Origin of the sequence: Enterobacter sp. 03-F-07-AD-ECC (assembly GCF_047530935.1) — a bacterium.
GTDB classification, from domain to species: Bacteria; Pseudomonadota; Gammaproteobacteria; order Enterobacterales; family Enterobacteriaceae; genus Enterobacter; species Enterobacter cloacae.
On sequence record NZ_JBLKBZ010000003.1, the window covers coordinates 57672 to 114931 of the forward strand.

The 57260-nt window shown below is 54.2% G+C and carries 54 protein-coding genes (2 of these 54 cut by a window edge); 19 read left to right on the forward strand and 35 right to left on the reverse strand.

The window, feature by feature from the left end; translation table 11 throughout:
* The 21 genes from pilM to ACMWKA_RS05500 form a co-directional block, all read right to left on the reverse strand.
* Positions 1–204, reverse strand: partial view of a type IV pilus biogenesis protein PilM gene (gene pilM, locus ACMWKA_RS05400; protein WP_152043808.1) — the 5' portion only. The gene continues 240 nt to the left of window position 1, outside the view; the window shows 204 of its 444 coding nt (coding positions 1–204); it begins with the start codon at positions 202–204; its stop codon lies beyond the left edge, outside the window.
* A gap of 1 nt (position 205) precedes the next feature.
* The gene (locus tag ACMWKA_RS05405) at positions 206–1555 is read right to left on the reverse strand and encodes a TcpQ domain-containing protein (RefSeq protein WP_152043809.1); all 1350 of its coding nucleotides are present in this window, start codon (positions 1553–1555) and stop codon (positions 206–208) included.
* A 266-nt stretch (positions 1556–1821) separates the two neighbouring features.
* Entirely contained in the window at positions 1822–2070 is a 249-nt protein-coding gene (locus ACMWKA_RS05410) for a DUF2442 domain-containing protein (protein ID WP_000155614.1), read from the reverse strand.
* Positions 2054–2296, reverse strand: coding sequence for a DUF4160 domain-containing protein (locus ACMWKA_RS05415; protein WP_001144085.1), 243 nt, complete (start codon positions 2294–2296; stop codon positions 2054–2056). The genes ACMWKA_RS05410 and ACMWKA_RS05415 overlap by 17 nt, the downstream gene beginning before the upstream one ends.
* Before the next feature lie 78 nt (positions 2297–2374).
* Positions 2375–2926 carry a single-stranded DNA-binding protein gene (locus ACMWKA_RS05420; RefSeq protein ID WP_000168256.1) on the reverse strand — a complete coding sequence of 184 codons (552 nt, stop codon included), beginning with the start codon at positions 2924–2926 and terminating at the stop codon, positions 2375–2377.
* Between the two features lie 17 nt (positions 2927–2943).
* The gene (locus ACMWKA_RS05425; RefSeq protein ID WP_032676552.1) at positions 2944–3147 is read right to left on the reverse strand and encodes a hypothetical protein; all 204 of its coding nucleotides are present in this window, start codon (positions 3145–3147) and stop codon (positions 2944–2946) included.
* Positions 3148–3219: 72 nt separating this feature from the next.
* Positions 3220–3711, reverse strand: a complete 492-nt coding sequence (locus ACMWKA_RS05430) for an STY4534 family ICE replication protein (protein WP_032676551.1) — start codon at positions 3709–3711, stop codon at positions 3220–3222.
* Positions 3712–4339: 628 nt separating this feature from the next.
* On the reverse strand, positions 4340–6349 hold the full coding sequence (locus ACMWKA_RS05435) for a DNA topoisomerase III (protein ID WP_152043810.1): 2010 nt from the start codon (positions 6347–6349) through the stop codon (positions 4340–4342).
* A 13-nt stretch (positions 6350–6362) separates the two neighbouring features.
* Positions 6363–7085: a PFL_4669 family integrating conjugative element protein gene (locus tag ACMWKA_RS05440; protein ID WP_152043811.1), complete on the reverse strand. Its 723-nt coding sequence runs from the start codon at positions 7083–7085 to the stop codon at positions 6363–6365.
* 460 nt (positions 7086–7545) lie between these two features.
* Positions 7546–8778 carry an STY4528 family pathogenicity island replication protein gene (locus tag ACMWKA_RS05445; protein WP_076734837.1) on the reverse strand — a complete coding sequence of 411 codons (1233 nt, stop codon included), beginning with the start codon at positions 8776–8778 and terminating at the stop codon, positions 7546–7548.
* Positions 8779–8856: 78 nt separating this feature from the next.
* Positions 8857–9087, reverse strand: coding sequence for a hypothetical protein (locus ACMWKA_RS05450; RefSeq protein WP_058799658.1), 231 nt, complete (start codon positions 9085–9087; stop codon positions 8857–8859).
* Positions 9087–9689, reverse strand: coding sequence for a DUF2857 domain-containing protein (locus ACMWKA_RS05455; protein ID WP_152043812.1), 603 nt, complete (start codon positions 9687–9689; stop codon positions 9087–9089). The genes ACMWKA_RS05450 and ACMWKA_RS05455 overlap by 1 nt, the downstream gene beginning before the upstream one ends.
* Positions 9690–9773: 84 nt before the next feature.
* Positions 9774–10517 (reverse strand): DUF2786 domain-containing protein, encoded by a 744-nt coding sequence (locus ACMWKA_RS05460; RefSeq protein WP_152043813.1) that lies wholly within the window; start codon positions 10515–10517, stop codon positions 9774–9776.
* Positions 10510–10764: a TraR/DksA C4-type zinc finger protein gene (locus tag ACMWKA_RS05465; RefSeq protein WP_152043814.1), complete on the reverse strand. Its 255-nt coding sequence runs from the start codon at positions 10762–10764 to the stop codon at positions 10510–10512. The genes ACMWKA_RS05460 and ACMWKA_RS05465 overlap by 8 nt, the downstream gene beginning before the upstream one ends.
* Positions 10757–12472, reverse strand: coding sequence for a ParB family protein (locus tag ACMWKA_RS05470; protein ID WP_198996528.1), 1716 nt, complete (start codon positions 12470–12472; stop codon positions 10757–10759). Before ACMWKA_RS05470 ends, ACMWKA_RS05465 begins: the two co-directional genes overlap by 8 nt.
* Positions 12469–13836: an SPI-7-type island replicative DNA helicase gene (dnaB-PI, locus tag ACMWKA_RS05475; protein WP_152043816.1), complete on the reverse strand. Its 1368-nt coding sequence runs from the start codon at positions 13834–13836 to the stop codon at positions 12469–12471. The genes ACMWKA_RS05470 and dnaB-PI overlap by 4 nt, the downstream gene beginning before the upstream one ends.
* Positions 13833–14747 carry a ParA family protein gene (locus ACMWKA_RS05480; protein ID WP_152043817.1) on the reverse strand — a complete coding sequence of 305 codons (915 nt, stop codon included), beginning with the start codon at positions 14745–14747 and terminating at the stop codon, positions 13833–13835. The genes dnaB-PI and ACMWKA_RS05480 overlap by 4 nt, the downstream gene beginning before the upstream one ends.
* 393 nt (positions 14748–15140) lie before the next feature.
* The gene (locus ACMWKA_RS05485; RefSeq protein WP_029882967.1) at positions 15141–15632 is read right to left on the reverse strand and encodes a GNAT family N-acetyltransferase; all 492 of its coding nucleotides are present in this window, start codon (positions 15630–15632) and stop codon (positions 15141–15143) included.
* The gene (locus ACMWKA_RS05490; RefSeq protein WP_029882966.1) at positions 15629–15922 is read right to left on the reverse strand and encodes a DUF1778 domain-containing protein; all 294 of its coding nucleotides are present in this window, start codon (positions 15920–15922) and stop codon (positions 15629–15631) included. The genes ACMWKA_RS05485 and ACMWKA_RS05490 overlap by 4 nt, the downstream gene beginning before the upstream one ends.
* Before the next feature lie 248 nt (positions 15923–16170).
* Positions 16171–17958: an ATP-binding protein gene (locus tag ACMWKA_RS05495; protein WP_414760041.1), complete on the reverse strand. Its 1788-nt coding sequence runs from the start codon at positions 17956–17958 to the stop codon at positions 16171–16173.
* Entirely contained in the window at positions 17955–18587 is a 633-nt protein-coding gene (locus tag ACMWKA_RS05500) for a response regulator transcription factor (protein ID WP_013098693.1), read from the reverse strand. The genes ACMWKA_RS05495 and ACMWKA_RS05500 overlap by 4 nt, the downstream gene beginning before the upstream one ends.
* Positions 18588–18762: 175 nt before the next feature.
* Between ACMWKA_RS05500 and ACMWKA_RS05505 the strand changes: the two genes are divergently transcribed.
* Positions 18763–19077: a lipoprotein gene (locus ACMWKA_RS05505; RefSeq protein ID WP_013098694.1), complete on the forward strand. Its 315-nt coding sequence runs from the start codon at positions 18763–18765 to the stop codon at positions 19075–19077.
* Positions 19078–19193: 116 nt separating this feature from the next.
* Positions 19194–22196: an autotransporter domain-containing protein gene (locus ACMWKA_RS05510; RefSeq protein WP_414760042.1), complete on the forward strand. Its 3003-nt coding sequence runs from the start codon at positions 19194–19196 to the stop codon at positions 22194–22196.
* A gap of 81 nt (positions 22197–22277) precedes the next feature.
* On the opposite strand, the gene ACMWKA_RS05515 is transcribed toward ACMWKA_RS05510, so the two are convergent.
* A complete protein-coding gene (locus tag ACMWKA_RS05515) occupies positions 22278–22805 on the reverse strand; it encodes a LuxR C-terminal-related transcriptional regulator (protein ID WP_013098695.1) in 528 nt (175 codons plus the stop codon).
* 670 nt (positions 22806–23475) lie between these two features.
* Between ACMWKA_RS05515 and pgaA the strand changes: the two genes are divergently transcribed.
* The 4 genes from pgaA to pgaD are packed head-to-tail and all read left to right on the forward strand — an operon-like array spanning position 23476 to position 29609.
* Positions 23476–25914, forward strand: coding sequence for a poly-beta-1,6 N-acetyl-D-glucosamine export porin PgaA (pgaA, locus tag ACMWKA_RS05520; RefSeq protein ID WP_414760043.1), 2439 nt, complete (start codon positions 23476–23478; stop codon positions 25912–25914).
* A gap of 8 nt (positions 25915–25922) precedes the next feature.
* On the forward strand, positions 25923–27860 hold the full coding sequence (gene pgaB, locus ACMWKA_RS05525; RefSeq protein WP_333094302.1) for a poly-beta-1,6-N-acetyl-D-glucosamine N-deacetylase PgaB: 1938 nt from the start codon (positions 25923–25925) through the stop codon (positions 27858–27860).
* Entirely contained in the window at positions 27853–29184 is a 1332-nt protein-coding gene (pgaC, locus tag ACMWKA_RS05530; protein WP_038420573.1) for a poly-beta-1,6-N-acetyl-D-glucosamine synthase, read from the forward strand. The genes pgaB and pgaC overlap by 8 nt, the downstream gene beginning before the upstream one ends.
* On the forward strand, positions 29181–29609 hold the full coding sequence (gene pgaD / locus ACMWKA_RS05535) for a poly-beta-1,6-N-acetyl-D-glucosamine biosynthesis protein PgaD (RefSeq protein WP_038420574.1): 429 nt from the start codon (positions 29181–29183) through the stop codon (positions 29607–29609). Before pgaC ends, pgaD begins: the two co-directional genes overlap by 4 nt.
* Positions 29610–29656: 47 nt before the next feature.
* Here pgaD and gss read toward each other — a convergent pair whose 3' ends face one another.
* Positions 29657–31519, reverse strand: a complete 1863-nt coding sequence (gene gss, locus ACMWKA_RS05540) for a bifunctional glutathionylspermidine amidase/synthase (protein WP_280596576.1) — start codon at positions 31517–31519, stop codon at positions 29657–29659.
* Positions 31520–31702: 183 nt separating this feature from the next.
* Between gss and yghU the strand changes: the two genes are divergently transcribed.
* The 3 genes from yghU to ACMWKA_RS05555 all read left to right on the forward strand — a co-directional run bounded on the left by yghU (position 31703) and on the right by ACMWKA_RS05555 (position 33661).
* A complete protein-coding gene (yghU, locus tag ACMWKA_RS05545; protein ID WP_013098701.1) occupies positions 31703–32572 on the forward strand; it encodes a glutathione-dependent disulfide-bond oxidoreductase in 870 nt (289 codons plus the stop codon).
* Positions 32573–32732: 160 nt separating this feature from the next.
* Positions 32733–33065 carry a glycine zipper domain-containing protein gene (locus ACMWKA_RS05550; RefSeq protein WP_013098702.1) on the forward strand — a complete coding sequence of 111 codons (333 nt, stop codon included), beginning with the start codon at positions 32733–32735 and terminating at the stop codon, positions 33063–33065.
* 272 nt (positions 33066–33337) lie between these two features.
* Positions 33338–33661, forward strand: a complete 324-nt coding sequence (locus ACMWKA_RS05555; RefSeq protein ID WP_038420575.1) for a hypothetical protein — start codon at positions 33338–33340, stop codon at positions 33659–33661.
* Here ACMWKA_RS05555 and ACMWKA_RS05560 read toward each other — a convergent pair.
* Both ACMWKA_RS05560 and ACMWKA_RS05565 read right to left on the reverse strand, forming a co-directional pair.
* Positions 33639–34277, reverse strand: coding sequence for a DUF4225 domain-containing protein (locus tag ACMWKA_RS05560; protein WP_224787910.1), 639 nt, complete (start codon positions 34275–34277; stop codon positions 33639–33641). The genes ACMWKA_RS05555 and ACMWKA_RS05560 overlap by 23 nt on opposite strands.
* Before the next feature lie 328 nt (positions 34278–34605).
* Complete coding sequence (locus tag ACMWKA_RS05565) at positions 34606–36153, reverse strand: methyl-accepting chemotaxis protein (protein WP_020689507.1); 1548 nt, start codon at positions 36151–36153, stop codon at positions 34606–34608.
* A gap of 246 nt (positions 36154–36399) precedes the next feature.
* Between ACMWKA_RS05565 and ACMWKA_RS05570 the strand changes: the two genes are divergently transcribed.
* Positions 36400–37440, forward strand: coding sequence for an aldo/keto reductase (locus ACMWKA_RS05570; RefSeq protein WP_023622102.1), 1041 nt, complete (start codon positions 36400–36402; stop codon positions 37438–37440).
* 48 nt (positions 37441–37488) lie between these two features.
* Here ACMWKA_RS05570 and ACMWKA_RS05575 read toward each other — a convergent pair whose 3' ends face one another.
* Complete coding sequence (locus ACMWKA_RS05575) at positions 37489–37977, reverse strand: TIGR00645 family protein (RefSeq protein WP_013098707.1); 489 nt, start codon at positions 37975–37977, stop codon at positions 37489–37491.
* A gap of 72 nt (positions 37978–38049) precedes the next feature.
* Positions 38050–38553 carry an ESA_00282 family adhesion-associated protein gene (locus ACMWKA_RS05580; protein ID WP_013098708.1) on the reverse strand — a complete coding sequence of 168 codons (504 nt, stop codon included), beginning with the start codon at positions 38551–38553 and terminating at the stop codon, positions 38050–38052.
* Between the two features lie 104 nt (positions 38554–38657).
* Between ACMWKA_RS05580 and ACMWKA_RS05585 the strand changes: the two genes are divergently transcribed.
* Positions 38658–39062, forward strand: a complete 405-nt coding sequence (locus ACMWKA_RS05585) for a hypothetical protein (RefSeq protein WP_040021754.1) — start codon at positions 38658–38660, stop codon at positions 39060–39062.
* A gap of 1 nt (position 39063) precedes the next feature.
* Complete coding sequence (locus tag ACMWKA_RS05590) at positions 39064–39513, forward strand: cytoplasmic protein (protein WP_108454118.1); 450 nt, start codon at positions 39064–39066, stop codon at positions 39511–39513.
* A gap of 42 nt (positions 39514–39555) precedes the next feature.
* On the opposite strand, the gene exbD is transcribed toward ACMWKA_RS05590, so the two are convergent.
* Both exbD and exbB read right to left on the reverse strand, forming a co-directional pair.
* Positions 39556–39981, reverse strand: coding sequence for a TonB system transport protein ExbD (gene exbD / locus ACMWKA_RS05595; protein WP_335278922.1), 426 nt, complete (start codon positions 39979–39981; stop codon positions 39556–39558).
* 6 nt (positions 39982–39987) lie between these two features.
* On the reverse strand, positions 39988–40719 hold the full coding sequence (gene exbB, locus ACMWKA_RS05600) for a tol-pal system-associated acyl-CoA thioesterase (RefSeq protein WP_013098712.1): 732 nt from the start codon (positions 40717–40719) through the stop codon (positions 39988–39990).
* A gap of 251 nt (positions 40720–40970) precedes the next feature.
* On the opposite strand from exbB, the gene metC reads away from it, so the two are divergent.
* On the forward strand, positions 40971–42158 hold the full coding sequence (metC, locus tag ACMWKA_RS05605) for a cystathionine beta-lyase (RefSeq protein WP_013098713.1): 1188 nt from the start codon (positions 40971–40973) through the stop codon (positions 42156–42158).
* 142 nt (positions 42159–42300) lie between these two features.
* Complete coding sequence (gene yghB / locus ACMWKA_RS05610) at positions 42301–42960, forward strand: DedA family general envelope maintenance protein YghB (RefSeq protein ID WP_013098714.1); 660 nt, start codon at positions 42301–42303, stop codon at positions 42958–42960.
* A 45-nt stretch (positions 42961–43005) separates the two neighbouring features.
* On the opposite strand, the gene ACMWKA_RS05615 is transcribed toward yghB, so the two are convergent.
* Positions 43006–43905, reverse strand: coding sequence for an AraC family transcriptional regulator (locus tag ACMWKA_RS05615; RefSeq protein WP_023619917.1), 900 nt, complete (start codon positions 43903–43905; stop codon positions 43006–43008).
* 195 nt (positions 43906–44100) lie between these two features.
* On the opposite strand from ACMWKA_RS05615, the gene yqhD reads away from it, so the two are divergent.
* Entirely contained in the window at positions 44101–45264 is a 1164-nt protein-coding gene (yqhD, locus tag ACMWKA_RS05620; protein ID WP_114519273.1) for an alcohol dehydrogenase, read from the forward strand.
* Positions 45265–45369: 105 nt separating this feature from the next.
* On the forward strand, positions 45370–46197 hold the full coding sequence (gene dkgA / locus ACMWKA_RS05625) for a 2,5-didehydrogluconate reductase DkgA (protein WP_013098717.1): 828 nt from the start codon (positions 45370–45372) through the stop codon (positions 46195–46197).
* A gap of 85 nt (positions 46198–46282) precedes the next feature.
* On the opposite strand, the gene ACMWKA_RS05630 is transcribed toward dkgA, so the two are convergent.
* Positions 46283–48457: a YgiQ family radical SAM protein gene (locus tag ACMWKA_RS05630; RefSeq protein WP_038420579.1), complete on the reverse strand. Its 2175-nt coding sequence runs from the start codon at positions 48455–48457 to the stop codon at positions 46283–46285.
* Between the two features lie 200 nt (positions 48458–48657).
* On the opposite strand from ACMWKA_RS05630, the gene ACMWKA_RS05635 reads away from it, so the two are divergent.
* Positions 48658–50133 (forward strand): TrkH family potassium uptake protein, encoded by a 1476-nt coding sequence (locus tag ACMWKA_RS05635; RefSeq protein ID WP_013098720.1) that lies wholly within the window; start codon positions 48658–48660, stop codon positions 50131–50133.
* 30 nt (positions 50134–50163) lie between these two features.
* Here ACMWKA_RS05635 and ftsP read toward each other — a convergent pair whose 3' ends face one another.
* The 4 genes from ftsP to ACMWKA_RS05655 all read right to left on the reverse strand — a co-directional run bounded on the left by ftsP (position 50164) and on the right by ACMWKA_RS05655 (position 55316).
* Positions 50164–51576 (reverse strand): cell division protein FtsP, encoded by a 1413-nt coding sequence (gene ftsP / locus ACMWKA_RS05640; protein WP_013098721.1) that lies wholly within the window; start codon positions 51574–51576, stop codon positions 50164–50166.
* A gap of 59 nt (positions 51577–51635) precedes the next feature.
* A complete protein-coding gene (gene plsC / locus ACMWKA_RS05645; RefSeq protein WP_013098722.1) occupies positions 51636–52373 on the reverse strand; it encodes a 1-acylglycerol-3-phosphate O-acyltransferase in 738 nt (245 codons plus the stop codon).
* 164 nt (positions 52374–52537) lie between these two features.
* Positions 52538–54796, reverse strand: coding sequence for a DNA topoisomerase IV subunit A (parC, locus tag ACMWKA_RS05650; RefSeq protein ID WP_020689495.1), 2259 nt, complete (start codon positions 54794–54796; stop codon positions 52538–52540).
* A 118-nt stretch (positions 54797–54914) separates the two neighbouring features.
* Positions 54915–55316, reverse strand: a complete 402-nt coding sequence (locus ACMWKA_RS05655) for a YgiW/YdeI family stress tolerance OB fold protein (RefSeq protein ID WP_020689494.1) — start codon at positions 55314–55316, stop codon at positions 54915–54917.
* Positions 55317–55455: 139 nt separating this feature from the next.
* Here ACMWKA_RS05655 and qseB point away from each other — a divergent pair, with 139 nt between their 5' ends.
* Positions 55456–56115, forward strand: coding sequence for a quorum sensing response regulator transcription factor QseB (gene qseB / locus ACMWKA_RS05660; protein WP_020689493.1), 660 nt, complete (start codon positions 55456–55458; stop codon positions 56113–56115).
* Positions 56112–57260 carry the 5' portion of a quorum sensing histidine kinase QseC gene (qseC, locus tag ACMWKA_RS05665; protein ID WP_013098726.1) on the forward strand. Its footprint extends 189 nt past the window's final position, so the window shows 1149 of its 1338 coding nt (coding positions 1–1149); the start codon lies at positions 56112–56114; its stop codon lies off the right edge, out of view. Before qseB ends, qseC begins: the two co-directional genes overlap by 4 nt.

A 57260-nucleotide genomic window follows, 5' to 3' on the forward strand; every position in this document is an offset into this window, starting at 1 on the left:
GGTTGATACGGGGCCATCTGTTATTGTCCGCCCGTGACGCCAGTTATTTACGACATCAGCAGTCCGCAGCATGTCTGCTGCAAGCTGATCAGGCTGAGTCTGCTGCAGCGCAAGCCGTACATGCTCGGATGAATGTTGCTGTGCATCACCGGCTATCAAGACGATGACAAGACAAAGCGCGAAAACTGGCAGCGCATATCCCATATCATTTCCCGTCCTGAATCGGCTTATCGTCCACGAATATCAGGCACTGGAGACGATTTGGAGCTGCATAGAGGGGTTTTTCTGCAGCGCGATATAAATTAAACAGCTGCACGATAATCGACTCGAAATTACCACGCAGCGTAAATGGTACATCGATGCGGTAGTTCACAGGCGTTGGCCAGATAACTACCCAGGTAGGACTGCTGCCACTCTCACAGCGAACCGATGTAGCCCATTGGATCAGAGTCTCTTTTAACGTAGTGCCTGCCTGCGAGGTCCAGGCCTGTCCGTCTGGTAACGAGGAAAGCAATGCTCCCGGAGTGAAAACAGTTTTTCCGCTGACCGGAGCAGCAGGAGAGACAATAGTGGAAGGGGGATTACTGTTCTGAACCGTTCCACCTGGTTTCACTGCACCAGATGAAGTTAAAGGCACACCAAGAGCAGCTTTATTCAGAGGTGCTGACGCAACTGACAATGCTGACGGCGCAGGCGCAGGTGCCAACTCTGTCGATGGTTTTACCTTGCCAGATGTTAAGTTAGCTGCGGAACCTGCCTGTGTTTTCTGCACCGGAACCGTAGATTTTTCCCATGGCTCGCTGGCAGAGAACGGGTTTCGGGGTGTTTTTGCTGTCGTTGCAGCAGATAAAGAGGAAACAGCTTGAGGGGTAACTTTTGATGTCCCTGGTGACAAAATGGAACTTTCCGGCCGAGCCGGAGGCAACGGATAGCTGTTATTTCCAGTACCAGAAAGTCCCTTAGAACTGTTAAGTAGTGTACCTGTAGAAGCAGATTTCCCTGTTCCCTGACTGGCTACACTCGCCTGCAAGGGACCTGTTGTTGAGAGGGCAAGATGTCGATATTCATCACGCAGAACGAAACAAATTTCTCGATTCAGGTCATCTACGCGCATACGCCAGGCTGGCCCGGCCAGGATTTGTAAAGCATCTCCAAGCTTCACAGGTCCTATTGAACGCTGCACAGCCGGTAATGGTTTAACGAACAATTCAGAGAATACACCCGGTTCGCCTGAACACAGTGAATAACCTGATTCAAGCATCACGTATCGCATACCTTCCCCAATGGTATTCACCATCTGCAAAGGCATCCTGATATCGATAATCTGATTCAGCGGGTCACGCTGAGCATCTACAGGTCGCGTACTCGCAAGTGTGTAACGATCGTATCGAACAACTTCAGGGGAACGGTTTTGATAAAGATCCTGAACACGGGGAGAGCCCTGAAGCCTGCTCATGGGTTCAGAGCGAGAACTAAAGTCTGTGCAGCCAGCGGCAAGCAGACATAGCGTGATGGCCCCAAGCCGATAACGTGTCTGCAGGTTTATTTTTACCATCAGGAATCCCCAGGAGTTGTCCGAAACAAGTCGGATATTCTGGCGGGGATGCCTTTTCGGACAATGTAAAACTATTACTGCAAACTGAAGAAAATTTCCTCGGTGGGGCAACCGCGAAAGACCAGGATATCCAGTTTCAAGGGTTATCACCGTTTTCGGGAGCAGGGGAAGGAGCTACACGAGACCGATTTATCCAGCCAGTTGGCAATACCTTCAAAAGAAAAGCGCCGGAAAATCCGGCGCCTTAGTCTGCTACTTTATGATTATCAGGCTACGCGATGTGGAACATGGGTCACGTCACCACGGCCAGCGAGCAAGCCATCGACTGAGATATCCTCATCGAGATTATCCCAGTGAATACCACGTTTACTCAGTTCATAGTCATTACGTTCTTTGTCTGTGGCATTCAGCAGACGTGGAAACCAGGCGATTGGTACGCCCATCACCCTGCCATCGTTTAATTCGACCCACATAGTGGTCTCATCAAATCGTACATTTTTAGCTGAAATAGTCATTCCAGGCCTCCACAAACATCGTCTGGTTATGTTGAACCATCTTAGTCAACTCTTTAAGAGTCCGGGCATCGAAGCCATCGTTCCTGCTCAGTTTAACTTCATCTTCAAGCCAGAATTTCGCTTCACCATCAGCGTTACGGACATGAATATGAGCGGGTTCTAGAGGATTTCCCTCGTTCGAGTAAAAGAAAAATTTGAATCCGTTAATTCTCAGTATAACTGGCATTAAAAAAGTACCCCGCTCCTGCCAAGATTATCTTGAATAAAAAAGCGCCAGTCAAACTGGCGCCTCTGTAAAATCGTATCAGGAAATGGCGTAGATCGCTTTTCGGCAGATCCCATAACCATGCCCCAGAAACGGTATGTCATCATCAAAATCCATTGGAGGTTCATTAGCAGGAATGTGTGGCGCAGCTGACTGCTGAGGCTGAGGCTGCTGAGGCTGACCCCAACCACCTTGAGCTTGCCCGGGCTGCTGAGCATTACCGGTACCAGCAGGGGCATTACGACTACCCAGCATCTGCATCGTACCATTCACACCAACCACAACTTCAGTTGTCCAGCGTTCAACACCGCCATCATCGGTCCATTTGCGGGTCCGCAATTGGCCTTCAATGTATACCTGTGATCCTTTTTTCAGATATTCACCGGCTATTTCGGCGAGTTTGCCAAACAACACAACGCGGTGCCACTCAGTCTTTTCCTTCATATCACCGCTTTGTTTATCACGCCATGACTCCGATGTTGCAATACTGAACCCTGTAACAGCTGTGCTGCTATTGGGGATATAACGCACTTCGGGGTCCTGACCGAGATGGCCAACGAGAATAACTTTGTTAATTCCGCGACTTGCCATGATGTAATCTCCTGTACCTAATCATATTCACGCTGCGTCCATTCCCCTTTTTCAAGAGCAATATCGGCCTGCAGACTGGTTTTGTAGTATTCGACTGACTCACGGGACACGGGTCCCATTTCGTTCGCGGTTCCGATATAAAAACCGCGCTGACTGGACAGAACCTGAATTTGTAATTGATACCCAGCTTCTGAAGCCAGTAAACCGAATGGATTTCCCATGCGAGAGCTCCGTTACGTTATCGAGAGAGGTAAATCTCCCGAAAGAGATTTACCGGATGTAAGAAAAAAGAATTAAAACGAGTTCGGATCGTAGTCTTTAGGAGCCGCAGAACCTTGTTCCGGGGTTTGAGATGCATTTGGCGCTGTGTAAACGACTTCCTGGCCTTTCTTAATGAACTCAACCTTAATCAGGCGAGCCTTCAGAGAAGGTCTGGATTCACCGGAATGTTCGCCCGACTGAAGGGTAAACACGTCAGCTTTCAGGCCGCTCAGCACAAACCCCAGCAATACTTTTTCCTCTTCATCCACGGCCTTCTGGCAGCGGTTGATGAGTTTTGTAGCTTCTGGGCCCGCAACAGTGACATCGAAGCGAGTGTATGACGCGTTGTCGGTAGGACCAGTCAGGGCATTAATGACAGCGCAGGTAAATTCACCGTTTTGGCCCTGTACACGACGAATCGAGCTCAGGTAGCCGATACCGCTTACGTTAAGATTGAAATACTCTTTTTTCTGGCTGGCAGAGGAAGAGGTGGTGGAAGAAGATGCAGTTGTAGTAGCAGTCATGATGTTATCTCCGGAGTGAAAACTAAACTGGTAGCGGAGAAACATCTATCCCTTGCGGGATAACGTTTCCCGCAGGGAAGTCAGCAAATTTTTGCCGACTGGCTGTATTTGTGAAATGGACCTCAACTCGCCAGGAGTACCTGTTCTCAGAGGTTAAACAGGTTTACCACCCGAAGGCGCCACTCTCAGGTTTTATGTGGCATTGGCATGTGATTACCCGAAGGCGCCCTTCTCAAATCACCAGGGCATTGGCAGTTGTCGATGACAACGATTAGCCTCTTTATCATTTATTCAGACGCAGCAGATGTCAACGCCGGTGTGCGTAAAAAATCATCAATGCCAAAAAATAAAAAAAGCGGCACCTTTCGGCACCGCCTGTGAGGTCTGCACCATTAGACCTGATGTTGACCTGCTTACGCAGTTGCTCCGGGGGTGTGTTCAGGACCCGGCACGGTTTCACGGAGTTTTGTGCCTTTTTGACTCACGTTCAGGTGTGGACGCGGCCAACAAGACTGTATCCTGCAAGCACTGCATTTGATGCTCACAGGACCCGCAGTCACGGGGTGCGGCTTCAGAGCCGTCGCAACAATAGCAAAGGCATCCTGTCCCCGCAATGAGAGACAAGGAATTAATTATTCTTTGGTTTTACAGCCTTAGAGCTACGCGCGCTTTTACGTTTCTGGGTGTCGTTGTTGATGATTCCTTTGCAATCAGGATAACGAGTACACCCCCAAAACTCTCCTTTCTGTCCTTTTTTTAGGCGAGTTTTCCCCCCACATAAAGGGCACGATGGTGTGGGTGGTATTCTAATGCTCACCCGCTGCTGTCCTCCCATGCTGACAAGGTTACGGGTCCATCCGACCTGTCGCTGCAAAAAATCATTCAGGGTAAGGCGTCCTTCTGCTACTTCATCCAGAGCCTGTTCCCAAAGTGCAGTCATTCCGGGGTCGGTTAACTGCGAGGGCAGAGCATCAATGACATCAGCACCAAGATCAGTCGCGCGAAGCTGCTTACCTTTGCGCACAATAAATCTGCGGTTCAGCAATTGCTCAACGATACCAGCACGGGTGGCTTCCGTGCCTAATCCGGCGTTGTCCTTCAGTACCTTACGAAGAGCAATATCGGTAACAAACGCTGACGCGTTCATCATAGCGCCGATGAGTGTTGCGAAAGTATAGTGAGCCGGCGGACGAGTCATTTGCTGCACGACCTCTGCACCGTTTACTCCGCAACGGTCACTCTTCCTGAGAGGAGGAAGTTCAATACTGAGATCATCATCCCCTGCACTATCCTCTTCCTCCTTACTGAAAAGGACCTTCCAGCCCATTACAATCTCCGTCCTTCCTGTTGTGCGGAACAATTGCCCGCCAATGTCAAACTGCAGACGAGTAATATCAGATTCGTGCAGGGGAAGAAATTGTGCCAGATAATTTCGGCGGATAAGGGTGTATACCCTTCGCTCTGCCTCACTTAACGCAGAAAACTTAAACGCGTTTCGGGTAGGGATAATGCCATGGTGAGCTGTGATTTTTTTGTCGTTCCATATCCGTGAAACAAACGAAGTATTTAAACCTGAAAGAATAGAACTACACTCTGGATCAGACAGGCCTATAGCGGAAAGAACCGAGGGGATTTCCTCACGCATAGACTCAGGAAGGTATCCACAATCAGTTCGTGGATAAGTGGTTGCCTTGTGTTTCTCATAGAGGCTCTGCGCAGTATCAAGCACCTGCTGGGGGGACATATCCCAGAGCAGACCACAGGCCTGTTGTAAAGTGCCGAGCGAAAAAGCCAGCGGCGCAGACGCTTTTTCACGCTTCGTCTCACATTCTGTTACGGTCGCTGCGCCAGCCTGCCGGCAAAGATGCGCTACCTGCTGCGCAATGTTTTGATGTACACAGCGTTTTTCTTCGTCGGTATAAACCTTAGCTGGTACCCATTGCGCCGGAAAAGTTTTTCCTCTCGCACTCAGAAGCGCCTTAACCTGCCAGAAAGGTTTAGGGATGAATGTCCCTATCTCCCGATCACGTCGGACAACCAGTGCCAGGGTGGGAGTTTGCACCCGCCCGACAGAAATCACACCGTCGAATCCTGACTGTACCGCAAGCAATGTATACAGACGGGACAGATTCATTCCAATGAGCCAGTCGGCACGAGCGCGACCAAGTCCCGCATGATACATTCCAAGAGTTTCGGCACCCGGGCGCAGATCCTTGAGAGCTGCACGGATGCTCATTTCATCAAGGGCAGAAAGCCAAAGCCGCTGTACAGGACCGTCCCAGCGGCAGTATTCCAGCAATTCACGGGCAATTACTTCTCCTTCCCGGTCCGCATCAGTGGAGATAACCACATCATCGACCTGGCGCAGCAGCCGCTCAATAACCTTGAACTGAGACTGCGTCTCCTTTTTTACCACTACCTGCCATGGGGAAGGCAGGATCGGCAGAGCAGAGAGCGACCATGGTTTACCATACTGTTGACCGTATACTTCAGGCGGTGCAGTCTCCAGCAAATGCCCTACTGCCCAGGTAACAGTGACGCCAGGGCCAGTTAGAAAACCGTCGCCACGTCGGGTGGCACCCAAAACATTCGCAAGATCTCGCCCCTGTGAGGGCTTTTCGCAGATAAACAACCGCATGGTGGTTCCCCGGTCAGGCAGCCCGATATCGCATTCGAAGCAGGTTTACGCTCGATTCATTAACCGGCGGTGAGAAAGCTGAACGTTTTTCACCAAGAAGAACAGACAAATCTGGCTCTCCCGCCACCTCGCAGGCTTGTTTCCATGTTTCGTTGTTTTCCACAGCATCAAACCGGGTAGCATCGATACGGCGATAAGATAAAACAGAGCCATAGACCTGACGAATTAATCTGCCGCCTTCGCTAAGATGATGATCACGGCGAGAACGTGTAATTAATCCATAATGCGATGCCTGTAGTGCCTTTTTCGCAAACTGATCGAAACCTACTAACAGAAATACACACCTGTAACCCAGAGGGGTTCGTGTAAATACCTGGATATCGAGTGGCTCAACAGATGCAACTTCTGTCAATGTAATACCAGGCGGCAGCATGGACATTTCAGCATCAAGTTGCTGTATCAAAGCAGTCATAGAATCTGATGCAACCTTGATCTTTTCTTCCAGGTTAAACATAGCAACATCAGCCCATGGATTATTTCGCAGGGAATCCTGGTTAATCAGAGTCGCACGGTGGAAAAACTGAGGCATACCGATAATTCCGTGCCTTGCAGGCTTTTCACCGTCCTGTTTTTCAGGCTGACGCCCTTGCCATAACCCAATTGCGTAATTCGTATGAAGCGCGATCGTCATTTCAGACTGCAGCGCACCAGTTTTTTTCTCATTTTTTTCAGCCATCGTTGTCACCTGTGTTCAGTTAAGATGAGCAGGCATAGTCCTGAAACACCGGTATCTCCAACAACGCGAAACTCATAATTCCACGAACGAAATTGTAATTTGGTTAATATTTAACCTTGCTGCGCCCCGCAGCAAGGTCGCTTTTTAACTAGCAGTAAAAATATCCCGCGAAACTTAACCATTACACGTCAGGATTGATTGTTTTTTATACTTGTTGCGCCCCGCAACAAGGTCACTTTTTAACCAGCAGTAAAACCATCCCGCGAAACATTAACCGCTACACATCAGAATTGATTATTTTTTATACTTGTTGCGCCCCGCAACAAGCTCACTTTTTAATCAGCCGTAAAACCATCCCGCGAAACATTAACCGCCACACATCAGAATTGATTATTTTTTATACTTGTTGCGCCCCGCAACAAGCTCACTTTTTAATCAGAAAAGATTTTTGATGCCATAATCATTTCTGGACCTGTTGCCGAATAGCCGCAATCATCGCCCTTACCTGCCCCTGAGACGGGCGTTTCGCAGGTTGAACAGGGATGTTGGCTGTGGGTACAGTACGTGATTCAACCGGGCGGGAAATTGTTCCACCAGAACTGGCAGTCGCCGTATCCTCTGAAATTTTTAGCTCACCACTTCGCGCCTTGCGTAGCATAGAGAACATCCAGCCCACCGGATTGTTGAGCCTTCCAAGGGCCTGTTGCTCACGCAGCATATCAGCAAGGGCCTTTGCCATTGTCTCCGGAAGCGAAGCCATCTGCGTACTCAGCATCTGCCTGTCTTCACTGTTCAGAGCGTTCAGAAAATCATCTGGCAGGAATTGCTCACCACACGGTACGTACGTTTTTTTATTCACACTGTGTGTGAAAGAACGTACGTTACAGTCCGAATTTCGGACTCCGGTGTAAGTCCTTGATTTTTTACTGAGTCCATTTTCCGGACTCTGTGAATTATCAGGTTTAAGGGAACTGAGTCCGTTTTCCGGACTCAGTGAATTCGGGCTGTTTTTTATGCGTTTTTTACTGAGTCCTGATTTCGGACTCGGTTGCACAGCCTGTCGCTGACGAGCCATTTGTTCTGGTGTGGCAGGTGCACTTAGCCGGCTCTCAATAATGGCCAGGCGGCTGTGACGGTGGCGCATTCCCGGATCATGAAGGATATCATTGACTACAGCCAGCGCCGTCATACGGACGGCTTTATTCCTGCTCAGGCAACTCTCTTCAACAAGGGTCAGCCAGCCTGGATCAAAAGTCTCAGCATCACGGTAGCCCAGCGGCTCATCATGCTGTGCATAGATATTGCCCCGCACACGACCATGGTCGTCGCGAACACGCTTACACAGGCTGAGCCAGCCTGTAAGACGCAGCATCAGCAGAACGCGGCTGACTGTATCTCTGGAGGCCTTCTCTGAATGTGCCGACGCCAGCTGAACCTGGAGCTCATCATAAGTCGGGAAAACAGCACCTTCATTCTGCTGTGCATACAACCGGATCATCACCCAGGCGGTTTTATCCAGTGGCGAAAGACGGGTATCCAGAAACAGCTGCCGGGGAAACGCATCATGTACATTTCCCATAAAAAGAAGCCCGCTGCGCTCCTGACCGACATCACCAGTGTCTGTACGCCGTTCGAGACTACGCTGCATCCTGGACAGTGTATGAGCAACTATGCTGTCTGCCGGAATGGTCATTTTCTGCTCTCCTCTTCAACCTGAGACAGCACAATGCCGGGACGAACCCGGCACTGTACGGTCAGCAGCGGCATTCCGTTACCGCCGTATTTCACGGTTATAGGTCTCATGATCCATCAGCCACCAGTGTTTACCTCCATCCTTACTGAGGATGCGCCAGAACGGCCCAACATCTATCTTGAGATAGCCGTTCATCGTCAACCGACGGAACACCTTCTCACCACAGCATACTGCGCTGAACAGCCGTTGCGCCCTGCGACGAACCGAGGGGGAAACGTGCTGACGTGAAGAAAAGTCGGTCATCTGCATCATGCTTCCTTGCGCTGTTGTGATTCACTCTTGCGGGTTGGGGTTGGAGTTGTCTCCCGGCACCACTGGCAGACCCTGCTCCAGACTGCGGTCAGTGACAGGCCATGCTGCTCAGCGGCAAGCATCATCGCTTCCAGAGCCTGATGAGAGTCCGGGGATGATAGCCCGGCAGCCTTCCACTCGATCCATAGTGCTGAATCCTGTGGCTCCGTCAGAGACTGTGTGCGGCCCTGGCGAGACTCTATCCCCATCAGACGACGCCGTGCACTAACCTCTGATGGAGACAGGCCGAAGTATTTATCAATCAGTTCCATTGAACCGCCAAGCTCAAGCGCCCGGTCTATCATCAGCATTCGTTTCTGCTCATTACGTGCCTGGTTGAGCATCAGCCAAAAATTTTCGTGATTCAGGCTAACATCAAGCACAGAAACGTGTGACTGGCTCAAATAGTGCAGCTCATCAAGGCTTAGCTGACTCAGTGCGCGTATCTCCTCGAGAGACATTCCCAGCGACTCACAGCGGCGGATATTACCGTTTTTGACATCCATCAGCAGTGATGAAAGGATGGCCGTGGTGGCCTGTGAAAGATTGTGCTGGCTCATAGGCCCCCTCCTGATATCATCTGATCGGCAACAAGCAGAACATCAAAAAGCCAGCCCGACAGGCAGGCACTCCATAAAAAAAAGTCAATCATGTGTACAGCCTCCCGCCGTAATCTGCTGTTGAGCCTGCGCACCAGTCAGGCCTTGATGAACTTCGGTATCCCGCCCTGCGAGCCAGCCCGCTACGCGTGCTGCTCTGTCGCCACGGCATTTACCAGCTGCCCTGACGCTTACAGCACCAAGGGGGTCGCCGGTGTGACGCTGGGCAAGCCAGCGCTGAAGCATGGAATTCTCACATTCTGAAGGAGCAAATGACTGCAGTACCTGCCAGACGCCAGATACCCACCCTTCACGAAACTGATCGGCTCGGCGACGGAGCGTGTTCTTAAGAATCCGGCGCTTCCGGTATCCGGCAATCTGACCGTCAGTGTCTGCACGAAGTTGCCGCTGTAAAACGGTATAGATATAGAGCGCAACTTCGGCTCTCCCGCTGAAACCATAAAAGTGCAGAGATCGGCGGACGCTTTTTACACCACTGCAACTTGTGTGGACATGCCAGCCAAACCAGCAGCGGCAGCCCGTAGCCATGCAAACCACCGTTGCAAGAGAACTTAGCCAGGCTGGCACTTTTTCAGCATTACTGGTCAGGTTCTGGCAAACGGACTCCTGGATATCATGAATAGAAAGCATGTCAGGGGTCAGGCCATGACGCTGCATCAGCCGTTGAGCCAGCGCCACTGCACGGGCCGCCTCGTGTGGATTACTGTTCCGGGTACCCAGCGCCATCAGTCGCCGGATACGTGCAATCACTTTTGTGTTTTCAGACATGGTGTAGCCCCCTGCTGCCGGCAGCACGGTGAACATCCTGCTTCTCTTTCACATCCTGACAAGCAGCACACAACTCTACGCCCGGTACTGCCAGCTGGCGGGCTGCGGGAATGTCCGAGCCGCAGCATTCGCAAATCTTTTTTGACGGACGTAATGAGTGCACTTTTGCCCTGATAGCATCGATACCGCGTTGGGTGAAAATAGCGGTACTGGCCTGAGCCATTTCATCATTCAGGTCTTCAGACATTTTCCCCTCCCTTCGCAGCCAGACGCTGCAGCTCACGCAGACGACGTATTACACGAATAAGACGCATTGTTTTTACAACAGTGACATCATCGAAAACGGCAGTATCTGTAGGTTCCTGAGAGCCAAAAAAATTCAGGCAGAACATGAACATATTGAACTGTTTGTTAGGCAGTGAACCTGATAGCCCTGCGAGGAAAAGAGTAAACTCACTGGAGTTCTCTGAAATGGAGAAACCAGCTGAACGATGGTCTTTATTCTCCCGAACACAGTCCGCACAGCCCATCGCTTCGGCAATTTCGAAAGTAAGCCGATAAGTCATATCCTGCAGGTGCTCGATGTCGTCCTGTAATGCAGGGATGTGCCAGATATCATTGACCGGCTCCAGCCCGGTTGCCGCGAAGGCCACTGAGCTAACTGAAGAGATGGAGGACTCATCCTGTTCGCCAAAAGCAGAAATGAGGGCGCTGGAATTAACATCTGACTTAAATTGCCATTCTCCGGCGCTATCAGGATTCTCTGTCTGACCGGTAACTACAGGATTTCCGCCAAACAGGTCATTCTGTACTTCACGACGCGTCTCACTTCCAACAGACATACCACCGGGAAGTGCAGTATTGTCCTGAAGTTCTGGTAAAGCTTCCGGACGCCCTAGCGTGGTCAGCGTACCGCTACGCAGACCAGTAACAGGGGGCTGGGATGATTTATCTGCAGGCAGGGTCGTAACTGGTGGTGTTGTGCGCTCCCGCCCACCTGACTGTTCAGACGCGGGTGTGGGTGCTGGCAGTGGAGGTGGCTCGCCAAACTGTTCCCGGCGTTTTTGCTCACGAGGATCAAGTTCAATTAACCAGCGGTCATAATTCAGGCTTGGATGGGGAAGAGCCTTAACCAGTTGACCGATAAACTCATCCCTGAAAATATCAAGGGCATAGCTTTCAGGTTCATCAAAACACCGGCAAACTGCACCAAACACATCATCAAGAGAACATTCTGGGTTTACGTCACCGCTGAAAGATTTCCAGACCTTCATAGCAGAAGAACGAAGGCTCAGGAGTGGTGTTGCCTGACCACGGCTCATACCACTTTCAAGCAACTGGGGCATATGTGGATACAGGTAATTAAGCGTATCTTCCATTCGGCTTACGCTGGAGTAATCAATAGGATAACCTTCCTTACCCAACAGATCCGAAAGCTCTCGCAAAGTCACACTTCGACCCAGTTGCTCTTCATAAATTACGCGCGCTTTATGAACACCAAATGCCTTTTCTATATAGGTAAGATCTCCCCTGACCTCATTCTCAGCCAGATGACCAACCAGACATTTTAGACGTCCAGGCCAGGGTTTAAAGATTGTATGAACGCGATAAAAACGTTCATCACCAGTCTCCTGCCAGAGTTCGCAGAGGATCTGATACCGGGTATTTCCTCCGTCACTAAAGATATAAACATCATCACCATCCGGATCGCGGGTTACTTTTGGAATCGAATCCAATCCTCGAGCACGGACGGAAGCTTTGATTTCTTCAAAACGAGGGTTGCGCCCTTTGCGCGGGTTATCCGGATTGGGGCGAAGCTGGTCAAGGGTAAGAACCATTGCCATTTCGTTTACTGGCTGTGTTACAGGGGGGGTATTATTATCAGCAGCCTGAGCTGGTGATTTTCCTCGCTGCAACATGGCGTCGCCAAGGTTGAGACCACGGGCATTGCTCATGCAAACCTCCCGGTCTGACCAGGGTTAGCAGAGAAACGCGTATATCGGCCTTCGTATTGCAGTCGGATGGTACCAATTGGTCCCTGACGCTGTTTGCTGACAATAATTTCAGCAACCCCCTTGTCTTCAGTGTTTTCGTGATAGACCTCATCACGATAGATAAAGACAATTACGTCAGCATCCTGTTCCAGTGCACCGGAATCACGAAGATCGCCATTGTTAGGCCGTTTATCAGCACGACTCTCCAGTTGACGATTCAACTGCGAAAGGGCAACAACCGGACAGCTCATTTCTTTTGCCAGCGCTTTGAGTGACCGCGAGATTTCAGCAATTTCCTGTGTGCGGTTCTCGTGATCCGGACAACGCATCAGTTGCAGGTAATCAAGGCCAATGACAGAAGGGTGACCATAACGGCGGGCGTTACGACGGGCACGAATTCTGAGCATGGCGGGGGTCAGTGAGCCAGTGTCATCTATGATGAGGCGGTCTTTAAGGTCCCCCATCAATAGTGAAGACGCGTTTGAAACGCGCGCCCAGTCCTCATCATCCATCTGACCATTTTTTAAATGTGTTAGATCTACACTGCCAAGTGAAGCGACCATACGCATGAGGATCTGCTCGGTGGGCTGCTCAAGGCTGTAAAACTGCGCATGCGTATCGGCTTTTTTCAGAAGTGAATTAAGAATCAGGCTGATCAGAAAAGCAGTTTTCCCCATTGAAGGCCTTGCTGCTATAAGTATCAGATCAGCAGTCTGCAGCCCGCTGGTCATGGCATCAAAATCTTCAAATCCCGTAGGCGTACCAGTAATACCATCAAGCACATTGCAACGACGTTCCAGCTCTGTCAGGAGTTTTTCCATGCCGTCAAGCAGCGTCACAGCCTGCTGTGGTTCTGAACGTTCTGCCAGCCGCGTAATTTTTTGCTCTGCGGTTTCCATCACCGCCCCGATATCAGCACCGGATGCCTTAACAGTCTCGGTTATCTCAGTACCAATTGCGACCAACTGTCGCCCCTGGCTGTACCTGGCAACAATGTCACAGTAAGCGACGATATTGGCCGCACTCGGAGTATTTTTTGAAAGTTCAGCCAGATAGGCGAATCCGCCAAGTTGCTCAAGCGCATCCTTACCGCGGCTTTCAATGCTCTCAGCAAGTGTGATCAGGTCAATCGGACGCCCTGCTGCAACCAGGCGCGCCATTTCATGAAAGATGACCTGATGAACCTTAAAATAGAAATCATCGGTATTGAGACGTAGCGCCACTTCATCCCAGCAGTCGTTATCAAGCATCAGGCCACCAATGACGCTCTGCTCAGCATCCTGAGAAAACAGCCCTGATACATTTCTGCGGTTGTTAGAGGTCATTCCTCGCCCCCCGCATTAGCTAACGCATCAAAATTCGCTTTCCACTCAGGGAAAAGTTCACATGCCAACTGATACATTGACGTAAATGCTGAGTCGCTTTTACGCCGGGTATTTTTTTCAAGACGATGTACCGGTACGCCCTTAACATGCCCAAGGACATAGACAGTCAGGTCATAGATACATGTCTCCAGCAAGTCGATATGAATTTTGTCTGCATGGGCGCTGTAGCGTTTATCTTCAACGACCGCTTTGACTTCGGCGAGAGTCTCAACAGACAGATTGTCGTATTCCATACAGTTGATGAGCAATTTTGTGACCGGAAGCTGAATGCCAAACGCACAATAAGGCAGCAATTCTTCCATCAGCGCGACTGTACCGCGCATGAACTCCCTGACATCAGGAAGAATTGGTTTGGCAATACCCACCATGGTTCCGGTGGAAGCAAGGATGATTAACTCAGACATCACTGACCGCGAGCCTTGTGAATCGACAATAATCACGCCATATGAATTAAAAAGGGGATGTGAAAGAGCATTTCGGAGACGAACTCGTCCATCAGGCGCATTCAGCATTGCAGTAGGGAGAAAATTACGAGGATCGTTGGAAACGATAATGTCCAGATTATTGATTGACGTACGGGAGATCAGATTATCTGGATTGGAGAGATCAACTGTCTGCATCAACAGTTCGTACAAACCACCAGGGGCTTCGTATTCAAGCGGAAATATACTGCTGGCCGTTGGCTGAGCATGATCGCCATCAATCAGAAGTGTTTTGATGCCTGCATCGGCCAGAAATCCTGCAAGATTAGCTGACTGAGTAGACTTACCCTCGCCGCCCTTAGTGGAAACAACAGGTATAATACGAGGCTTAACGCCCAACGTTGGATAATCGATTGATTGTAAATGCATTTTAGCACCTGAAAATTAATCAGGATGCGATTCAACAAATACCGATCATTCTTCTATGGAATTTAACATTTTGTCACAGGGATTGAAAATCCCCGTGTCCTTGGTTCGATTCCGAGTCCGGGCACCACTATTTAAAGAACCCGCCCAAAAGGCGGGTTTTTGCTTTTGAGCCAGTCTAACAGCTCAATGCTTCCTACTTTATGTTCTTAGCCAACGCGGTGCTTTTAACGTTTCGGCACAGGATCATGGCGCTTCCCTAAAACGCTCGCAGTTATCCGCGAGTTCCGTGAAGTCGGTTATGTGATTGAAGGGAACGGTAAATAAAGGGCGAATCGAGGTTGGGATAGTAGCCATAGCGCTCTTTATTCAATACTCAAGAGTTCTGTATATCTGCTAAATACTCGCCATCAAATCCCCCAACGTCACCATCAATATCATCGGATCCATTGGCGATGGCTCAAACCCCACCCGCAGATAAAATTCCCGCGCTTCATCCGACAGCGCATGAACCAGCATTCCGCGAATGCCGATGGTCTCCGCCACCTGGATCACCCGCAGCCCAGCGTCGCGTACCAGTGCCCGACCAACGCCCTGCCCATGCAGAGACTGATCTACCGCCAGGCGTCCCAGCACAACAACCGGGATGGGATCGGGCATATTGCGACGAAAGCGACCGGGTGCGGTATTCGTCATGACCGCACTGGATGCCAGCGAGTAATAAGCCAGAACGTTAGAATCGTTGCCACAACAGACAAAGGTACGGGATGCACCACTGACCTGATTTTTCATCGCCCGCTGCTTCAGCCAGTTATCCATCGAATCCACACCACAGCAAAATGGGGTAAGAATATGACCGGCGTGAAGGGGCTCTGGGGCAGAGATCATTTTTCCCGTTCCCACGGCGCAGGGGTCTGCATAGTTTTACGCAGTGTGGCATTAGGTGCTGGAGCCTGATCCAGACGAGCCAGAAATTCCTGATAAGCCTCTGGATCGGCCATAATGATGCGTTGTTCGATCAGTGCCTCTTCCGCAGCAGCGCGGGCTGCTTCCAGCACAAAGTCAGTGCGGTTTTTCCCTCTCGCTTTCGCCGCCCGATCGATAAGATCTCGCTCGGCAGGCCTGATACGCAGGTTCAGGGTTTCGCGTTTCATCGCCATAGTGTTTGCAGCTGGCATGGTGTTGTCCTCCTGTGTTTCATTGGGTATTAAGTATACAACACGCGTAACGCAGATGTCATTACAACGATTCTAAAGGAATCGAACCGAAAGGATTTCTACTTATTAATATTCAACTTTATGTTTTATAAAATGAAATAAGACTCACTCTCTGGGACTTCACAATAAATAACAAAAGAATTTTCGAAAGAAATCAAATCGGTAAGTAATTTGGAACCCGCAAAAAATCAATACTTCTACACGCCCTTCTATCCACGACTCCCCGACCACTGTGTCAGCAACGCATGCAGTTTAGCCGGCTCCAGAGGCTTACGTAGCACCATGTACCCTTCCTGCTCCGCCTCCAGCAGAACCGGCGAATTAAATTCGCCGCTGACCATCGCGCCACTCATGTCCGGCAGACGTTCAAATAGCGCTTTCAGGATGTCGAAGCCGCTTTCGCCGGATCGCAGACGCTGGTCGCACAGCACGGCGAACGGCGTGAAGCCATCGTCGATGATAGCGAACGCTTCTTCAGCGGAGGCCGCACAGCGCACGTTGATTCCCCAGATGCTCATCAGGCTCTCCCAGGCAGACGTCACCAGCGGGTCGTCATCAACCACCAGACAGGAACCGTGCAGCGGCGCATAGCGTACCGGCGTAGCGATGTTGTCATAGGCGGGTGGCATCTCCGGCGCGATCTCTTCGCCAGCATATTGGGTAAAGCACATCCAGAAGCGTGAACCTTTACCTTCAATGGATTGCATCCCGTACTTCACCTTCATCAGCTTGGCACAGCGGGCAACGACGGCCAGACCCAGCCCGTGTCCTGCACTGTCGATCTTCCAGGCCAGTTCGGGGCGATAGTAAGGTGAGAAGATTTTACCTTTCTCGTCATCGGCAATACCGACACCTGTGTCCCACACCTCCACCATACACCTGTCACCACGTGGTCGGATGGCGACCAGCACGCCGCCCTGTAGCGTGTAGCGGAGGGCATTTTGAATAAGGTTAATGAGCGATTGTCGCACCAGCAGCGGATCGCCCATCACGTAGATGCGGCGTTTAGGCCGCCAGGTGCGCAGCCTGAGTGCACGGCTGTTGGCCTCTTCGCGAAACAGCGTGATCACCGAGTCGAGCAGCGCGCCGATGTCCACTCTGGCAGGGGCTGTAAGCACATTCCCGGATTCAATCTTGCTGAGGTCAAGGAGGGAATTGAACATCAAATGCACCGAGCGGACGCTCTGCTGCAGATCAAGCAGCTGGGGCGTGAGGCTGTCGTCCCGGTTTCGGTGGATAATCGCTTCGATCAGAAACCCCATGGCGTGTACCGGTTGGCGCAGGTCGTGGCTGGCGGTCGTCAGGAACTGATTTTTATCCAGCAGCGCCTGCTCAGCTTCCTCTTTGGCCTGGCGAAACTGTTCTGCCAGGCGTGAGCTTTTTTCCTCAAGCAGCGCCTGCTGAATAAAGAACGCGTGCGATGTTAATGCATGGCGGTAAATGGCGAAGCCGTACAGCAGGTTCAACATCAGCACAATGAACATCAGATCGTCCAGCCGCCAGATAATGCCAAGATTCAGTACACCCCAGGAGGCGAAGAAAAAGCATGTAAAGGTGCTGATGACCGGCGTCAGATGCGTCGCATTGGCGGCAACGATGGCGGCAATACTGATATTGAGGAGCAGGAAAAAGTCAAAGTTCTGCGTCTGCGGCGTAATTAAATAGAGAGATGAAATCCCCAGCCCGTGAATAAAAGCGATCTTATTTATACGCGGCAGCCAGCGGCGCAGGACGTCTGCTTCATCATGCTCTTTCGCTTCGCGCTGGTAGCGTCGGTGCAATATTCGGATCGACACGGCACATAGCAGGTAAATAATTATCCAGGTAATGGTTGGGCCGAGTTCATCGCCCAGCAAATTAATCCAGATGGCGAAAGGAATACCGACGAAAGGGACAGCGCTGAAACTGAACACCAGCCGCAAAAAGGTATTATTTAGCAAACGGATCTGCGCGGGAGGAGAGATGCCAGCGTTCTGTAAGCTCTGTAAAAATCTCATTCCGACGGTTCCCGTTTGCCATGCAGAAGCGTGATGGCTTCGACCCGACTGTTAACGCCTATCTTTTTCAATATATTGCTGATGTGCTCTTTGACTGTAGGCTCAGAAATAGAAAGTTGCGCGGCAATTCTTTTATTTGGCAGGCCACGCATAATCATATTTAACACGTCTATTTGTCGCGGCGTTAAGTTAAATTTACTTAACTTCTCATTATTCGACTCAACGGAAAATTCGTTTCCCTCAGGAAACCAGGTGAGATTATCAGTGAGGGCAAAAACGGCCCGTGAAAACATTTCAGGTGGCTCGCTTTTCAATACGAAACCGTGCCCCCCGGCGGCGTGAACTTTCTGCCAGATATCGTTATTGTCATCCCCACTAACCACCAGGAGCCTTACCTGTGGGTAAAGTTGTTTTACTTCTTTGAGTAATTTCAACGCGGTACCGGACGAGAGCCAAAAATCGATTACCAGCAAACGTGGCGGGCCATTATCCCTAATTTGACGGTAGCAATCATCCTCATTCGTCACCACACTCGCCTGCTTAAATCGGCAATGTGTAATCAGAAAATTGGCGATACCGCTTGCTACCAATGGATGGTCATCAACGACCAACGCATAATTCTGCCCCAAAGGATCCTCCTTTTACCTTCGCATATTAGAGAGTACGGATGAATTATTATCTACCCACCCTACTTTAGGAGGGTTTTTTCGATTAGGAAAGGGAAATATATTATTCGCAGATTTGAGTAATAGAAAACATAAATACAATCAGCGAAATTAACTGATTGGATATAAAGGATAATTTATGAAAAAACCACTACTCTTTTTAACCGTTACGTTGATGCTAGCCGGTTGTTCTACGCTAAAAACCGATCAGGCCATTCCACTTCTGCAGGCGGAAACCGCTAAAATGCTGGGGCTGGGCTCATCGGATGAAATAACCGTAACCAATGTTAATGGCGCCCAACCGGATGCACTGGGAGGGCAAAAGCTGTCTTATCGCGCTACGACGGAAAAAGGGCGTATTTTCGATTGCTCATCGATGATGATGCCAGGGATTTTAGGATCCGCCCCGACGCTGAGCGCGCCAACCTGTACACCTGTGGTCACCCATAAATAATTAACTTCACATCAAAAGGCGTACACATATTACGCCTTTTACTTTTTCTGTCGTATCGCATTTTTCATATAAAACCGATTTTCCAGACATCACGCTAATGAGTACGGAGATACCCTGTGAATAACTCTACATCGCATTCTTTAGCGGTAAAGACGCCGCTTTCCAGGCTTTACCTCGCTCTATTTTCCGCGCCGCTGTTACTGCTTTCACCTGCCGATTTCGCGCGTGCAGCCGATGCCATTTTTGATGGCGACTCACGTATTACCGAAACGCTGGGTTACACCGGAGACGTTTACGTTGGACGCAATCAACGCGGAAACCTGCTGATCGATAATGGCAAAATCACCGCCTATAACATCAATATCGGTCGGCTGTTCGACGGCCAAATTTATGAAAGCGTGGTCACAGTCCGTGGGCCAAACGCTGAGCTTAACGCGGTGAACGATCAGTACGTCCTGCGCGGCGACCTGAATCTTGGCCTCGGCACCCTGCGAGTCGAACAGGGCGCGCTGGCGAGCGCAAAAGAGATCGTTGTCGGCACCACCCGCGGCTACGACAGCCACCTTATCGCCACGGGCGCCGGATCTCGCGTAACCAGTAATTTCCTTAGCGTAGGTACCGATCTGGGCGCACGCTCCACGCTGGCGATTGAGGACGGCGCCGCGCTCAATACCACCTACGATGCGCGCATCGGCAATGGTACCGGGCCAGATGAAACCGACACACTGAGCCCGAAAGCCACCGTCACGGGGAGCGGCTCACAGTGGAATGTTGGCCGTACGCTGACGCTTAATGGCGACCTGGACGTGCTGAACGGCGGAGCGGTTAACGTTGGCGGCGTGCAGGTGGCGGGCGTCTCCGGGGCCGGAAAAACCGCCGAGCTGGTTATTGCGGGCAAAGACTCGCGCTTTACCAGCGACAGCAGCGTTAGCGTGGGCGATTATGGCAATGGCGTGCTGTCGGTTATTGACGGCGGTTCATTTTCCGCAGGCAGCAATGCGCTGATTGTAGGGACATCGGGCTCCGGTTCGAACCGGGGGGCGCTCATCATCGGCAGCCGCGGCAACATGGACACCGGCACGGGTATAACTGAGCCAACGCTTGGTACGGCAGGCGGCGCGGGTACCCTCGATGCGAAGACGGCAATCAGCCTGCGTGGCGGGCTATTCGGCAGTTATGTCTATTTCAACCATACCGACGAAAATTACATCTTCAGCAACAAGATGAGCGGCGAAGGTGAGGTGATAAATACCTCCGGGCAGACAACGCTGAACGGCGATCTTTCAGCGCTTCAGGCGAACGTGACCGCGCGCGGTGGCAAAGTCATTATTGCCAGCAACATCAACACCCAGCCAGAAGACGATATTTTTGAGATTCAGACCCTTAGCGCCGAGAACGGCGGTACGCTGATCCTCAACGCAACGGCGGGATCCGACGTTAACAACGGACAAGGTTACAGTAGCGCCGCGTCAATCAAGGCCGGTGGCACGCTGGGGGGGAACGGCACGTTGGGCCAGACTGAGATCCTGTCCGGCGGGCATATCTCACCAGGGGATGGCGATATCGGCACGCTGACGCTGAAACGTTATCTGAATTTTATCGGCGAATCCTTCTATGACGTTGATATCGCGGGAGATGGCCGCAGTGACCAACTGCTGGTATCGGGCAAAACCACCATCAGCAATCAGGCTAAGGTACAGGTCACCGCGCTGGATCCGCAAACCAGCTACAAAACGGGCCAAAGCTATCGCATTTTAACCTCGAACGGGGGTATTGACGGCCAGTTCGCCGGAGCGATTTCCAAATCCGCCTTCCTGGACGTGGCGCTTAAGCAGAGCACCGACGCCGTCGATCTGACCATCGCGCAGAAAGAGACCGGCGGCGAGAATCCTGGAGGTGAAAACCCGGGCGGTGAAAACCCGGGGGGTGAGAATCCAGGAGGAGAAAACCCCGGCGGTGAAAACCCGGGTGGTGAGAACCCCGGCAGCGGCGAGCCAGGGATTTTCCAGACCGTGGCAAAGAGCAGCAACCAGTGGAATACCGCCGGCGCGCTCTCCACGCTCACGCAAAGCGGCCCGTCGCTGGCGCTGTATAACTCGCTACTGGTGCTGAGCGCACCGGAAGCGCGCGAGGCGTTTAACCAGCTGTCCGGAGAAGTTTATCCGTCAATGCAATCCAACCTGATAGCCGGCAGCACGCAGGTGTTTAACGTGTTAAACCAACGTATGCAGCGCGCGTTTGATAACGACAGCCTGCCGATACCACCGTTAGCGATGTCGCTGGTGCAGCAGCCGGAGCCGCAAAACAATGGCATCTGGGGCCAGACCTTCAGCTCCTGGAGCCGAAGCAGCGGCGACGGTAACGTGGGCAAGCTGGACGGCAACACCACCGGTTTCCTGCTGGGGGCAGATCGTAAGCTGGCGGATCATAACGTACGTGTCGGTGGTTACTTCGGCTACAGCCGCGGTGATTACGACGTCGACAGCCGTCGTTCCTCAACAGATACCGACAACTATCACCTCGGCCTGTATGCAGCGGGTCAACAGGATGCGTTCTCCCTTCGCGGCGCACTGGGTTACACCTGGCACAAGATCGAAGGCGAGCGCAATGTTGATTTCAGCGGCTTCTCGGATCGGCTGAAGTCTGATTACGACGCCAACTCGCTGCTGGCGTTCACCGAAGCGGGCTACCGTTTCGGCCAGCCAGAGATGAATGTCGAGCCCTTTGTTAACCTCTCCTGGATTCGACTGCATACCGACAGTTTCAGGGAAGACGGCGGTGCCGCCGCGCTGAGCGTTCACAATGAAACCATGAACACCTTCTATTCCACGCTCGGGGTGCGTGGTGTGACCGGATTGCCGAAGAACGTTAACCTCTACGGTTCGTTGGGCTGGCAGCACGCCTATGGCGATAAGAATACCTCTTCGCGCATGGCATTTGCGGGCAGCGACGCCTTCATTACCCAGGGTCAGGCCGTGGATGAGGACGTGATGGTGGGTGATATCGGCGTGAGCGTACAACTGTCGCGTGCAGCGACGCTGGATGTGGGCTATCAGGGGCAATATGGTGCCGATACCCGCGTCAACTCGGTTAACGCTAATCTGCGCTGGTCGTTCTGATTGATATCAACGCTAAAGTGCCGGGTTGCGCTACGTCGACCCGGCCTTCGTGGCGGTTTTTTCTTTTGGTTTATGACCCAATCAGGGATCGTTCCCATCTCCATCCAGCAGTTTGTTTTTAAAGATAAACAAACACGCCTCGTTAAAATTCTCCGCCCCCAGTCGTTCAGAGAGCGCCGTTCGCGTCCGGTAGAGGCTTTTAATCGAGGTGTTCAGTTCGTCCGCCACCTCTTCCATCGACATGCCCGCCCTGAGCAACCGCAGCATAATCGCTTCATGGGTACTCAACCGTAAGTTAAGCAGCCATTTGGTCGTCAGGCGCCTGCCTTTCATATTCAGCACCAGATTAAACAACGACGCCATGTCAGCCACCGGAAGCGCAGTATTCATAAACATCCTCATGCTGAGCTGATTCTCCTCCCGGTGCCGCATATCGAGCATGACGCAGCCGATTGTTTTTCTCGTTCTGGCCGGATGGCGTATCAGATAATCATACAGACGGAGCGGTGAACGGCTGTCAATCAGCACAGAATATTCATCTGCACTGTTATCAAATATCTTTCTGTCAATCGAGTCCAGCAGGATAATATCCGGAAAAAATATCCTCATTCCTCTGACGAGGTAGCGATCCTGTGTCACTAACACTATTGAAGTTGCCACTAACCATCCCTTTTAGATTAAAGCAAGAACGACCCTTCAGAAAGAAGACGCCTTCGTTTTATAGCGCTTTTACATGAACGATAAATGTATTCTGGCTTTGATCATCCCTCGACACGCACATTGATTTGTAAGACTTCCCATAGACTATCACTCAATGTCTGCTATTAATTATAAGTAAAAAACAATCGCAGAAAAGTCACCTCTCAAGATATTAAGAATTTTTGTCACGAAACTTCCCAAACATGCACCAGAAAGTACTTTAATTTATGCACCAAAGCCGCATTAAAAATATAAACAAAAACGTCACAATAAAAATAAATACATTATATATCAACGCATTACAAATATAGACTCCGTTAAAAATAATCATAAAAATCACCCGGATACAGAATTATCTCAAAACAACAACCCGGCTTTTCAACATATTTATCCGTCAACATATCAGGTGTACATTACCTTTCACCGGTCCATAACGATAAGGATCCATAATTACCTTTAAGTAAGTACCTCATAACGTAACTGCATTCACATTTTACGCTCTCATTTATGGCCTTTAACGCTACGTATAAAGGCGGCCGTGTTGCGCAATGGATTTATGATAAACAAATGGCAAATAGATATGGAAAGATCACTTCGCTTCAATACTTTATTCTTTTACCGCGTTCCAAAATTATTGTGTCTGCTATTACTGTTTCCCATTCTGGTTCAGGCTGCCGAATCCGTATATGAACAACAGATTCAGCAGGCGCGTAATGGTAATTACACTTCGTTTCTCCATTACCTGCAGCGTTATCAACAACAGCATGCTCTGACGCCAGAACAAGTGGCAGACTGGCTGCAGGTTGCCTCCTGGGCGGGACGCGATGATGAGGTTATTGAGGTGTGGTTGCGTTATCACGTTTATATGCCCCTGCCCGCCCGGGGAGTGGCCGCAGCCGCGCAATCCAGGAGAAATCAAAAGCAGTGGCAACCTGCGCTCGCGCTCTGGAAGCAGGCCTGTAGCCTTGCACCGGAGAACGACGACTACCGTATCGGGTATATCAAAACCCTGGCCGATGCCCGCATGGATCGGCTGGCCCTGCAGGAAGCGCAAAAACGGGTAACAGCCCACCCCAGCCAGATAAACCTTGAGACGCTCGCCTATGTGTACTTACGCCAGGGGAAAAGCTGGGATCGTCTATTAGCGGACACCCGCGCCCTGAAGAGCGCCCCCGAGAATCACGTACTGCTCAGGGCGCTCGTCGACGCCCTGAACGATAACCGGGTCAGTACGCCTGCCCTGCGGCTGTCACAGGGGATTTCTCTGCCGCCCGCACAACGGCGCCAGCTTGAACTTAACGCCGCAGCCGAACAGGTACGCCTTGCCGATGCGCCTGGGCGGACGGAAAAAGAGCGCCTGCGTCTCGCGCAAGCCGCACTGAATCGCTATGACGCCCTGCTTGCCCGCTGGCAACACGAACCGCAGGCGGCAGAAGATATCATTCGCGCCCGCGTCGACCGTCTTGGCGCGCTATATGCGCATGGTGATTACCCGCAGGCGATCGCTGAATATCGTGCGCTGACGTCAGCTCACCATCCGGTGCCGGGCTGGGCAATCGGCTGGGTGATCTCTGCGTATCTGCAGGAGCAAAACGCCGATGCAGCCCTGGCACTTCTGCAAAAGTATCCTGACTATGCGCGTAACCCACAGGATGAAGAACATCAGCTTTTCTATGCATATCTGGACACCGGTCAGTATCAGGCCGCCCGTCACTATCTTGCGCAGATAACCCGCAACGTTCCCTGGGCTCGCTACGATTTCGGCTCGCCAACCGCCCAGCCCAACGATCAATGGCTTATCGGCCAGTCGCTCACGTTTCAGTATTTGCTGGCAACCCATGCCCTGCCGCAAGCAGAAGCCGTGGCGCACCGTCTGGCTGCCACGGCACCCGGCAACCAGGGGCTACAGATTGATTATGCCGCCCTGCTTCAGGCTCGTGGCCTGCCACGGGCGGCAGAGCAAAAGCTCAAAATGGCGGAGGTACTGGAGCCGTCAAATACAGAGCTGGAGCTGCAGCAGGCTTACGTCGCGATGGATCTGCAGGAGTGGCGACAAATGGAACTTCTGACCGACGACGTGCTCGCCCGTGCGCCACGTGACCGCAGCGTCCAGCGCCTGGACAGGCTCAGAAATGTGCATCATATGTCTGAACTGCGTCTGAACGCAGGCAAGGGATTGCACTCCGACAACCCGGTCAGCGGGACACACGATCTGAACTGGGACGCCACGCTCTATGGCCCACCAGTCGCTGATAACTGGCGACTGTTTGGCGGCACCCGCTTTGCCGAGGGCAATTTTGACGAAGGCAAAGGCACCAGCCGCCATCTGGTCGGCGGCGTCGAATGGCGGTCACGGGATATCTGGCTTGAAGCAGAGCTCTCCGGCAATCGTTATCACGGCACCCACACGCCTGGCGCTCGCCTCTCCGGTCAGTACAGCCTGAACGATCGCTGGCAATCTGGCGGCAGCCTTGAACGTCTGTCACGCACCACGCCGTTGCGGGCGTTACGCAATGGGATCCGTGCAGACCGCGCAGAAGGCTGGGTGCGCTGGTATCAGAACGAGCGTCGTGAGTACCAGCTCAGCGCCGCCATCAGCCATTTTTCCGACCATAACCGCCGACAGGAGTACACCCTCACCGGCAAGGAGCGGCTCTGGCAAACGCCGACCCTGACGCTGGATCTTGAACCGGGCATCTCCGCCAGCGCGAATAGCCAGCGGGATACGCTCTATTACAACCCCGAGCGGGATCTGTCCGCGACGGCTGCGTTGTCCGTCGATCATCAGCTGTACCGCTATTACGACACCCTCTGGAGCCAGCAACTGGTCGCCGGAGCCGGAGGATACTGGCAGAAAAATCAGTCTGCTGGCGCCATCACCCTGCTCGGCTACGGGCAACGCGTTCAATGGAACAACGTCGTGGATACCGGCGTGATGTTGAACTGGGATAAGCGCCCTTACGACGGCAAACGAGAAAGCAATCTCGCCGTCACTTTCGATGCGACTTTACGGTTTTAAGGATGAATATGTTGACCATTCGTTTTCCTGTGGGCCTGCTCATCATCGGCTGGTTATGCTTCAGCGCGAGCGTCTGCGCCCAGGCCATTTCGTTTATTTCGCCCAACGAGAGACCTCAGCCGGAAGCCAGTAAACCCTGGCCGAAGAATCACTTTTTCGTGCTGGCCTATCACGATGTGGAAGATGACGCCGCCGATCAGCGCTATCTCTCCGTGCGGACCAGCGCCTTAAACGAGCAGATAAGCTGGCTTGTGCATAACGGGTATAACGCCATCAGCGTGCAGGATATTCTGGATGCCCACGACGGTAAAAAAACGCTGCCGCCAAAGGCCTTTCTGCTCAGTTTTGATGACGGCTACAGCAGTTTTTATACCCGCGTCTGGCCGTTGATCCAGGCCTGGAATGTGCCGGCGCTGTGGGCCCCTGTTGGCAGTTGGGTGGATACGCCAGCACATCAAAACGTGAATTTTGGCGGTTTGATGACACCCCGGGACCGTTTCGCGACGTGGGACATGGTGCGCGAGTTAAGCCAGTCCCCGCTGATTGAGATCGGCTCGCATACCTGGGCTTCGCATTACGGTATACCGGCCAATCCACAGGGAAGCCGCGAACCGGCTATTGCCAGCCGCTTTTACGATAACGCGACAGGGCGTTACGAAACTGACCAGCAGTTCAGCCAGCGCATCGGCGATGACGTGCGGAAAGTCACCGAAAAAATCGCCCAGGTGACGGGCAAAGCGCCGCGTGCCTGGGTGTGGCCCTACGGTGCTGCCAACGGCACGTCGCTCGCCATTGCCAGACAGCAGGGTTATCAGTTGGCCTTTACCCTTGAGGACGGGCTGGCAGATGTGCGTCACCTGGACAACATGCCGCGCCTGTTAATCTCCGGGAATCCTTCGCTTAAAGCCTTTGCCAGCAGCATCGCGCAGATTCAGGAGACCGACCCTGTGCGCGTGATGCATGTCGATCTGGATTACGTTTATGACCCCGATCCGGCTCAGCAGACCAAAAACATCAATACGCTGATCCAGCGGGTCTACGACATGAAAATCAGCCATGTTTTCCTGCAAGCATTTTCCGATCCCCTCGGCAACGGCACGATTAACGCGCTCTACTTCCCCAACCGTCGGCTGCCCGTGCGTGCCGATCTCTTTAACTTTGTCGCCTGGCAACTGCAAACCCGCGCGGGCGTAAAAGTCTACGCGTGGATGCCGGTTCTCTCGTTCGATCTCTCCCCTGCACTGCCGCGCGTGCAGCGTCGGGATCGGCAAACGGGCCAGGTACGCGCCGCCACCGAGCCCTATACCCGGCTTTCGCCGTGGGATCCGCAGGTTCGACAGCAGGTGACCGAAATCTATGAAGATCTGGCCCGCTATGCCAGCTTCAATGGGATCTTGTTCCATGACGATGCGGTGCTGACGGATCAGGATGATGCCGGGCAGCAGACAACGCGCCAGAAAAGCCAGACGCTAATCGGGTTTACCCACGCCCTGAGCCTGGCGGTGAAGCATATCCGCGGTCCGCAGATAAAAACCGCGCGCAATATGTTCGCCCTGCCGATCCTCGACCCGGCGAGCGAGGCGTGGTTTGCGCAGAATCTTGATGACTTCCTGGCGGAGTATGACTGGACGGTGCCGATGGCCATGCCGCTGATGGAGTCCGTCCCGGCAGACGAGAGCAACGCCTGGCTAACGCGCCTGGTTAAGACCGTCGCCACTCGCCCCGGCGCGCTGAATAAAACCATTTTTGAGCTGCAGGCCCGTGACTGGGCGCAGACACCGCAACGCGCCGTACCCGATAGTCGCCTGGCGGAGTGGATGCGCGTGCTCCAGCTTAACGGCAGCAAACATTACGGTTACTACCCCGACGATTTCATCCATAACCAACCTGATCTTTCCCGTATCAGGCCTGAATTCTCTTCGTACTGGTATCCTGACAATGACTGATCGCCTTATCGCTTTCTCAATTTTATGCCTGGTATTTGGGTTGCCATTAGGCGTGGCCGCCCTCTTTACCGGCGAACTGATTCTGGATTTTGTCTTCTTCTGGCCCCTGTTCATGTCCGTATTCTGGATCACCGGGGGGCTCTATTTCTGGTTTCAGCTGGAACGACACTGGTCATGGAACAGAAAAACACCCGCCCCGACGTTAGAGGGCGATCCGTTAATTTCGATCCTCATTCCCTGTTTCAATGAGGAACGCAACGCCCGGGAGACGATCGGTGCCGCGCTGGCCCAGCGTTACCCGAATATCGAGGTCATCGCCATCAACGATGGTTCTTCGGATAACACCGCGCAGGTGCTGCAACAGCTGGCGCAGGAGCAGCCGCGTCTGCGCGTCATTCATCTGGCGGAGAATCAGGGGAAAGCCGTGGCGCTGAAAGCGGGCGCAGCGGCGGCCAGGGGAGACCTTCTGGTCTGTATTGATGGCGATGCCCTGCTCGACCGCGATACCGCCGCTTATCTGGTTGCCCCGCTGATCCACTCCCCCCACGTGGGCGCCGTGACCGGGAACCCGCGTATTCGCACGCGCTCCACGTTGATTGGCCGCATTCAGGTGGGCGAATTCTCCTCCATCATAGGGCTCATCAAACGCACGCAGCGGATCTATGGCCGGGTCTTTACCGTCTCTGGCGTCATCGCGGCCTTTCGCCGTCAGGCGCTGGCGGACGTGGGATACTGGAGCCCGGATATGATCACCGAAGATATCGACATCAGCTGGAAGCTTCAGCTTCGCCACTGGGATATTTTTTTCGAGCCGCGCGCGCTGTGCTGGATCCTGATGCCGGAGACGCTAAAAGGGCTGTGGAAACAGCGCCTGCGCTGGGCTCAGGGCGGCGCGGAGGTTTTTCTGGTCAATCTTCGCAAGATCGTGCGCTGGGAGCATCATCGCATGTGGCCGCTGTTTTTAGAGTACGCCCTGTCAACGCTGTGGGCGTTTGCGTATGCGGTGACGGTGCTGTTATTTATCATAAGCACCCTCACGCCGCTTCCTGCCAACCTGACCGTCACGAGCCTGTTCCCGCCGGAATTCACCGGGCTCCTGCTGGGGGTGATGTGCCTGCTGCAGTTCCTCGTCAGTTTGTATATCGAGCGACGCTATGAACGTAACGTGGCGAGTTCGCTTTTCTGGATCATCTGGTTTCCGATGGTGTACTGGATGATCGGCCTGTTCACCACCCTCGTCGCCTTCCCAAAGGTCATGCTTAAACGCCAGCGCTCACGCGCGCGCTGGATCAGTCCGGACAGAGGTAAAGGGAGCATTCAATGAACGAAAACACGTTAATCCTGACTGAACATCGGCTGGTGCCCCGGCTGTTTGATGCAGCGTTAACCCTGCTGGCCTGGGGAGGATTTCTCTTTTTCCTCTATGCCAACCTGTGGATGCAGATAACCAACGAGAGCGACTACCGCTGGGGCGTGATTATTGCCTCCTTTAAGACGGTGCTGATCTATTTACTGATCGCCGCGCTAAACGGCTGGCTGCTGATCCTGTGGTATCAATATAATCGCCGCCGCGCGCATGCAAGACGACATCACCGCCCTGCAACGCTTAAGCACGACGAGCTGGCCCGCAGCTTTAACGTGACGCCGCAAATCATCTCAGAGATGAGCCAGTACAATTTGCTGACGGTCTATCATGACCAGATCGGTCGCATCATTGATTTGAAAATCAGTCAGCAGGACGAGGAATAAACCTCAGGCATCCGCAGGTTCTCTCTGCGGATGCAGATTCTACCCGGTTACTTATCCTTCACCACAATCAGCGGTTCAATATCGCTCTCTTTTTTCACCACCAGCGTTTCATCCCCACGCAGGCAGGTTCCGCCGTAATTCCCGCCCACGGTAAAGGTACAGACCTGAATATATTTGCCGTCCACCTTCGGCAAACACCACAGTTGCTGATAGATATTCTTGCGATCGACAAACTTGCCGCTGGATTTATCCAGCAGTTCATCCTGGGCGCTGATCAGATCGATATTACTGCCGCAACGGCCGGCAATGGGTTTGACGGCATAACCGGTCTGCTTCAGCAGCGCGTTAACCTCAAAATCGGTATCGAGCAGGTAGCGGTGGTTCGGGAATAGCTGCCACAGCACCGGCAGGATCGCCTTATTGCCTGGGATCACCGTCCACAGCGGTTCAAACACCAGCACTTCCGGGCGCAGCAGGACGTCAATCAGCCGCACCTCGCCTGCCGGGTGGCCGGTGCGGATCGGCACGGCAGCGTATTCGGTTTCGCTGACCTCGCGGATCTGCTCGATTGCCGTTTCCCACGCCCAGGTTTTCCACACGCAGTTGACATGACGACCTTCATCGTCGATTAACTGCCCGGCAGCATCCCAGCTCAGCGCGCCCAGACCGTGCAGAATTTTGGTGTCAAACCCGGCCTGCAGCAGCGAGCGCTGAATGAAGAGCGCGTGATAATCCTCTTCGACATCGTTGTCCTGCATGATGTGCACGAACGGACGCGCATGGCTGTGTTTCCACGCGCCGGTCAGCTCCTCCAGCAGACCTTCTGCCGGGTTGTGCCCATTGCCGCGATAACCGTTTTTGACCCACTCTTCCAGAATTAAGCCGCCCTCGGTGTGGCAGGAGGCGGAATCGGCGTTGTACTCGTAAACCTTAATGCCGCGCTCATCCATACAGAAATCCATACGACCGGTGATCATATGGTGGCGACGCCACTGCCAGGAGAGACGCAGGCGCGGCCAGAGGATTTTGGGGATATCGAAAAGCGCCAGTAAGTTATCATCTTTCAGCACTTTGTCGGTGGCATGCAGGTACATCAGATGCAGTTCATTGGTCGCTTTAATCAACTCCTGCTCGGCGCTTTCGGTAATCGTGAAATAGTGGCAGGGATCGTTATTAATAACGTGGCCGTTGGCACGTATGTAGGCCTGCTGCAGGGCGTCATTTTCGTTGAGCCATTTTCCGTCGTATTGACGTTTATTCTTCAACCGCGCACCGCTGATTTTCAGCAGTTCGCCGTCAGGTTCGGGCTGGGGAATGCTGTGCTCCGTGTCGTCCGTCTGGATCATCCAGCCAAGGATTTCGGTATCGCTGAAGGTGTCATGAAGCGTGTAACAGTCGTTCTCAACGGTCATGCGCAGCTCACGGGTCCACTGCTGTCCGAGCGGAAGCGGGGAGTGAATTACATTCTGCTCGGCAATGCGGACCTTACCATCTAAAAGCTGGGTGATTATTGCGACATGGCCGGTTTCATGGAACTCGCCGCCCTTTTGCCAGATGAGCAGCGCCCCGGCCTGCGGCGCGCGTTTCGAGCCGTTGGCAAAAGCCTGTAACGGCAGAATATTATCGTTCACCACCTGGCGCAAAAAACGCAGGGAGAAGATCTCCCACGCCATCCCGACATCGGTAAACACGAAGCCATAATTGAGGAACAGGAAACGGCGGGCGAATTCCACACACTGCCACTTGTGGCCCATGTATTCGTTGCCGATATAGCTGCGGAAATCCGCGTCTTGCGGGTACTTACGCGGGTCCAGACTGCCGTAATTTGAAGAGTAAATCGCCACGCCACCGGGCGCATAGCCTAACAACGTCCCGAATGGCGCATCACTGCTTAACTTTCCTTTACGCATGTATCCAACCTAAAACAGGCAGGCGGCAATTTTTGGAAGGGTTGTCGTCGTCTGCACGTTGTAATTAACCTGACAGAGGTAGGGTTATCATACACCTCCCCTGACCTTTGCGCTCAGTTCGTTAAACGGTCTATTCATCTCCTGCTACACTGCCTCAACACATCACAAAAAAGGCAGGCCAACATGTCAGACGAAAATACCTATCAGCCACCCAAAGTGTGGGAATGGAAAAAGAACGGCGGCGGGGCGTTCGCCAACATCAACCGTCCTGTTTCTGGTGCCACACATGAGAAAGATCTGCCCGTCGGTTCGCACCCGCTGCAGCTTTACTCCCTGGGCACGCCGAACGGCCAGAAAGTGACGATCATGCTCGAAGAGCTGCTGGCGCTGGGCGTAACGGGCGCGGAGTACGACGCGTGGCTGATCCGCATCGGTGAAGGCGATCAGTTCTCCAGTGGCTTTGTTGAGGTGAACCCGAACTCGAAAATACCGGCGCTTCGTGACCACTCCACCACCCCGCCAACGCGCGTATTTGAATCCGGAAACATCCTGCTCTATCTGGCAGAGAAGTTCGGGCATTTCCTGCCAAAAGATCCGGCTGGCCGCACGGAAACCCTGAACTGGCTGTTCTGGCTGCAGGGCGCGGCCCCGTTCCTCGGTGGCGGTTTCGGCCATTTCTACAACTATGCGCCGGTGAAGATCGAGTACGCGATTGACCGCTTCACGATGGAAGCCAAGCGCCTGTTCGACGTACTGGATAAACAGCTCGCCCGCGGCCGTTACGTGGCGGGTGAAGAATACACCATCGCCGATATGGCGGTCTGGCCGTGGTTTGGCTGCGTGGCGCTGGGCAGCGTCTACAACGCCGCCGAGTTCCTGGACGCAGAGAAGTACACCAACGTCCAGCGCTGGGCAAAAGACGTAGCGAACCGCCCTGCCGTGAAGCGAGGACGGATTGTGAACCGCACCAACGGTGAGCTTAACGAGCAACTCCACGAACGCCACGCGGCGAGCGACTTCGAGACCAAAACCGAAGATAAGCGTCAGGCGTGATGCAATGCCGGGCGGGTAACCGCCCGGCCAGGCAAATCCTTGTCCAGGGCATGATTAGCTTAAGGGTTGGGCCGGTATTACTGGCACTATGCGGACGTTTTTCTCCAGTCAGACGGCGAGAAGCGACGTTTCAACCGACAGCAGTCACAAAGGATTTGTTATGAAATCAATCAATACAGCGCTGGTGATCAGCATCCTTCTTTTTTCTACCTCAGGAATGGCGATGGATAAAACCGCCGCCGGTGCGGTAGCAGGCGCGGCGATTGGGGCGGCCACAGGTAAAGATCTGAAATCCACCGTAGGCGGCGCGGTCGTGGGTGCAGGCACGGGTGCGATGTTCAAAAACGGTGACAAAGGTAAAGCCGCGCGTAAAGGCGGTGCCGTAGGCGCTGTTGTTGGTGCAGGTGCCGCTGCCGTAACGGGCAACAGCGTACTGAAAGGTGCCGCTGTGGGTGCGGGTTCAGGCGCGCTGATTGGTGAAGCGACGCACTGATAAACGCCGTAGGTCTGCATTTCAAACCGATATGATAAAGAAACCCAGCTATTACGCTGGGTTTTTATATTCTCTCGGTTCCGATTGAGAAACAGGAAGTATTGCCGCAATCGTTACGGGTAGCCCCCTGCTTGCGGTTTCCTTATGTACTGAACTTTCTTCGGTAAGTTTTCAGCGTCCATTCTCCGTAATTTCTTTTATTTTGCTTACGCTGGTCACCTGGGGATTATTGGTCTGATACAGTATACTTTCGCCTGATTAGGGAGGACGTGATGGCTATCAGTGAGAAAGACCTGCTTGAGGCGGGTTTCAGCAAAAGCGAAGTAGACAATTTACAGGGCCGACTCACAGCAGCCGGAGGCACAATGCAGCATCTCATCGATGCGCTCTCACGGCGCTTCCGGGTTTCGGTATGGGTCACGGTCGCGCTGGTTCTGGTTATGCTGGTCACCCTTATCATCGGCAGCCGGACACACATTCTTTCCGGGGGCATGAGTTCCCTTGTTGTCCTGATCATCGCCTGGGTGACCTTTCCACCAGTTCTGGGCTGGAAAGCATTCCGCCTGCAAAAGACTATTTCCCGGCAGGCTCGATAGTCAGTAAATCAAGCGCCACTTTGGCTTTAACACCCCATCCCGCAATTTTAAGCGCCATCGCGGGACGTGGCGTATCGGATACTTTCCTGAAGAAATCGGGCCTGGTCCAGTACCACAGCCGTTGTGCTTCGGGTTTCAGCCTCAGACCATACGCGCCGTAGACTTCACTGAAGAGCGTGACAGCCTTATAGGTCCCCAGCCCTTGCTGCCGGCTGAAGCCCAGGAATTCTGCGACCTCCATCGAGCCGTCAGCGAAAATTCCCTCCGTTTGCTTATCACCGAGGAGGTTGTGTGCGGCCTCACGTGAAATAGTGTTAAGCCCGTTAACAACAATCACGGCACCGGCCACCACGCCCACCGGCGTCATGGAGGACATCATGACGATCCCGCCAAAGATAGCCGCCCCTGCTACCACCACGTCAACAGCCGAGATGATGTAGCCCACAATTTTGTTCTCGTCCCGGACAACCTTCACCTCGGCATAGAGTTTTGCATAGCCGGTTTTAAGAGCACGGGACTGTTCAAGCAGACTGGTATTCTCAGCACGCAATGCCTGCAGACAGGCCATACAGTCATCATCCGTTTTTGCCCGGCGTGCGGCCTCAAATTGAGCCATGATGAATGCCCTGATCTCATCTACAAACTGAATCCGGATAAAACCATCCTGAAGATGCATAGCCGCTACCGTATTGGCCGTATTAACCAGTTTCCTGGCCTCCAGGTTGATCATAGTTTCTGCCCAGGCACGGGGGTTCTGGCCGGGTAAAAGCAACGTGTCCATTTATTGCCTCGCTTATCGGTTTTTGAAAGCATATTCCCGAAACGATTTTTGACAACAAATAATAGCGTTGAAATTCCCCTGTCCGTCGCCCACTGAGTGAAAACTTGCCACCACATTCCTGAGAACAATCCGGTGAAAGGCCGCACGAGGCGGCCTTTACATGTTATGCCGTGAGGCGGAACTTCTGCACCGAACGCTGAAGCTCTTCGGTCTGCCGCTCAAGTGCCGCTGCCGCGGCGGAGACCTGCTCCACCAGCGAGGCGTTTTGCTGGGTCACACCGTCCATCTGCGTAATGGCAACCCCGACCTGGGAAATGCCTTTGCTTTGCTCCTCAGAGGCTGACGCAATCTGCTTCATGATGGTGGTCACTTCCGTTACATCGCGCAGAATCGCTTCCATGGTGGTCCCCGTGTCGTTCACCAGTTGAGCCCCCTGCTCGACGCGAGCGACGGAATCGGCAATCAGACCTTCAATCTCTTTCGCCGCGTTGGCGCTGCGGCTGGCCAGATTACGCACCTCACCTGCCACCACGGCAAAGCCACGGCCTTGCTCACCCGCTCGCGCCGCTTCCACTGCTGCGTTGAGCGCCAGGATATTGGTCTGGAAGGCGATACTGTTTATCACGGTGGTGATTTCAGCAATTTTCTTCGAGCTGTCGGAAATACCGCTCATGGTGGTCACCACCTCCTCCACCAGCGAGCCACCGCGGCTGGCCGTGGTCGATGCCACATCCGCCAGCTGGCTTGCCTGACGTGCGCTTTCGGCGTTCAGCTTCACGGTGGCAGTGAGTTGCTCCATGCTGGCCGCCGTCTCTTCCAGCGCGGCAGCCTGCTCTTCGGTACGGGAGGAGAGATCGTTGTTACCGCTGGAGATCTCGGTCGCCCCGCGCCAGATATTTTCACTGCCCGCGCGGATCGTGCTGACCGCCTCGCGCAGGCTGTCCTGCATGGCACTCAGCAACGGCACCAGTTGCCCCACACAGTTACGACCAAACGGTTCAATGGGCTGGCTGAGATCGCCCTGCGCAATCTGGCGGAACTGCTGACGAATTCGGTCCAGCGGTTTCACCAGCATCGCCACCAGGTAACGGTCGCTAAAGAGCAGGATCAGCAGACCAATCACGGTGGCGGCAATAATCACCGTGCGGGTCATGCTGGTCAGGCCATCCACCACTACGCGGGTACTGTCGAGGGCCTTCGCAGCGGCGTTATTGAACTCCTCAGCGGCTGCACCAAACGCACGGCTCAGCTGTGGCGTGACGTTATTAGCCTGCTGGCGATAACCATCCAGCGCACCCAGCTTCGCCTGCTGCATTTGTGGCGTAACGCCCTGCTCGAGCAGCGCCTGCCAGGTGCCGATCACCCGGGAGGAGACCTGTTCATCCATCGGCCCCGGAGAGATCGCTTTCATCTCGGCCAGTTTTTTGCCCATGTTATCCAGCGCCTGCTGGGCGGAGGCCAGATCCGGCGTACCGCCAGCGGCTTTGACTTCCATCGCGCGGCTCAGTCGGGTGACAAAGCGGAAATACTGATCGTTGCCCTGGCTGAGTATGGTCATCTGTTTCACCAGCTGGCGATCGACTTCATTGCCATCCGAAACGCGAGAGAGGGACCAGGTGCTGTAGAGTCCAACGCCTGCCCACATTAAACAAAAGATCCCCAGGATCGTCAGCATGACGAAACGGATCGTGAAATTACGGAGCATGTTCATAAGTGTTCCTTGCCGTGAGGGTGAGTTCGCCCAGAGGCGAGTACTACTCTCGTTATCGGCAGGAACCGCGGAAATTATAACCTTTTGTAACTATTTTTCGTTAGCGTGGCTTCACAGGTACCACAGCACCGATTAACGCTTAGAGGCCTTTCCCGCCGCGACATCGCTTCACGAGCAGATTTATGGTTTGATAATCAAAGAATGAAAACGCTGTTTCGAAAATTCATCGATAAGAAAGGAGACATCATGTCCTGGCACCCTAACCCCGGCCGTTATGAAAATATGCAGTACCGCTACTGTGGCAAAAGCGGGCTGCGCCTGCCTGCGCTGTCGCTTGGCCTGTGGCATAGCTTCGGCCACGTTCAGCCGCTCGACACCCAGCGTGCGCTACTGCGTAAAGCCTTCGACCTCGGTATCACCCATTTCGATCTTGCCAATAACTACGGCCCGCCTGCGGGGAGCGCGGAAGAGAACTTTGGTCGCCTGCTGCGGGAGGATTTTGCCGCCTGTCGCGACGAGCTGATTATCTCCACCAAAGCGGGTTACGACATGTGGCCGGGACCATATGGCTCGGGCGGCTCGCGCAAATATCTGCTCGCCAGCCTCGACCAGAGCCTGAAGCGTATGGGTCTGGAATATGTGGATATTTTCTATTCCCATCGCGTGGACGAGAACACGCCGATGGAAGAGACCGCTGCCGCGCTGGCCCATGCGGTGCAGAGCGGTAAAGCGCTGTATGTCGGAATTTCGTCCTATTCAACGGCGCGCACGCAGAAAATGGCTGACCTGCTTCGCGAATGGAAAATTCCACTGCTCATCCATCAGCCGTCGTACAACCTGCTTAACCGCTGGGTGGATAAAACCGGCCTGCTGGAGACGCTAAAGCAAAACGGTACCGGCTGTATTGCGTTTACCCCACTGGCGCAGGGGTTGCTGACCGGAAAATACCTCAACGGTATTCCTGAAGGTTCGCGGATGCAGCGCGAGGGGAATAAAGTGCGCGGGCTGACGCAGAAGATGCTGACCGAAGCCAATCTGAACAGTCTGCGCTTGCTCAATGAGATGGCACAGGCACGTGGTCAGACAATGGCGCAGATGGCGCTAAGCTGGCTGCTGAAAGATGAGCGCGTAACGTCCGTGCTGATTGGCGCGAGCCGCCCGGAACAGCTGGAAGAGAACGTTCAGGCGCTGAAAAACCTGCGCTTTAGCGAAGAGGAGCTGATACGCATTGATAAGCATGTTGCGGATGGAGAGTTGAATCTGTGGCAGGCGTCGTCGGATAAATAGTGCGGTCTGTTGCCCTCTCCCACAGGGAGAGGGTGGTTAAGAAGGAAATTACTTCTTGCTGATCTTATCCAGATACCCCATCACAAACGCCGAAAGCACAAACGTGAGATGGATAATGACATACCACATCAGTTTGTTGTCCGGGACATTCTTTGCGTCCATGAACACGCGTAACAGGTGGATGGAGGAGATCGCCACAATCGAGGCGGCCACTTTATTCTTCAGCGACGTGGCATCCATTTTGCCCAGCCAGCTCAGCTTTTCTTTACGCGCGTCGATATCAAGCTGGGAGACAAAATTCTCATAGCCAGAGAACATCACCATCACCAGTAAGCCCCCCACCAGCGTCATATCCACCAGTGACAGCAGAACCAGAATCAAATCTGCTTCGGCAATGGAAAAGATGTTCGGCAGAACATGCAAGATTTCCTGGAAGAACTTAATCGTGAGCGCAATCAGCGCCAGCGAAAGGCCAAAATAGACGGGTGCCAGTATCCAGCGCGAGGCGTACATAGCGTTTTCAAAGAAGCGTTCCATAAAGTCCTGTCTGCAAACGAAACCAGCACTCAGTATATCGCAACGGCGCTAACTGTTTGCAACAACTAACCATTACACGTTGTCAGGATCCACCTCAGGGCGCGCATACTCCGGCCAGACCAGCACCACCAGCTCCGGATAGGCTTCCAGGCTGAACTCGCGAAAGCACTGACGCAGGTTTAATACGTCTAAATCGGAATACGAGACCTTCTCACCATTCAGACAGCGCTTTTTGATATTGTCGTAATATTTATAGACCGCTGAATTCAGGTCACTGCAGCGACGCTGCGCTTCAAACAGGCCCGGCGTGTCATTAATTTCCGACATTTTCATCCGCTTTATTGTCGCGTGCAAAAAGTCGATATATTCATGGTTCACCCGCCAGTACCAAACCGGCGTCACCGAGTTCATCAAAACAGAGAAATGGTCTTCACCTTCCTCTTTAGTCATCAGTTCAGGCTGTGGGGTTTCACTGGTGTCTTTCGACTCTTTCGTTTTATTGAACTCCTGCATCAATAAAAGAACACCAGCGGTCAGTAATAGTAATGTAATGACCGTAAAAAAGATGCTGTTCATGGGTTGGCTCCATTTTTTTTGATTTTAAAATTGCCTCATGATATTGTCAACGAATCTCACGCCTTTATCTTCCCCACCTTGTTGAAATTAAAGGAAATTAAAAAATGTTGCCCGACTATCTCGTCCCGGCTAAGTACCACATCACGCCTGTGGAACAGCAACCGACGGAAGCAGAAAAAGAGGCTAATTTCACTCAGGGAAAAAGAAAGCTCGCTGATTTTGAACCAGACATATTAATTGGTGTTTCCCGTAGCGGCAAATCACGTAATATGTTGCTGGAAGAGCACGATCGTCATATAAAGGACCGCTTATTTCGCGCCATCAAAATTGAAGCCTTGGTCCACCTGTTGAATGACCTGCAGGCAGAAGGCGAAATAGATGCCCAGAAACTAAGTCAAATAATGTCCGAAAAGACCAAAGAAATAAATGAAGCGGGCAATGAAATTTGGCTTAATCTAATTACGCGAGAAAAAAACAACCCTATTTTTTATAACCTGGGGGAAGATTAATGTGAAAGACGTTAAAGATAACGATGTCTATTTGACTTTAGATGAGAAAAAAAGTGACGAATTTATCTTAAAGCAAAATCTCGAGGCTTTGCGTAACACCAAAAACGCCGAGATGACGCGTATTACCCAGGATCTGGTTTCCATTCCGGCGACGCTGGTGCGCCTGAAATGGCAGAACCGCCGCGAGATTTATCCCTTACAGGTCAAGGAAGAGATTTACGGCGCCGTGATGAATGCCATCATCGAACAACGGCCCGAGCTGAAAGAGAAGCTTCTGGGGCGTCTGGAGGCCAATTATCAGTATCTGCTGGCCAGAGAAACCGCGACCCTGCGCCTGACGCGCAAACTGTCCGACGGCGAGTATCGTACCTCAAACGTCACCAGCGTCGCGCTTGACGAGGACGCGCTGGCAACCCTCTCTCCCGCGTCGACGGATAACAAACACGAATAACCCGACAGGCATAAAAAAAGCCGGCTTTCGCCAGCTTCTTCGTTATTTCGCGGCCGCTTTCTCTTCGCCGACCAGCCCAATCTTCAGATAACCCGCCTGATGCAGCGTATCCATGACCTTCATCATGGTCTCGTAATCAACGGTTTTATCCGCACGGAAGAAGACCGTCGTGTCTTTCTTACCGCCAGTGAGCAGATCCAGCGCCGGGATGACAGAGTCAGCCGTCACCGGGTCGTTCCCAAGGAACATCGATTTATCTGCTTTCACCGACAGATAGATGGGCTTTTCCGGGCGCGGCTGCGGCTGGCTGGACGAGGCCGGCAGGTTTACCTTCACGTCGACCGTCGCCAGCGGCGCAGCAACCATGAAGATAATCAGCAGAACCAGCATAACGTCGATAAACGGCGTCACGTTGATTTCATGCATTTCGCCGTTATCGTCCAGATTTTCATTAAGACGCATTGCCATAATTCATTAACCTACGCGCAGTTTGGACGCCGCGTGCACCGGTTTAGCGGCACTGGCATTCAGATCAAGATCGCGGCTTTGCAGCAGCAGAACCTGCGCGGCGACGTCACCGAGGGTGGCTTTATAGCTGCCAATCATGCGCGCGAAGACGTTATAGATAACCACCGCAGGGATCGCCGCAACCAGACCGATAGCGGTCGCCAGCAGCGCTTCGGCGATACCCGGTGCAACTACCGCCAGGTTCGTCGTTTGGGTTTGCGCAATCCCGATAAAGCTGTTCATGATGCCCCAGACCGTACCGAACAGACCCACGAATGGCGAGATGGCCCCGATGGTCGCCAGATATCCATTGCCCCGGCCCATATGACGGCCCACGGCGGCGACGCGACGCTCCAGACGGAAGCCGGTACGTTCTTTAATACCTTCGTTATCTTCACTGCCTGCGGAGAGTTCCAGCTCGTTTTGCGCTTCGTTAACTAACAGGGTGGTCAGGCTTTTCGCGTGGAAGGATGAGGTCATGTCAGATGCCTGATCCAGAGAGCGGGCTTCAGCCAGCTGCTGTTGCTCACGCTTGAGGCGGCGCTTCTGAGAAATCAGCTCGGCGCTCTTGCCAAAGAAGATAGCCCACGTGATCACGGACGCCAGAATCAGGCCGATCATCACAATCTTAACCACGATGTCAGCATGATGATACATGCCCCAAACGGAGAGATCCGTCTGCATCAAATTATTACCCACTCTGTATCTCCAGGACGCAAATCACAAAATCTGAACGTAATAATATCAAAACATCGTCGAATTGATAGTCGTTCTCATTACTATTTACATAGTGCCGCAATTTTCGCTCATATTCCTTGCGCTTACGCAGTAAAAATTTCTTATGCGGTTTTTTGCTAATATTTTCTGCTTATTCGATAAGCATCCGGGTGCAGATTTTCACATTCGTGGTAGTCTGGACGTCCAGACGTATAAAAACAGGGTTAGCGAACATGACCAAGAAGCATCTTGATACCACGCTGGTACAGGCCGGGCGCAGCAAGAAATATACTCAGGGTTCGGTGAACAGCGTGATCCAACGGGCCTCCTCGCTGGTGTTTGATACCGTAGAGGACAAAAAAATCGCCACGCGTAACCGCGCCAAAGGCGGGCTGTTTTACGGACGTCGTGGCACGCTAACCCATTTCTCACTGCAGGAAGCCATGTGCGAGCTGGAAGGCGGCGCAGGCTGCGCGCTGTTTCCGTGCGGTGCGGCGGCAGTCGCCAACACCATTCTGGCGTTCGTGGAACAGGGCGACCATATTCTGATGACCAACACCGCCTATGAACCGAGCCAGGATTTCTGCACCAAAATCCTCTCCCGACTCGGCGTAACCACGGGCTGGTTCGATCCGCTGATTGGCGAAGGCATCGCAGAGCTTATTCAGCCCAACACGCGCATTGTGTTCCTGGAATCTCCGGGTTCGATCACCATGGAAGTACACGACGTGCCGGCCATTGTGAAAGCCGTGCGCAGCAAAGCGCCAGAGGCGATTATCATGATCGACAACACCTGGGCGGCGGGCGTGCTGTTTAAAGCGCTGGAATTCGACATTGATATCTCCATTCAGGCGGCGACCAAATATCTGATTGGCCACTCAGACGGGATGATCGGCACGGCCGTTTCTAACGCCCGCTGCTGGGATCAGCTGCGGGAAAATGCCTACCTGATGGGGCAGATGGTCGATGCCGATACCGCCTACATGACCAGCCGAGGCATCCGCACGCTGGGGGTGCGCCTGCGTCAGCATCACGAAAGCAGCCTGAAGATAGCTGAGTGGCTGGCGCAGCACCCGCAGGTTGAGCGCGTCAACCATCCGGCACTGCCGGGCAGTAAAGGGCATGAATTCTGGCAACGAGACTTTACGGGCAGCAGCGGTTTGTTCTCATTCGTTCTAAAAAAACGGCTGAATAATGACGAGCTGGCAAGCTATCTGGATAATTTTACCCTCTTCAGCATGGCCTACTCCTGGGGCGGGTTTGAATCCCTGATCCTGCCTAATCAGCCGGAGCAGATTGCGGCCCTGCGCCCTGGCGGTGAAGTGGACTTCAGCGGCACCCTGATTCGCCTGCATATCGGTTTAGAAAACGCGGACGATTTAATTGCCGATTTAGCAGCAGGGTTTGCGCGTATCGTGTAGAGTGCTGGCAAACATGTACTCCATGGATGCTTTTGTGGACACCGCCACCAGAAAAGTCTGCATTAGTTGCGCCCGCGATCAACCCCATCGGGCAAATAAGGGAGTACAATAGTGCTATATCTGTTGTTCCACAGGAAAGTCCATGGCTGTTATTCAAGATATTATCGCGGCGCTCTGGCAACACGACTTCGCCGCACTGACCGATCCTCACGTTGTAGGTATCGTCTATTTCGTGATGTTCGCGACCCTGTTTCTGGAAAATGGATTACTGCCAGCCTCATTTTTACCCGGTGATAGCCTCCTTTTGCTTGCGGGGGCGTTAATCGGTAAAGGTGTCATGGACTTCGCGCCGACCATGGTGATCCTCACCTCCGCGGCAAGCCTGGGCTGCTGGCTGAGCTATCTGCAGGGCCGCTGGCTCGGTAACACGCGCGTCGTGAAGGGCTGGCTGGCGCAGCTACCGCATAAATATCATCAGCGTGCGACCTGCATGTTTGACAGGCATGGCCTGCTGGCCTTGCTGGCCGGGCGTTTTCTGGCCTTTGTTCGCACCTTGCTGCCCACCATGGCAGGCATTTCCGGCCTGTCGAACCGCCGCTTCCAGTTCTTTAACTGGCTGAGCGCGTTGTTATGGGTGGGTGTCGTTACTACCCTCGGCTACGCGCTGAACATGATCCCGTTTGTGAAGCACCATGAAGACCAGGTAATGACCTTCCTGATGGTGCTGCCGATGTTCCTGCTGGTGGCTGGACTGGTGGGAACGATTGCGGTGGTGATTAAGAAGAAGTACTGCAGTGCATAAATAAAAGCCGGGTGGCGCTATCGCTTACCCGGCCTACGTTTGCCGTCAGACTCCCTGCATGGTTCGGATGCGTGACGCATCTTCCCCCGGCGTGACGCCGAAGTAGCGCTTAAACTCCCGACTAAACTGCGACGCACTCTCATATCCGACCCGCATCGCCGCCGCGCTGGCCTTCATGCCGTCGTGGATCATCAGCATCCGCGCCTTATGCAGACGGTAGGTTTTAAGGTATTGCAGCGGCGAGGTGCTGGTCACTGACTTAAAGTTGTGGTGAAACGCCGAGACGCTCATGTTCGCTTCCGCCGCCAGCTGGTCAACACTGAGGTTTTCCGTGTACTGGCTTTCGATGCGCTTGAGTACGCGGCTTATCAGGCTGAAGTGGGTCTGCCGACTGACCAGCGCCAGTAGTGCCCCGCCCCCCGGCCCCAGCAGCACATGATAGAGAATTTCGCGGATGATTTGCTTACCCAGAATACGCGCATCCAGCGGTCTCTCCATCACGTCCAGCAGACGCTCAATGGCACAGAGGATCTCCTCTGACAGCGTGGCTGAGTTAATGCCGCTCGCCGCCATCGACGGCTGGAAAAGCTCGTCTTCGCCAATGTCCATCAGCAGCTCCTGAAGCTGAAGAATATCGACATTTACGCGGATCCCCGCCAGCGGTACCTCCTCTGTCGCGAAGGTTTCACATTCGAAGGGTAAAGGTACTGTCAGCAGCAGATATTCATTGGTGTCATAACGGAACACGCGTTCATTGATATAACCAATTTTATGGCCGGAAAAGAGAAAAACGATGCCCGGCTGATACATCACCGGCGTCCGCGTTCCCGGCTGCGTCCCGTAGAGCAGGCGAATATCCGGCAGCAGTTCGCCTGGGTTATTTTGCTTATCAATCAGTCTCTTAATCTGCGAAGTGAGCTGAAGACAGATGGCTTCACGGTTCATTTAGCGTTACTCCGGGTACGGTTTGCGACCCTCACAGTCTGCGTATTTTCCTGACGTTTCTCCAGTGCTCTGTAGAAATGGGCAAGACATCGGCAGGAATGTGCATTGAGAGGATATCCCCGGGCAGCCACAATGTGCAGCATCAGGTAGCCATCCGCGCCGCCACGATTTTTCACCCACGATAGGGAACGAGCCATGAATAATTTTAATCTCCACACCCCAACCCGCATCCTGTTTGGTAAAGGCGCTATCGCCGATCTGCGTGCACAGATCCCCGCTGACGCCCGCGTGCTGATCACCTACGGTGGCGGCAGCGTGAAAAAAACCGGCGTGCTGGATCATGTTTACAGCGCACTGGAAGGTCTGGACGTGCGCGAGTTTGGCGGTATCGAGCCAAACCCTTCTTATGAAACGCTGATGAACGCGGTGAAAATCGCCCGCGAAGAAAACATCACCTTCCTGCTGGCTGTCGGCGGGGGTTCCGTGCTGGACGGCACGAAGTTCATCGCCGCGGCAGCACACTACGCCGACGGTATCGACCCATGGCATATCCTGGAAACCCGCGGCAGCGACATTAAAAGCGCGATCCCGATGGGCTCCGTGCTGACCCTGCCTGCTACCGGTTCTGAATCCAACAAAGGCGCGGTGATCTCCCGTAAAACCACCGGAGACAAACAGGCCTTTATGAACGAGCACGTTCAGCCCGTATTCGCGATCCTCGATCCGGTGTACACCTACACCCTGCCCGCGCGTCAGGTCGCGAACGGCGTGGTCGACGCCTTTGTTCACACCGTTGAGCAGTACGTGACTTATCCGGTGGATGCCAAAATTCAGGATCGTTTTGCGGAAGGCATTCTGCTGACGCTGGTCGAAGAGGGTCCGAAGGCGCTGAAAGAGCCAGAAAACTACGACGTGCGTGCCAATGTGATGTGGGCTGCAACGCAGGCGCTGAACGGCCTGATTGGCGCAGGCGTGCCGCAGGACTGGGCAACCCACATGCTGGGCCATGAACTGACGGCGATGCACGGTCTGGATCACGCCCAGACGCTGGCGGTGGTTCTGCCGGCCCTGTGGAACGAAAAACGTGATACCAAACGCGCCAAACTGCTGCAGTACGCGGAACGCGTCTGGAACATCACCGAAGGTTCTGACGACGCGCGTATCGATGCGGCAATCGAAGCGACCCGCAACTTCTTTGAAGGCCTGGGCGTGCCGACGCGTCTGTCCGGCTATGGTCTGGATGGCAGCTCTATCCCTGCCCTGCTGGCTAAACTTGAAGAACACGGCATGACTCAGCTGGGCGAACACGGCGACATTACGCTGGACGTTAGCCGTCGTATCTACGAGGCGGCGCGCTAAGCGTTTTTGGCATCCTGCCTTTCGTTTTTTGACATTTCGTCCAGACTTAATGCACACCCCATCGCCGGAGTCCCCCTCCGGCGATGCGCACCTGAAGGAGGAAAAATGGCAAACCAAACCGTAATCAAGCTGCAGGACGGCAACGTGATGCCCCAGTTGGGGCTAGGTGTATGGAAAGCCGGTAACGACGAGGTCGTCTCCGCCATTCATAAAGCACTGGAAGTCGGCTATCGGTCCATTGATACCGCCGCCGCCTACAAAAACGAGGACGGCGTGGGGAAAGCACTGGCCAGCGCCGGTATGTCCCGCGACGACCTTTTTATCACCACCAAACTGTGGAACGACGACCAAAAGCGCCCACGCGAAGCGCTGCAGGAGAGCCTGGAGAAACTCCAGCTCGATTTCGTCGATCTGTATCTGATGCACTGGCCGGTTCCGGCTATCGACCATTATGTTGATGCCTGGAAAGGGATGATTGAACTGCAAAAAGAGGGGCTGGTGAAAAGCATCGGCGTCTGTAACTTCCAGGTTCATCACCTGCAGCGTCTGATTGACGAAACGGGCGTTGTACCGGTGATTAATCAGATTGAACTGCACCCGCTGATGCAGCAGCGCCAGCTTCACGCCTGGAACGCCACGCACAAAATCCAGACCGAATCCTGGAGCCCGCTGGCTCAGGGCGGTGAAGGGGTGTTCGACCAGAAAATTATCCGCGATCTGGCGGATAAATATGGCAAAACCCCGGCGCAGATTGTCATTCGCTGGCATCTGGACAACGGCCTGGTGGTGATCCCGAAATCGGTCACGCCATCGCGCATCGCCGAGAACTTCGACGTCTGGGATTTCCGCCTGGATAAAGATGAGCTGGGCGAGATTGCGAAACTGGATCAGGGCAAGCGTTTAGGGCCCGATCCGGATCAGTTTGGCGGGTAGTAAAAAGCCGGGTGGCGGCTGCGCCTTACCCGGCCTACGATCTGAGTTGTAGGCCCGGTAAGCGAAGCGCCACCGGGCAATGAGACTAGCCGCTCTTACGTTTCACATTCTTTTTCGTTCCCGCGCTACCGTTCGAACGCTGATGCACAATCGGCGTGTGCTTGGTCAGCGCCGGGCGCGTATGGCGGTTCTGACGACGCGCTTCGCGCATCTCATCCAGCGTTGGTGCCGGCACCAGACAGTCGCGACGCGAGCCAATCAGATGCTTTTTCCCCATCTCTTCCAGCGCCTGGCGGATCAGCGGCCAGTTAGCCGGATCGTGGTAGCGCAGCAGCGCTTTGTGCAGACGACGCTGTTTATCCCCTTTCGGCACCACCACGTCTTCACTCTTGTAACCAATTTTACTCAGCGGGTTTTTGCCGGTGTAGTACATGGTTGTGGAGTTGGCGAGCGGTGACGGATAGAAGTTTTGCACCTGATCCAGACGGAAGCGACGCTGTTTCAGCCACAGCGCCAGGTTCACCATGTCTTCATCGCGCGTACCCGGGTGGGCGGAGATGAAGTACGGGATCAGGTACTGCTCTTTCCCTGCCTGCTTTGAGTAGGTATCGAACAGCTGTTTAAAGCGATCGTAGCTGCCCATCCCCGGCTTCATCATTTTTGACAGCGGGCCTTCTTCGGTGTGCTCCGGCGCAATCTTCAGATAGCCACCGACGTGGTGCGTCGCCAGCTCTTTGATGTAGCGCGGATCTTCCACAGCGATGTCGTAACGTACCCCGGAGGCAATCAGGATTTTCTTGATACCCTTCAGATCACGCGCGCGGCGATAGAGATTGATCGTCGGCTCGTGGTTGGTGTCCATATGTTCGCAAATGCTCGGATAGACACAGGAGAGACGGCGGCAGGTTTGCTCCGCGCGCGGCGATTTACAGCGCAGCATGTACATATTGGCCGTTGGGCCGCCGAGGTCGGAGATCACCCCGGTAAAGCCAGGCACGGTATCGCGAATGGCTTCGATCTCGTTGATGATCGAATCTTCAGAACGGCTCTGAATAATGCGCCCCTCGTGCTCGGTAATGGAGCAGAAGGAACAGCCGCCGAAGCAGCCGCGCATAATGTTGATCGAGAAGCGGATCATCTCATACGCCGGGATACGGGCGTTGCCGTACGCCGGGTGCGGCACGCGTTTGTACGGCAGCGCAAAGACGCTGTCCATCTCTTCGGTGGAGAGCGGGATCGCCGGTGGGTTGATCCAGATAAAACGCTCGCCGTGCTTCTGCATCAACGCACGCGCACAGCCGGGGTTGGTTTCATGGTGCAGAATACGGGACGCGTGGGCGTAGAGCACCTTATCGGCTTTCACCTTCTCGTAGGACGGCAGCAGCACATAGGTCTTTTCCCACGGTTTCGGGCGCGGCGGCTGCACGACGATAGCCTTCGCTTCCGCTTTCTTTGGCTCAACCGGTTTGTTATCGGCGCACGGCAGATCTTCGCCATACGGGTGCGGGATAGGATCGATTTTGCCCGGCATATCGATGATGCGGGAATCCACCCCGCGCCAGCCCGGCAGCGCTTCTTTCACCATGATGGCGGTGTTGCGCACGTCGCGGATGCTGCTCACCGGCTCGCCCTGCGACAGACGGTGCGCCACTTCTACCAGTGGACGCTCGCCGTTACCGTAAATCAGCATGTCGGCTTTGGAGTCCACCAGCACCGAGCGGCGCACGGTATCAGACCAGTAATCATAGTGCGCGGTACGACGCAGGCTCGCCTCGATGCCGCCCAGGATCACCGGCACATCTTTCCAGGCTTCTTTACAGCGCTGGGTGTAGACCAGCGTGGCGCGGTCAGGGCGTTTGCCCGCCACGTTATCCGGCGTGTACGCATCGTCATGGCGCAACTTACGGTCGGCGGTATAGCGGTTGATCATCGAGTCCATGTTGCCGGCGGTCACGCCGAAGAACAGGTTCGGTTTACCCAGACGCATAAAGTCGTCTTTGCTGTTCCAGTCTGGCTGGGAGATGATCCCCACGCGGAAGCCCTGCGCTTCAAGCATGCGGCCGCAGATGGCCATACCGAAGCTCGGGTGGTCAACGTAGGCATCGCCCGTGACCAGAATGATATCGCAGCTATCCCAGCCCAGTTGGTCCATCTCTTCCCGGGACATCGGCAGGAACGGCGCCGGTCCAAAGCAGGCCGCCCAGTACTGGGGCCACGAGAAAAGGTCACGATCCGGCTGGATCAGGGAAATTGCGCTCATAATGCTTCCGAAGAAAAAATAGACAAAAGGAGCCGGATTATACGCTGTTCATCCGCCAGATTTGAAGAAAAGGATGCAAGAGGCAGACAGATATTCACAGAAGTCGTTAAAATACAGCGCCCTGATTATTTTGGCTCATAATATTCACTCTAACTTCCGGTGATTTTCCCCCGGAACAGGTTCTTGCGCGGAGTTCTGTTGTGAAGTTCAACGATTCGTTACATGTCTCCCAGCTGCGGGTTGTGCTTCATCTCTGCGGGTTTCTGGTTCTTCTGTACAGCCTGTCTATGCTGCCGCCGATGGTTATCGCTCTGCTGAATAAAGAGCGAACCTATTTTGCTTTTTTGACCACCTTTTTGACCTTTTTCAGCCTCGGCGGCCTGGCCTGGCGGGCAACCCGTCACGCCGGTATACAGCTACGCACCCGCGACGGATTCGTGATTATCGTCCTGTTCTGGCTGCTGTTCTCATTAATCAGCGCCATGCCGCTCTGGATGGACGATGGCCTGCAACTCTCCTTTGCTGACGCACTTTTTGAAGGCGTTTCCGGGATCACCACCACGGGCGCAACGGTGATCGGCGACGTCAGCGCCCTGCCCAAATCGTACCTCTATTATCGCGCGCAGCTCAATTTCATTGGCGGGCTGGGCGTCATCGTGCTGGCCGTCGCGGTCCTGCCGCTGCTGGGCATCGGTGGCATGAAACTGTACCAGTCGGAAATGCCCGGCCCGTTTAAAGAGGAGCGTCTGACGCCCCGGCTCGCCGATACCGCACGCACCCTGTGGGTCACCTATCTGGCGCTGGGGATAACCTGCACGCTGGCGTACTGGCTGGCGGGGATGCCCTTTTTTGATGCCGTTTGTCACGGGCTCTCCACCGTATCCCTGGGCGGCTTTTCAACCCGCAGCGAGAGCATCGGTTTTTATGACAGCCACGCGATTGAGCTTGTCGCCGGCACCTTTTCGCTGCTTTCGGCGTTTAACTTTACCCTCTGGTATGTCGCCCTTGTCAGACGCACGCTGAAGCCGATTCGCCGCAGCCCGGAGGTGAGATTCTTTCTGGCCGCTGCCGCGGTGCTTATCGCCATTACCGCCTGGCAGGTCTGGCACGCGGGAATGTATAACCCTCTCGACAGCCTGGTGCACGCCTTCTTCCTGGCAAGCTCAATGATGACCGATAACGGCCTTTCAACGGCCGATTACGCCCACTGGCCTGCCCACACCATATTCCTGCTGCTGAGCGCCAGCTTCTTTGGTGGCTGCGTGGGTTCGACCTGCGGTGGGATTAAGGCCCTGCGTTTTCTGATGATGTTCAAGCAGAGTATCCAGGAGATGAATCAGCTGGCGCATCCGCGGGCGCTGCTGACCATCAAGGTTGGCAACAGCGTGGTGAATGAGCGCGTCCTGCGTTCAGTATGGAGCTTCTTCTTTCTCTACGTGATGATCACAGGCTTTTTCGTCTGGGCGCTCAATCTGATGGGCTATGACCTGTTTACATCATTTGCGACGGTGGCTGCCTGTATCAACAATATGGGGCTGGGCTTTGGCGAAACGGCATCAACCTTCGGGACGTTAAAGGAAGAAGCCAAGCTGTTGATGTGCGCGGCGATGATCTTAGGACGTCTGGAAATTTATCCGGTGTTGATCCTGTGCTCGCGCTTTTTCTGGCGGGCATAACGCATTCCCGGCGCACCGGGAATGCTGTGCTTACGGCGCCGGGTTAACCAGCATTTGCCCTACGGAGCCCCTGTCCATCATCTCCAGCGTCTGGCTGTGGAACAGGAACGGGAAGTGCGGCCAGGAAGGCTGGCCGTAGTAGACAAGCAGTTCAACCTGACCATCCACCCAGACGGTGTCTTTCCATCCCCTGTCTTCCGGGAATGGCATCGCGCCGTTCACGTTGCGGATCAGGAATGACACACCTTCAATATGGAACGACTGCGGCATGTCGGAGCGAACGGTCCAGCGCTCCCAGGTGCCCTGCTGGGCGGTAATGTCGATACGGTTAACGTCCCACAGCGCGCCGTTGATGCCCGGATCGTCGCCGAGGCTGATATCACGGCTGCGCACCGGCGAACCGCTCATGATCTCCTGCGGCAGCAGGCGCATAGGCAGGCTGTCGGTCACCAGCGGCAGCAGGCCGGTTGGGCGCAGGGTCAGCACCAGCGTGGAGACCAGAATGCTCGACGGCTCAAAGAAGCCACGAATGCGATCCACAATGCTCGCCGCTTCGCCGCAGGTCACCGAGACTTCATCGCCGTTGGTCATATCCACGAGGATTTCACGGCGTTCACCCGGGGCAAGCGCCAGCTGTTTAACGGACACCGGCGCGGGTAAAAAGCCCTGGTCGCCAGAGATCACGTGCAGTGGGCGGCCATCGCTCATCTGCAACAGATAGCGGCGCGAGTTAGAGGCGTTCAGCAGACGCAGGCGAACCCAGCCGCGCGAGACTTCGACATACGGACTTTGCGCGCCGTTGACCAGCAGCGTGTCGCCAACAAAGCCACCGCTGCCCGGCTCGCTGTATTCCGGTGTGCCAAAGTTATCCAGACGCTTGTCCTGGATAATGACCGGGAAATCATCCACGCCGTAGTGGTTTGGAATGGGCAGAGATTTACTGACCTCGTCTTCTATCAGCCACATCCCGGCCAGGCCGTTATAAACCTGCTGGGCAGTACGGTTAGGGGTATTAGCGTGATACCACAGCGTCGCCGCGCTCTGACGGATCGGCAGTACGGGAGCCCAGTCGGCGTTAGGCGACATCATGCGCGCGGCCCCGCCAATCAACGGGCCGGGAACCTGCAATCCGCTGATGGTCATCGCCACATTTTCAGGCGTGCGGTTGCTGTAGATGAGCTTCACGTCATCGCCATTCCACACGCGGATGGTCGGCCCAAGGTAGCGCCCGTTAATGCCCCAGACCGGCGCGCGGGTTCCCTGGGTAAACGACCAGTGGCTTCGCTGTAGCGTCAGGAATAGCGGCTGCCCGCGACGGGATTCAATCAACGGCGGAATGGGCAGCGGCTGTTGCTGCCCGGCGGCGCTGGCTGTCAGCGGCATCGCACCCGCACAAAGGGCGATCCCTGAAGCCTGAATAAACTGACGCCGACTGAGTGACATATAAGCTCCATCTGAAACGACTAACAACGCGGGAATTCGTTTTCCCTTTTAACGCCGGATTAGATCTTCCCGGCGGCTTCTCTCTCTGCGACTTCTTTGTCGAGCTGAGCAATATGCTGAACCATCAGTTCACGGCAGTGCGCTGCCAGCTCGCGGACCTGATCTTTACCGTATTTGCTGGTATCAACCGGCGGCAGCATCTCGACAATCACCAGCCCGTTATTCAGGCGGTTAAGATTAATCTTATTCGATGTATTGGAAACACACACGGGAATAATTGGAACGCCCGCCGCAATTGCGGCATGAAACGCCCCGGTTTTAAACGGCAGCAGACCGCGACCGCGGCTGCGCGTGCCTTCCGGGAACATCCAGATAGAAATGCGGCGCTTTTTGAAGTGGTTCACCACTTCCGCAATGGTACCGTGCGCTTTTGCGCGGTTATTACGGTCAATCAGCAGGTTGCCCGTCAGCCAGTAGAGCTGGCCGAAAAAGGGGATCCACAGCAGGCTCTTCTTACCCACCGTCACGGTCGGCGGCAGCACGATGTTAGAGGCAGTCACCATATCGTAATTATTTTGATGGTTTGCGATATAGATGGCGTTACCGAAATTCTCCGCCCCTTCCGGCAGACGCTTTTCAACCTTCAGGCCAAACAGCGGTGCAAGACGACCAAACATGTGGCCGAAGGTGGCGACATGCTTCGGGTTACGCGGGCTGAACAGGCAATAGATGCAGCCGAAAACACAGACCAGAATGCAGTAGATAACGGTAAGAATAAGACGAACAATGTATAGCATAGCGACCTCTGAAGCCCTGACAGCTGACAATTATACTTCACCTGTGGCCAGGTAAGGACTTTATTACGAGCGCGTATTGTTAATCGCAACGCACGAATTAACAACGGTTTTACGGGAAATTTTATTGGATATCCCCCTCCGGAACAGAGGGGGATCGAAACGCGTTACTCTTCGCTGTCGCCCGCGCTGCTGCGTGCAGGAGAATCGATCTCCACGCGGTCGATACGCTGCAGGCCGCGCATCAGCGAACCGCGGCGTCCGCGCTCGCCCACCACCTTCTGCAACTCTTCCGGACGCAGCTTGATTTTACGCTTGCCGACATGAATGGTCAGCGTGCTCTGCGGCGGCAGAATGAAGAGATGCGCCAGGCCATCTTCACCTTTCGCGGCTTCCGCCGACGGGATGTTGATGATCTTATTGCCCTTCCCTTTTGACAACTCCGGCAGGTCGCTGACCGGGAACATCAGCATGCGCCCGGCAGACGTGATGGCCAGCAGCATGTCGCTCTCGTTCTCAACCACCAGCGGCGGCATAACGTGTGCGTTATCCGGCAGGCTGATCATGGCTTTACCGGCACGGTTACGTGACACGAGATCGTTAAAGGTACAGATAAAGCCGTAACCCGCATCAGAGGCCAACAGCAGTTTCTGGTCGTCGGCTTCCATCAGCATGTGGTCAACCGTCGCCCCCGGCGGCAGCGTCAGCTTGCCGGTCAGCGGTTCGCCCTGACCGCGCGCGGAAGGCAGCGTGATCGGATCGATGGCGTAACTCCGGCCCGTGGAGTCAATAAACGCCACCGGCTGGTTGCTCTTGCCTTTCACGGCCGCCTTGAAGCTGTCGCCCGCTTTGTAGCTCAGCCCCGGCGCGTCGATATCATGGCCTTTGGCGCTACGCACCCAGCCGCTCTGGGACAGGACGATGGTGACCGGCTCTGAAGGCTGCATGTCATGCTCGTTCATCGCCTTCGCTTCTTCGCGCTCATGCAGCGGAGAACGGCGGTCGTCGCCGAAGGCATCGGCATCGGCCTGCAACTCTTTCTTCAGCAGGGTGTTCATTTTGCGTTCGGACGCGAGGATCGCCTGCAGCTGATCGCGCTCTTTTTCCAGCTCGTTCTGCTCACCGCGGATCTTCATCTCTTCCAGCTTAGCGAGATGGCGCAGCTTCAGTTCGAGGATCGCTTCGGCCTGGGTTTCACTGATACCAAAGCGCGACATTAACGCGGGCTTCGGCTCATCCTCGGTACGGATGATCTCAATGACTTCATCAATATTGAGGAACGCCACCAGCAAACCTTCGAGGATATGCAGGCGCTTAAGCACTTTCTCCAGACGGTGGTTCAGACGACGGCGCACCGTATCGCGACGGAAGGTCAGCCATTCGGAGAGGATCTCCAGCAGGTTTTTCACCGCCGGGCGTCCGTCCAGACCGATCATGTTCAGGTTGATGCGGTAGCTTTTTTCCAGGTCGGTGGTGGCGAACAGGTGGTTCATCACCTGCTCCATGTCCACGCGGTTAGAGCGCGGCACGATCACCAGTCGGGTTGGGTTCTCGTGGTCGGATTCATCGCGAAGGTCGTCCACCATTGGCAGCTTTTTATTGCGCATCTGGGAGGCGATCTGCTCCAGCACCTTGGCACCAGAGACCTGATGCGGCAGCGCGGTGATCACCACGGCGCCGTCCTCTTTGGTCCACACCGCGCGCATGCGCACGGAGCCACGGCCGTTCTGGTAGATTTTGCGGATTTCCGCACGCGAGGTGATGATCTCAGCTTCGGTCGGGAAGTCCGGCCCCTGAACGATATCCAGCAGCTCGTCCAGCGAGGTTTTCGGCTGTTCAATCAGGGTGATGGCGGCTTTCGCCACTTCACGCAGGTTGTGTGGCGGGATGTCCGTCGCCATACCGACCGCGATACCGGTGGTGCCGTTGAGCAGGATATTCGGCAGACGCGCAGGCAGCATTTTCGGCTCCTGCAGCGTGCCGTCGAAGTTTGGCACCCAGTCCACCGTCCCCTGGCCGAGTTCGCCCAGCAGCACTTCGGCATATTTAGACAGGCGGGATTCGGTATAACGCATCGCCGCGAAGGATTTCGGATCGTCCGGTGCCCCCCAGTTCCCCTGACCGTCCACCAGCGGGTAACGATAAGAGAACGGCTGGGCCATCAGCACCATCGCTTCATAGCAGGCGCTGTCGCCGTGCGGATGGTATTTACCCAGTACGTCACCGACGGTACGGGCGGATTTCTTGAACTTGGCGGTGGCGTTCAGCCCCAGCTCGGACATCGCATAGACGATGCGACGCTGAACGGGCTTCAGGCCATCCCCGATAAACGGCAATGCCCTGTCCATGATGACGTACATGGAGTAGTTCAGGTAGGCGTTTTCCGTGAATTCATGTAGCGCGAGGCGCTCTGCCATATCGCTCATTACGTGTGATTCCTCAACTCAGAAACCGATGGGTTTCAGGCAATATTGCCGCAGATACTACCCTATCTGGCGAGTTGAGTCACAAAGAAAAAGGGCCGGATAAGCGGCCCTTTCTGGGTTATTTCGTCAGCTTGATAACCTGCTTCACGTCGATTTCAAATTCGTTCCAGTCTTTATCGACCTTACCCTGCAGCTCGACTTTATCTTGCGGGGACACGGTCACACCGTTCCAGCGCTTATGATCAATCTCAACCACCACCGTGCCGGTCTCGTCGCGGAAGGTGTAGCGGTCATCGGACAGGCGTTCGGTGATGTTCCCGCGCAGCTTCACCCAGGCGTCGTCCTTCAGGTCTTTGACTTTCGCGGCCGTTGTCAGGTTGGCGTTGTTATCAACAAAACCGCCTGCCTGCGTCTGAGTCTGGGGTTGGGTAGCTGATGGGCCCGTAAAACCGCCCTGAGCAGCGAAGACCGGTGCGGTGGTCATCATCATGATAGCAGCCATTGCAGCGAATTTTTTCATATTCATCTCTCCCTTTAATGTGGTGTCGCAATCCATTAAACAGGGTAATCCTTAACAACTTCTTAAGGGGAAAATTTATATTTTTTTACTGTACAGCAGGCGGATCCAGAGGGTTTACTGACGCCATCAAGGAGGGGATATGCGCATATTACTGGTAGAAGACGACAAGCTGATTGGTGATGGCATCAAAGCGGGCTTAAGCAAAATGGGCTTCAGCGTGGACTGGTTCACCGACGGAAAAACCGGCCAGGCGGCGCTCTGTTCTGCCCCTTACGATGCGGTGGTGCTTGACCTGACGCTACCGGAGATCGACGGTCTGGCGATCCTGCGCGCCTGGCGCGAAAGCGGGCGCAGCGAGCCGGTGCTTATCCTGACCGCGCGGGATGCGCTGAATCAGCGCGTCGAGGGGCTACGCCTGGGAGCCGATGATTACCTCTGCAAACCCTTCGCGCTGATCGAAGTGGCCGCCCGCCTTGAGGCGCTGGTACGTCGCAGCCACGGTCAGACGCGCAGCGAGCTGCGTCATGGCAAAGTGACGCTCGACCCGACAAGCCTCGTCGCCACGCTGGAGGGGGAAACGCTGGCCCTCAAGCCCAAAGAGTTCGCCCTGCTGGAGTTACTGATGCGCAATGCGGGCCGCGTCCTGCCGCGTAAAGCGATCGAAGAGAAGCTCTATACGTGGGACGATGACGTCTCCAGTAACGCCGTGGAAGTTCACGTCCATCATCTGCGGCGTAAGCTGGGCAGCGAATTTATCCGCACGGTTCATGGTATCGGCTATACCCTGGGTGACGCATGAAACTGAGCCTGAAACTCCGTCTGACGCTTCTTTTTCTGCTGCTGTCGCTGACGGCCTGGTTTGCCGCAAGCCTTGTCGCCTGGCAGCAGACGACCCACAAGCTCGATAAGCTGTTTGATACCCAGCAGATGCTGTTTGCTAAACGGCTGCTGACGATGGATCTGGATGAAATACGCGCTCCGGAGCGGATGCGCGAGATCCCCAAAAAAGTGAAGCACGGTCGCCTGGACGACGATGCTCTGGCCTTCGCCATTTACGCTACCGACGGCACGATGATCCTCAATGACGGGGAAAACGGCCGCGACATCCCGTATCACTATCGCCGCGATGGGTTTGATGACGGCAGGCTCAAAGACGACAACGATGACTGGCGTTTCTTATGGCTGTCCTCGCCGGACGGGAAGTACCGCGTGGTGGTCGGTCAGGAGTGGGAATACCGGCAGGAGATGGCGCTGGATGTGGTCAGCTCGCAGCTGACGCCGTGGCTGGTGGCGCTACCGGTGATGCTGCTGTTGCTGATTGTCCTGCTGAGCCGGGAGCTTAAGCCATTGAAAAAACTGGCGCAGACGTTGCGCCTGCGCTCGCCGGATGCCACCGACACCCTGCCGACACAGGGCGTGCCATCAGAAGTACGCCCCCTTCTGGACTCCCTGAACCACCTCTTTACCCGAACCCAGGAGATGATGAGCCGCGAGCGCCGCTTTACCTCCGATGCCGCCCACGAATTACGTAGCCCGCTGGCGGCCCTGAAGGTGCAAACCGACGTGGCGCAACTCTCTCTGGACGACCCGCAGGCGCAGGAAAAAGCGCTCTCGCAGCTCCACGCGGGGATCGACCGGGCATCCCGGCTGGTGGATCAACTCCTCACTCTCTCGCGTCTGGATTCTCTGGAAAATCTCGACGATGTCGAACCGATAAAGATGGCCGATTTACTGCAATCAGCGGTTCTGGACATCTGGCATCCGGCGCAGCAGGCGGGTATCGACCTTCGCCTGAACATCAACGCCCCGCAGGCTGAACGCACGGGTCAACCGCTGCTGTTGAGCCTGCTGGTGCGTAACCTGCTGGATAACGCCGTTCGTTACAGCCCGCGCGGCAGCGTGGTTGAGGTTACGCTGGACGCCCGTTGCTTCTCCATACGCGAC

Bases quoted from the DNA above. Each gene is read 5' to 3' on its own strand.
- ACMWKA_RS05405 (WP_152043809.1), bottom strand. From the start codon at position 1,555: ATGGTAAAAATAAACCTGCAGACACGTTATCGGCTTGGGGCCATCACG.
- ACMWKA_RS05410 (WP_000155614.1), bottom strand. From the start codon at position 2,070: ATGACTATTTCAGCTAAAAATGTACGATTTGATGAGACCACTATGTGG.
- ACMWKA_RS05415 (WP_001144085.1), bottom strand. From the start codon at position 2,296: ATGCCAGTTATACTGAGAATTAACGGATTCAAATTTTTCTTTTACTCG.
- ACMWKA_RS05420 (WP_000168256.1), bottom strand. From the start codon at position 2,926: ATGGCAAGTCGCGGAATTAACAAAGTTATTCTCGTTGGCCATCTCGGT.
- ACMWKA_RS05425 (WP_032676552.1), bottom strand. From the start codon at position 3,147: ATGGGAAATCCATTCGGTTTACTGGCTTCAGAAGCTGGGTATCAATTA.
- ACMWKA_RS05430 (WP_032676551.1), bottom strand. From the start codon at position 3,711: ATGACTGCTACTACAACTGCATCTTCTTCCACCACCTCTTCCTCTGCC.
- ACMWKA_RS05435 (WP_152043810.1), bottom strand. From the start codon at position 6,349: ATGCGGTTGTTTATCTGCGAAAAGCCCTCACAGGGGCGAGATCTTGCG.
- ACMWKA_RS05440 (WP_152043811.1), bottom strand. From the start codon at position 7,085: ATGGCTGAAAAAAATGAGAAAAAAACTGGTGCGCTGCAGTCTGAAATG.
- ACMWKA_RS05445 (WP_076734837.1), bottom strand. From the start codon at position 8,778: ATGACCATTCCGGCAGACAGCATAGTTGCTCATACACTGTCCAGGATG.
- ACMWKA_RS05450 (WP_058799658.1), bottom strand. From the start codon at position 9,087: ATGCAGATGACCGACTTTTCTTCACGTCAGCACGTTTCCCCCTCGGTT.
- ACMWKA_RS05455 (WP_152043812.1), bottom strand. From the start codon at position 9,689: ATGAGCCAGCACAATCTTTCACAGGCCACCACGGCCATCCTTTCATCA.
- ACMWKA_RS05460 (WP_152043813.1), bottom strand. From the start codon at position 10,517: ATGTCTGAAAACACAAAAGTGATTGCACGTATCCGGCGACTGATGGCG.
- ACMWKA_RS05465 (WP_152043814.1), bottom strand. From the start codon at position 10,764: ATGTCTGAAGACCTGAATGATGAAATGGCTCAGGCCAGTACCGCTATT.
- ACMWKA_RS05470 (WP_198996528.1), bottom strand. From the start codon at position 12,472: ATGAGCAATGCCCGTGGTCTCAACCTTGGCGACGCCATGTTGCAGCGA.
- dnaB-PI (WP_152043816.1), bottom strand. From the start codon at position 13,836: ATGACCTCTAACAACCGCAGAAATGTATCAGGGCTGTTTTCTCAGGAT.
- ACMWKA_RS05480 (WP_152043817.1), bottom strand. From the start codon at position 14,747: ATGCATTTACAATCAATCGATTATCCAACGTTGGGCGTTAAGCCTCGT.
- ACMWKA_RS05485 (WP_029882967.1), bottom strand. From the start codon at position 15,632: ATGATCTCTGCCCCAGAGCCCCTTCACGCCGGTCATATTCTTACCCCA.
- ACMWKA_RS05490 (WP_029882966.1), bottom strand. From the start codon at position 15,922: ATGCCAGCTGCAAACACTATGGCGATGAAACGCGAAACCCTGAACCTG.
- ACMWKA_RS05495 (WP_414760041.1), bottom strand. From the start codon at position 17,958: ATGAGATTTTTACAGAGCTTACAGAACGCTGGCATCTCTCCTCCCGCG.
- ACMWKA_RS05505 (WP_013098694.1), top strand. From the start codon at position 18,763: ATGAAAAAACCACTACTCTTTTTAACCGTTACGTTGATGCTAGCCGGT.
- ACMWKA_RS05515 (WP_013098695.1), bottom strand. From the start codon at position 22,805: ATGAGGATATTTTTTCCGGATATTATCCTGCTGGACTCGATTGACAGA.
- pgaA (WP_414760043.1), top strand. From the start codon at position 23,476: ATGGAAAGATCACTTCGCTTCAATACTTTATTCTTTTACCGCGTTCCA.
- pgaB (WP_333094302.1), top strand. From the start codon at position 25,923: ATGTTGACCATTCGTTTTCCTGTGGGCCTGCTCATCATCGGCTGGTTA.
- pgaC (WP_038420573.1), top strand. From the start codon at position 27,853: ATGACTGATCGCCTTATCGCTTTCTCAATTTTATGCCTGGTATTTGGG.
- pgaD (WP_038420574.1), top strand. From the start codon at position 29,181: ATGAACGAAAACACGTTAATCCTGACTGAACATCGGCTGGTGCCCCGG.
- gss (WP_280596576.1), bottom strand. From the start codon at position 31,519: ATGCGTAAAGGAAAGTTAAGCAGTGATGCGCCATTCGGGACGTTGTTA.
- yghU (WP_013098701.1), top strand. From the start codon at position 31,703: ATGTCAGACGAAAATACCTATCAGCCACCCAAAGTGTGGGAATGGAAA.
- ACMWKA_RS05550 (WP_013098702.1), top strand. From the start codon at position 32,733: ATGAAATCAATCAATACAGCGCTGGTGATCAGCATCCTTCTTTTTTCT.
- ACMWKA_RS05555 (WP_038420575.1), top strand. From the start codon at position 33,338: ATGGCTATCAGTGAGAAAGACCTGCTTGAGGCGGGTTTCAGCAAAAGC.
- ACMWKA_RS05560 (WP_224787910.1), bottom strand. From the start codon at position 34,277: ATGGCTCAATTTGAGGCCGCACGCCGGGCAAAAACGGATGATGACTGT.
- ACMWKA_RS05565 (WP_020689507.1), bottom strand. From the start codon at position 36,153: ATGAACATGCTCCGTAATTTCACGATCCGTTTCGTCATGCTGACGATC.
- ACMWKA_RS05570 (WP_023622102.1), top strand. From the start codon at position 36,400: ATGTCCTGGCACCCTAACCCCGGCCGTTATGAAAATATGCAGTACCGC.
- ACMWKA_RS05575 (WP_013098707.1), bottom strand. From the start codon at position 37,977: ATGGAACGCTTCTTTGAAAACGCTATGTACGCCTCGCGCTGGATACTG.
- ACMWKA_RS05580 (WP_013098708.1), bottom strand. From the start codon at position 38,553: ATGAACAGCATCTTTTTTACGGTCATTACATTACTATTACTGACCGCT.
- ACMWKA_RS05585 (WP_040021754.1), top strand. From the start codon at position 38,658: ATGTTGCCCGACTATCTCGTCCCGGCTAAGTACCACATCACGCCTGTG.
- exbD (WP_335278922.1), bottom strand. From the start codon at position 39,981: ATGGCAATGCGTCTTAATGAAAATCTGGACGATAACGGCGAAATGCAT.
- metC (WP_013098713.1), top strand. From the start codon at position 40,971: ATGACCAAGAAGCATCTTGATACCACGCTGGTACAGGCCGGGCGCAGC.
- yghB (WP_013098714.1), top strand. From the start codon at position 42,301: ATGGCTGTTATTCAAGATATTATCGCGGCGCTCTGGCAACACGACTTC.
- ACMWKA_RS05615 (WP_023619917.1), bottom strand. From the start codon at position 43,905: ATGAACCGTGAAGCCATCTGTCTTCAGCTCACTTCGCAGATTAAGAGA.
- yqhD (WP_114519273.1), top strand. From the start codon at position 44,101: ATGAATAATTTTAATCTCCACACCCCAACCCGCATCCTGTTTGGTAAA.
- dkgA (WP_013098717.1), top strand. From the start codon at position 45,370: ATGGCAAACCAAACCGTAATCAAGCTGCAGGACGGCAACGTGATGCCC.
- ACMWKA_RS05630 (WP_038420579.1), bottom strand. From the start codon at position 48,457: ATGAGCGCAATTTCCCTGATCCAGCCGGATCGTGACCTTTTCTCGTGG.
- ftsP (WP_013098721.1), bottom strand. From the start codon at position 51,576: ATGTCACTCAGTCGGCGTCAGTTTATTCAGGCTTCAGGGATCGCCCTT.
- plsC (WP_013098722.1), bottom strand. From the start codon at position 52,373: ATGCTATACATTGTTCGTCTTATTCTTACCGTTATCTACTGCATTCTG.
- parC (WP_020689495.1), bottom strand. From the start codon at position 54,796: ATGAGCGATATGGCAGAGCGCCTCGCGCTACATGAATTCACGGAAAAC.
- ACMWKA_RS05655 (WP_020689494.1), bottom strand. From the start codon at position 55,316: ATGAAAAAATTCGCTGCAATGGCTGCTATCATGATGATGACCACCGCA.
- qseB (WP_020689493.1), top strand. From the start codon at position 55,456: ATGCGCATATTACTGGTAGAAGACGACAAGCTGATTGGTGATGGCATC.